Below are 44,411 nucleotides of genomic sequence, written 5' to 3'. Positions count from 1 at the left end.
TTGCCTACTTTTCTTTGCGGCGGCAAAGAAAAGTAGGTGCCGCCCCGCACAGGGGCGACGCTTGAACGGCAGACACCGTAACGCGGATGCGAGCAAAAAGCACAAGCAAACCAAACCGCCCTCGCCACGAAGACAAAACCGGATGCCAGCACAAACCCAAGCACACCAACAAAAGCGTCGCAGACAAAAAAACCTCAATACGCCTCAACCATCAAAGCATCGAGCTTAAAGGACCCATCTTCCTGGACAGCGAAATACTCACGAACCTCATCCGGGGCGAAAGCCCACAAAGACCGAATCGCAACAACCCGCGCCTCAGGCGTCCTCATCCTCGCGACCCACGAAGCAAACTCGATATCGAGCCGCCAGCGCTCGCGCACCACAGCCTCAAACCCTGCGGCAGCAAAAAACGCCACCCATTCATCCGCGCGATAGTCACGAATATGCGACCCATCGCGCAACACCTCGACAGCCTGAAGATGCGTATCGAGCAACGGATGCTCGCTCCCAGCGATATCAATAAACATCACACGCCCGCCGGGCTTCAAAACCCGCCGCACTTCGGCGAGCGCCAACGGCACATCGTGCCAGTGATGCGCGCTCATCCGGCTCACGACCCAATCAAACGAACCATCATCGAACGGCAGCTTTTCAGCCGCGCCCTGCTGCGTACGAATATTCGACAACCCGCGATCAACAGCAGCAGAAGCAACCGTAGCCAGCATCTGCGGCGCAATGTCATAAGCGACAACCGCCCCAGCATGCGGTGCAACCGCAAAACTCGCATGCCCCGCCCCGCATCCCATATCGAGCACCGCCGCACCCGGCGTCGCCGCAACAGCAGCCGCCAGCGTCTGCAAGTCCGCTCCCGTCGCGTGTACCTGGCTCGTCAAATACGAGGCCGCCGTCGAGCCGAACGCGTCGGCTACCTGATCGTGATGCTTCATCGTGTGCTCCAGTGCCTGCAGGCTTGTTTGTGAGGATAGGGTCAAAGTCGCGAAGCGTCTCGCCTGTCGCTACAATAGAGCCCGCCCTGTACCAGTACAAGTCAAGCAATTATTCTGGTATCGACATTACCAGCCACCGCAGTCGCGCCACATGACCACGCCGTCCCCCGCCGATTCCGCCCCGCCGCTCGACGCGTCGCCCGCCCGCGCGCTCGGCGAGTTCATCCGCGCCCATCGCGAGCGCCTGTCGCCGCAAGCCGTCGGCCTGCCACCGGGCCCACGCCGCCGCACGCCCGGCCTGCGGCGCGAGGAAGTCGCGCAGCTGTGCGGCGTGAGCCCGACCTGGTACACCTGGATCGAGCAGGGACGGCCCGTGTCCGCGTCCGCCGACGCGCTCGCGCGCATCGCCGTCGCGCTGCAGCTCTCGCGTGCCGAACGCGCGTATCTGTTCGAACTGGCCGCGCAGCGCGACCCGGCCGAGCCGGACCCCGCCGCCGCCGATACCCCCGCCATGCTGCTCAAGACCGTGCAGCTCGTGAGCGCACCCGCCTACGTGCTCGACCGCCAGTTCACCGCGCTCGCGTGGAACGAGCCCGCGGCGGACCTGTTCGTCGGCTGGCTCGACGGTGAGCACGATCGCAACCTGCTGCGCTATACGTTCCTGTCGCCGGAGGCGCGCAGCCTGATCGTCGACTGGGAAATCCGCGCGCGGCGTCTCGCCGCCGAATATCGCGCCGATTCGATCCGCCATCAGAACGACGCGCCCACGCGCTCGCTGATCGACGAACTCTCCGCCTCGAGCGACGCGTTCGCGCGCTTCTGGGCGTCGCAGGACGTCAACGAGCGCGAAGGCGGCCAGCGCCGGTTCAATCATCCGCGCGACGGCCACGTCACCTACAACCAGATCACCTTCAAGCCCGCGCACCGCGAAGACCTGAAGCTCGTCGTGCTGATGCGCGAATGAGCTTGCCCGGCCACCCGGAAGCCGCCCGCACGGCGGGTGGTAAAATCGTTGTCTCCTTCGAGGCGGCGCCGTCTCCACGCGCCGTCAGCGTCTTCACCTCGCATACTGCCCATCACCATGACGTCCCAACTGCATAAAAAAGGCGAAGCCTGGTCGGCTCGCTTCTCCGAGCCGATGTCGGAACTCGTCAAGCGCTACACGTCGTCGGTCTTCTTCGACAAGCGTCTGGCGTTCGTCGATATCGAAGGCTCGCTTGCGCACGCGTCGATGCTGGCCGCGCAAAAGATCATCAGCGCCGACGACCTCGCGGCGATCCAGCGCGGCATGGCGCAGATCAAGGGTGAAATCGAGCGCGGCGAGTTCGAATGGCAACTCGATCTCGAAGACGTGCACCTGAACATCGAAGCGCGCCTGACGGCGCTGATCGGCGATGCCGGCAAGCGCCTGCACACGGGCCGCTCGCGCAACGACCAGGTCGCGACCGACATCCGCCTGTGGCTGCGCGGCGAAATCGACCGCATCGGCGACCTGCTGAAGGATCTGCGCGTCGCGCTGCTCGACCTCGCCGACAGCAACGCCGGCACGATCATGCCGGGCTTCACGCACCTGCAGGTCGCGCAGCCCGTGACGTTCGGCCATCACCTGCTCGCTTACGTCGAGATGTTCTCGCGTGACGCCGAGCGCATGGTGGACTGCCGCAAGCGCGTGAACCGTCTGCCGCTCGGCGCGGCGGCGCTCGCCGGCACCAGCTATCCTATCGACCGTCACGCCGTCGCGAAGACGCTCGGCTTCGACGGCATCTGCGCGAACTCGCTCGACGCCGTCTCCGACCGTGACTTCGCAATCGAATTCACGGCGGCATCGGCACTCGTGATGACGCATGTGTCGCGCTTCTCCGAAGAACTCGTGCTGTGGATGAGCCCGCGCGTCGGCTTCATCGACATCGCCGACCGCTTCTGCACGGGCTCGTCGATCATGCCGCAGAAGAAGAACCCGGACGTGCCCGAACTGGCGCGCGGCAAGACGGGCCGCGTGAACGGCCACCTGATGGCGCTGCTGACGCTGATGAAAGGCCAGCCGCTCGCGTACAACAAGGACAATCAGGAAGACAAGGAACCGCTGTTCGATACCGTCGATACCGTCGCCGATACGCTGCGTATCTTCGCCGAGATGGTCGCGGGCATCACGGTGAAGGCGGACAACATGCGCGCGGCTGCGCTGCAGGGCTTCTCGACGGCAACCGATCTCGCCGACTACCTCGTCAAGCGCGGCCTGCCGTTCCGTGACGCGCACGAAGCCGTCGCGCATGCGGTACGTGTCTGCGAACAACGCGGCTGCGATCTGGCCGACCTGTCGCTCGACGAGATGAAGGCTGAGTTGCCGAACGTCGCTTCGTTGCTGGGCGACGATGTGTTCGGCTATCTGACGCTCGAAGGATCCGTCGCGAGCCGCAATCATCCGGGCGGCACCGCGCCGGATCAGGTGCGCGCCGCTGTTGCCGCTGCGCGGGCTGCGCTCAGCTAGGCCGCTTCCTTTCGGCTGCTGAAAGGCGGACTCTCTGGCGAGGGTTCGCCTTTTTTGTTTTCACACGCGTTGCCTGCGGCTTCGGGCTCGTCCGCCTTCGCTGCATCGAGGGGACAATGGGCCGCTCTCACCTCGCCTGCCGTTGCGCTGCGTCGTCGTCGGCTACTATCACGGCAACCATCGGCTTTCATCGTTCACTGTCATGATCATCCGCCCACATCTCCGCTGGTTCCGCATGCTGCTCGCGTGGCGTGGTTCGGTGCTTCCCGAGCTGTTGCCGCGTCTGTGCGTCATTCTGCTCATCTCGCTGGTCGCGCTCGGCGTGCATGTTCACCTGCTGAAGATCAGCATCAACATGACCACCACGCCGTTCTCGCTGATCGGCATTGCGCTCGCGATCTTCCTCGGCTTTCGCAACAGCGCGAGCTATGACCGCTACTGGGAAGCGCGCAAGCTCTGGGGCAAGCTGCTCAACGAGACACGCTCGCTCACGCGCCAGGTGTTGACGCTGCCGAACGCCCATATCGACGCGAGCGAAACGCAGGCCTTCGTGCAAGCCTTGTGCGCATTCGCGCATGCGCTGCGGCATCAGTTGAGATGCACCGATCCTTCGGAAGATCTGTCGACAAGGCTCGACAAGCCGCTCTTCGAGCGCGTCATGATGTCGCGCTATCGGCCCGCGACGATCATGCTCTGGCTCGGCGAATGGACGCAACGGCAGGCGCGCGATGGCAAGCTGGACGCATGGACGGTTCAGGCCATCGATCGCAATCTGAACGGGTTGTCGGATGTGGTCGGCGGCTGCGAGCGGATCCTGTCGACACCGCTGCCGTTCGCGTACTCGGTGATGATTCACCGCACCGTGTACTTCTTCTGCGCGGCGTTGCCATTCGGGCTGGTGGAAACGGTCGGCGTGTTCACGCCGATCTTCTCGGTATTCGTCGCGTACACGTTCATGGCGCTCGACGCGATCGCATCGCAGATCGAAGAGCCGTTCGGAACCGACGACAACGACCTCGCGCTCGATGCGCTGTCCGAATTCATCGAAGACGCCGCGCGCGATCTGCTCGCGCAGCCTTCGCTGCAGAAGACTGCCGCGAAAGATGGTTATCTGCTCACCTGAAGCGTGAGCAGGACACGCGCGCCGATCACAATCAGTATCACAAGCGGCGCGCGTTCATCACATCAACATCAGTCCGTGCCGTACTTCGGCGAACGCGGACCATACAGCAGACCATCCGCGCCGCCGCTCGACAGCAGCTTGCGGCTCGTCAGCCCGGCCACATCATGCGATTCGTCGCTCAACGTATGCGCGACCTGCTTGACGGCCGCCTGCACCAGCGCGCCGATCAGCCCGCCGCCGACGTTCACGTTGCCGCCCAGTTCCTTGGCCGTCGCGCTGGCCGAACCTTGCCAGAGCGTGTCGCCCGAGCGCAGATCGACGAGCTTCGCGGTTGCCGAAACCACCGTCGTGCTGTCGATGACCATGTACTTCGAACCGTACTGCGTGATCTTCGTGTACACCGCGGCGTCCGCGCCGAAGATGCTGCGCAGCTTGTCGGGCGCGACGCCCTGGATGTCGGTCGACGTCGTCAGGCCATTGTGCTTGAACGTCTCTTCCATCTCGACGACAGGCACCACGTAATAGCCGCCTTCCGCGATCGGCATCGTCATCTGCGACAGCATGCCGTACGTCGCGTTCACGTCCGCCGTGTCGTTGATGGGCGGCAGCACGAGAATCGTGCTCGGCTTGCTGTTGCGAAACGCGGTGTAGTCGACCTGGCGAGGCGCATGCGTCACGCACGCCGTCAACGTGAACAGGACAGACAGCGCGGCGATCAGTTTCAGTGAGAGAAAGCGGGTCATGGTCATTGGAATTTGCTCAGCAGAAAGTCCATGTAGGTCGACGATTCAGGAAACGACTGCTTCTCTCCGCGAGCAGTTCCTGTTTCGCTTCCTGGTCCTTGCCGACGGTCGCGTACAGCATCCCGAGATGCGCATGGAAACCCGGCGGCGCCGATGCGCCCTTCGCGAGAATCTGCTGACGCGCCTTTTCGAGCGCATCGATCTGCTCGAGCGGACTCTTTTGCCCCTTGAAATACTCGTACACCTGCGGCTGATAGCCATCCCACTGATACAGCGACACGCTCTTCGTGTTCGCGCACCCCGACAGCAGCGCGCACGCTGCCGCGACGGGCAGCGCGATGCCCGTCAGCATATTTGTTCTTTTCATGGTCTTATTGGATGTGATGTGTTGAAGCGTTAGTTCGCGGCCGGTTAGTTCGCAGCCTGCAAAGCGCCCGCGTCGACCTGCTCGACGAGATGATTGACGGCTTCCTTGATCGCGAGATCGAGCACCTTGCCGTTGAGCGTGGAGTCGTACGACGCAGTGCCGCCAAAGCCGATGATCTCGCGGTTCGACAGGCTGTATTCGCCCGCGCCCTGGCTCGATGCGATCACCTCGGAGGTCGTCGTATCGACGATGTTCAGGCTGACCTTCGCATACGCAACCTGGCTCTTGCCGCGGCCCAGAATGCCGAACAGTTGCTGATCGCCGACTTCCTTGCGGCCGAACTCGGTCACGTCGCCCGTGATCACGTAGTTCGCGCCCTTGAGCTTCTGCGCCTTGTTGGCGATCGCGGCTTCCTGTTTGATTTCGCCCAGGTTGTCGCGTTCGAGCACGGAGAAGCGGCGGCTCTGCTGCAGCGTGGTGACGAGGATGGTTTTCGCCTGGCTGCCGACACGGTCAATGCCGTCGGAGAAGATGCCGCGCATATAGGTCGAACGGTTGTCGAACTTGCCGACGGCGACGAGCACCGGCTTGCCGGCATAAGGGACGTGTGCGCTACTGACTTCGGGCGTCGGCAGCGAGCGCGACGCCTCCGTCGCGCATCCGCTCAGTGCCGCGGCAACGAACGTGGCGACGAGCAATGCGGAGGGTTTGGATAGCTTCAAGATAGTGATCCCGATCAAAGAATGGCTGGCGCTCCAGGGGCCTTCCGAATCGGGCGTGCTGCGTGCCGTGCTTCTATCCGACGCTCTGGTAACGCAACGTAAGATAACGACACTTGTAAGTGCAACTTTAAAAAAATGTCACTAAATGGGAATGAGCGCAGTGTGATCTGATTCACTGCGCATAGAACATGCGTGCTGCGAGAAGCACTTAGCTGCTCGAGCAGTTTTTAGAAAAAGATCCGGCTCAGTCGTTGCCGGCCGTGTCACCCATGCGCTTGAGCTGCGCGACGCGCGCGCCGATGATATCGACTTGCGAGCGCGCGTCCATCAGCGGGACGGTCGCGTCGCGGTAGGCCGTCCACGCGCGTTGCGCGCGAGACAGGACCGGCCGCGCGTGCGAAGGCAGCTTCGCATGCAGGCGCCGGTAATAGCGGTTCAGGTCGAACATCGCGTGCTCGCACTGCGCGTCGAACGAGCAGGCCCGCGGGCGCTTCTTAGGGTCCTGCCTGCCGGCGTCCATCGCCGCCGCACGCAACGCGAGCGCGCGGTCGCGCACCGGCTGCAACTGCATGTCGGCGACCGCGAGCTGGTACGACGTGCCGCGTGTCGTAGCGAGTATGTCGGCCAGCAGCTTGCCGTCCGCTTCGCGCCAGGCCTTCCAGCGCTTCTGGCTCTCGTCCCACTTCTTGCGCTGCGCGTCGGGTGCTTTCGACAGCAACTGCTGGAACGACTGGTCCATCGACGCCTGCCACGCGAGCCGCGCCGTGTCCATGCACTGCACCTGGCCGATCGTCGACGACATGTCGGCGCGCGCGAGACACGTCCGCATCGATGCGTCGATGGGATCGGCGGCGGCGACTTCGGCATGCGCCGCGCCGGGTACGATCATCAGCGCGCTCGCCAGCGTCATTGCCGATGCGAACGCGCACAACGCCGCCGGCGCGCCAACGCGCGCACGACGCCACAACCCGAAGCGCAGTGCTGTCGTCATGATCAGGAATCGCGCACGCAATCGACGAAGTACTCGATGCGCCCGTTGATCGTCTCACCGACCAGCCCGTGGATATCCGTATGGAAGCCCGGGAAGCGCTCGTTGAACTCGCGCGCGAACCGCAGATAGTTGACGATGGTCCGGTTGAAGCGCTCGCCCGGAATCAGCAGCGGAATGCCCGGCGGATACGGCGTGAGCAGGATCGACGTGACGCGGCCTTCGAGTTCGTCGATGGGCACGCGGTCGATCTCGCGGTGCGCGAGCTTCGCGAAGGCGTCGGACGGCTTCATGGCGGGCTCCATGCTCGACAGGTACATCTCCGTCGTCAGGCGCGCGATGTCGTTCGCACGATAGACGCTGTGGATCTGCTCGCACAGATCGCGCAGGCCGATGCGCTCGTACGCCGGATGCTGCGCGACGAACTCGGGCAACACACGCCACAGCGGCTGGTTGTTGTCGTAGTCGTCCTTGAACTGCTGGAGTTCCGTGACCATCGAGTTCCAGCGGCCCTTCGTGATGCCGATCGTGAACATGATGAAGAACGAGTACAGGCCCGTCTTCTCGACGATGATGCCGTGCTCGGCCAGATACTTCGTGACGATCGCAGCGGGAATGCCCGTCTCGCCGAATTCGCCATCCACGTCGAGCCCGGGCGTGATGATCGTCGCCTTGATCGGGTCGAGCATGTTGAAGCCGTCCGCTAGCGGGCCGAAGCCGTGCCAGCGGTCGTTCGGGCGCAGCATCCAGTCGTCGCGCGAGCCGATGCCCTCTTCCGCGAGTTCTTCCGGGCCCCAGACCTTGAAGAACCAGTCGTCGCCGTACTCGGCGTCGACCTTGCGCATCGCGCGGCGGAAATCGAGCGCCTCGGCAATCGATTCCTCGACGAGCGCCGTGCCGCCCGGCGGCTCCATCATCGCCGCGGCCACGTCGCACGACGCGATGATCGCGTATTGCGGGCTCGTCGACGTATGCATCAGATACGCTTCGTTGAAGCGGTGGCGGTCGAACGTGCTGTTCTCGCTGTCCTGCACGACAATCTGCGAAGCCTGCGAAATGCCCGCGAGCAGCTTGTGTGTGGAGTGCGTCGCGAACACCAGCGCGCCCGTGCGCGGACGGCCCGCGCCGATCGCGTGCATGTCCTGATAGAACTCGTGGAACTCGGCGTGCGGCAGCCACGCTTCGTCGAAGTGCAGCGTGTCGAGCAGATCGCCGAGCAGGTCCTTGATCATTTCGACGTTGTAGATCACGCCGTCATACGTGCTCTGCGTGATCGTCAGAATGCGCGGTTTGAGGTTCGGGTTCTTCGCCAGCGCCTCGCGCGCGAACGGGTTCGCCTCGATCTTCTTGCGGATGTTTTCCGGCTTGAACTCGTCGCGCGGAATCGGCCCGATGATGCCGAAGTGATTGCGCGTCGGCGTCAGGAACACGGGGATCGCGTGCGTCATCGTGATCGCGTGCAGGATCGACTTGTGGCAGTTGCGGTCCACCAGCACGATGTCGCCGGGCGCGACGGTTGCATGCCAGACGATCTTGTTCGACGTCGACGTGCCGTTCGTCACGAAGAACAGATGATCGGCGCTGAAGATGCGCGCCGCGTTACGCTCCGACGCCGCGACGGGGCCGGTGTGATCGAGCAGCTGGCCAAGTTCGTCGACAGCATTGCAAACGTCCGCGCGCAGCATGTTCTCGCCGAAGAACTGGTGGAACATCTGGCCGAGCGGGTTCTTCAGGAACGCGACGCCGCCCGAGTGGCCCGGGCAGTGCCACGAGTACGAGCCTTCGTCCGCGTACTGCACCAGTTCCTTGAAGAACGGCGGCGCGAGCGAGTCCAGATACACCTTCGCCTCGCGGATGATGTGCCGCGCGACGAACTCCGGCGTGTCCTCGAACATGTGGATAAAGCCATGCAGTTCGCGCAGGATGTCGTTCGGCAGATGGCGCGAGGTGCGCGTTTCGCCGTACAGGAAGATGGGGATGTCCGCGTTGCGCTTGCGCACCGCCTCGACGAACGCGCGCAGATCGAGGATCGCGGGCGCGACGTCGGGCTTTTCACCGTCGCCGTTCTCGACGTAGGGCAGCAGTTCGTCGTCGTCGATCGACAGGATGAAGCACGACGCGCGGCTCGACTGCTGCGCGAACGACGTCAGATCGCCATAGCTCGTGAGACCCAGCACTTCCGCGCCTTCTTTCTCGATAGCCTCGGCGAGCGCCCGGATGCCGGAACCCGAGATGTTCTCGGAGCGGAAGTCCTCGTCGATGATGACGACGGGAAAACGAAACTTCATGTGCGATTCTCCAAAAAGAACGACCGCTGCTTCTGATGCGCAGCGGTCACCCGGATAGCTGGTGATTCAATGCGCGGTTGCGTTACGTCTTCGGTAACGTCACGCCATGCTGTCCTTGATATTTGCCGCCGCGATCCGCGTAAGACACGTCGCAGATCTCGTCGCTTTCAAAGAACAGCACCTGCGCGACGCCTTCGTTCGCGTAGATTTTCGCAGGCAAAGGTGTCGTATTTGAGAATTCGAGCGTAACGTGCCCTTCCCATTCCGGCTCGAACGGCGTCACGTTGACGATGATGCCGCAGCGCGCATACGTCGATTTGCCCAGGCAGACCGTCAGCACGCTGCGCGGAATGCGGAAATATTCGACCGTGCGCGCGAGCGCGAACGAGTTGGGCGGAATGATGCAGACATCGCCCTTGAAATCGACAAACGATTTCTCGTCAAAGTTCTTCGGATCGACGATGGTCGAGTTGATGTTCGTGAAGATCTTGAATTCGTCGGCGCAGCGGATGTCGTAGCCATAGCTCGACGTGCCGTAGCTGACGATCTTGCGACCGTCTTCCGTCACGCGCACCTGGCCTGGCGCGAACGGCTCGATCATCTTGTGCTCGGCGGCCATACGCCGGATCCACTTGTCGGATTTGATGCTCATAGGTGAACGCTGCTGACGGGGTGAAATCGGGCCGGCTGACGCTTGCGCGCCGCTTTCGCAACGCGCGCCGCCGGACGAAAGGCGCTTATTTTACGCGAACCTGGCGGGCGTGCCCGATGCGCGCCGAATCGCGTGCGAGAGACGTGCAACGCAATGGCACGCGCCGGCTCGACAGCCATCGACGATGCAACACGGATATCTGCAGGAATTGAAGCAGAAACAGGCGGAAGAACGGGCGTTTGCGTACCGCGCAAACGATTGGCGGACAAAAGACGGTGGCGATGCAGTACGAACTGCGTCGGGTGAACGGGCCCGCTTACTGGCGGATCAGCCCGCACGCGAGCGCGGGGCCGGCGCCGTGTTCCGGATACGCGTAGGGATCGGACGCTTCGCGGTGGACCAGCACGGCGCGCTGCAGCACCGAACGCACGCCGTCGAGCGAGACATCCGGCGCGACGATGAAGCCCGCCGCCACGCCCGCCGCGTCCGCGTGGATATTGCCGAGATCGCCCTCGACGCGCGAGCCCGACTTCAGACGCTCCGCAGCGGGCGCGAACACGGCGCCCGCGCCGGCGCCGTCGGCGGAATTGCAATCGCCGCGTTCGTGCACCTGCAGCGCGTGATCGCTGTTCGGCGGCAAGCCCGTGAGGTTGTAGGTGACCTGAACACCGTCCGAACGCTCGATGAACGTGACCATGCCGCGCGTCTGGTTGCCCAGCGTCGGCAGCAATTGCGCGTCAGCGCGTTTCTCCTGTGGCTTCAGGAAGCCCATGCACCCTGACAGCAGGGCGCTGGTCGCAGCCAGGACGACGATGGTCTTGATCGCCTCGCCGCCGATTCGTTTTCTCATGCGATCCTCTTGTCGAGCGCCGGCCGCCCCCGCGACCGCGTTGCCGGACCTGATGAAGCCGACATGATACCGCGAGCGGGGTCGCATTCAGACCCCTTTCTACCCGCTCCCCGAAGAGTTCTTCGGAGCATTGTTCGGCGAGTTGTCCAATTGCGCCGCGCCGACCAGACGGGCGTTTCGCGCCTTATGTGTTCTGCACGACGATGGTCGGGAACTTCGAACTCATGTCGCGCGAGCGCTCGGCGATATGAATCGCGACCTTGCGTGCAATCGTCCGATAGATCTCCGCGATGCGGCCGTCCGGATCCGCGGCCACCGTCGGCGTGCCCGAGTCGGCCTGTTCGCGGATCGCGATGTCGAGCGGCAGGCTGCCGAGCACGTCGACGCCATATTCCTTCGACATCCGCTCCGCCCCGCCCGTGCCGAAGATATGCTCTTCGTGGCCGCAGTTCGAGCAGATATGCATGCCCATGTTCTCGACGATGCCGAGAATCGGAATGCCCACCTTCTCGAACATCTTCAAGCCCTTCTTCGCATCGAGCAGCGCAATGTCCTGCGGCGTCGTGACGATCACGGCCCCCGTCACGGGGACGCGCTGCGACAGCGTGAGCTGGATGTCGCCCGTGCCTGGCGGCATGTCGACGATCAGATAGTCGAGATCTTTCCAGTTGGTCTGCCGCAGCAGTTGCTCGAGCGCGGACGTGGCCATCGGGCCGCGCCACACCATCGGGTTGTCCTGTTCGACCAGAAAGCCGATCGAGTTCGCCTGCACGCCGTGGCCCGTCATCGGGTTCATCGACTGGCCATCGGGCGACTCGGGGCGGCCTTCGATGCCGAGCATCATCGGCAGCGACGGGCCGTAGATGTCGGCATCCAGAATGCCCACCGACGCGCCCTCGCTCGCCAGCGCAAGCGCAAGGTTCACGGCCGTCGTGCTCTTGCCGACACCACCTTTGCCCGACGCAACCGCGACGATGTTCTTCACGTTCGGCAACAGTTTGACGCCGCGCTGCACGGTATGCGCAGCGATGTCCTGCGACACTTGCACGCGCGCCGATTCGACGCCAGGCACCGCGCGCAGCGCGTTCTCGACGAGCGCTCGGACCGCGTCGAACTGACGCCTGGCCGGATAGCCGAGTACCACGTCGACGCTGACCGTGGCACCATCGACGTTGACGTTCTTGAAGTTCTTCGCTGCCGCGAAGGGCCGCTGGGTGTTGGGGTCGGTGATGGCCGCGAGGGCCGCGTCTACCAAAGCCCGATCGATGCTCATTGAGTCTCCGTGGGAACGCATGGCGCGGTACGCGATCGAAGTCTGCGCCACACGCCTGAAATATTGAAAGAAATTGTTAGCCGGCATTGCCTAAAACCTGTCTCATTGGCACGCTTGCCGCGCAAGTTTTGCAATAGGGCCGAATCGTCGTCTGCTCAGTCGTCATTGTAGTGGCTGGCGCAGGGGCCTGCCGGAAGACCCTTTCCGGCTGTCGGCACGGTTCGCGAGCCCTTGCAACTGTCGACCGTTTAATTAAAGAGAGGAACCAGAATGAATGCAAAAATTATGACCCGTCTGTCGGCACTGGCTGTCGTCGGTGCGCTGCTCGGCGGCTGCGCGACCCAGCAAGGCACGGATACGGCCGTCGGCACGGGCGTCGGCGCAGGCACGGGCGCCGCACTCGGTGCGATCTTCGGCGGCGGCAAGGGCGCGGCGATCGGCGCGGGCGTTGGCGCGGCTGTCGGCGGCGTCACCGGCTACAACTGGCAGAACATCAAGAACAAGCTGTCGGGCGCGACGAAGGGCACGGGCACGCAGATCACCGAGCAGCCGGACGGCTCGCTGAAGCTGAACATCCCGAGCTCGGTCACGTTCGACACGAACAGCTACGCGATCAAGCCGTCGTTCGCTCCCGTGCTGACGCAGGTTGCGCAAACGCTGAACCAGAACCCGGAAGTCGTCGCGCAAGTCGTAGGCCACACGGACAGCACCGGCCAGCCGGCGTACAACCAGACGCTCTCCGTCAACCGCGCGCAAAGCGTCGTGAATCAGCTCGCGCAAGACGGCGTCGCGCAGCAGCGCCTCGGGGCTTCGGGCATGGGCGCAAACCAGCCGATCGCCGACAACAACACGGAAGCAGGCCGCGCGCAGAACCGCCGCGTGGAAATCTACCTGCGCGCGATGGCGCAGCACGCGCAATAAGTTTTTTTTTCGGGGAAGGACAGACCAGACCAGGAATCCGCCTGCCAGTTCGCCAAGTGCGTCGAGGCGAACTTCAGGCGCGTCTCACAAGCTGATCGAAAAATTTTTCGAACTCTTGTGAAATTCCACGGTCTGTCTTTACGGTACGTGTGCGGCGATGCCGCCGCGTCACCATTCTCCTCTTGTCGTTGTTGCTCCGGGGCCTGTAGCCCCGGTTTTTTTTGCCCGTCTTTTGCCCGCCTTTCGCCAACTCCTGGCGTTCTTTCCGCAGGCGATGCCTCCCCATTCTTCCTCGCATCGCGGGCAAGCCCGGCGCCATCCTTCCCCACGCGCTGCCGCTAACAGTTCACACTGGTAAAATCGACGATTCGGGCCGGTTCCGCGCGCGACGAGAGTCCGCGAAGCCGCGTTCGACACCCGAGCTGCATGAGCGGACACCCCGCCCATGTGGTCCTGGGCACAGCGCCGTCCGCTGACGCCGAAACGTCGTGACGGCCGCCCGTACCTTCCGCCAGTCCATAGAACCCACATGTCAGCAACCGACGCCACCGCGGTTCAATCCGCGGACCTCACCGCCGCCGGCGCGCCGAAGGGCCACCGCCAGATCCTCGTCACGTCTGCCCTGCCGTACGCGAATGGGCAAATCCATATCGGCCATCTGGTCGAATATATCCAGACGGACATCTGGGTCCGCGCGCTGCGAATGCACGGGCACGAGGTCTACTACGTCGGCGCCGACGACACGCACGGCACGCCCATCATGCTGAAGGCTGAGCAGGAAGGCATTACGCCGAAGCAGCTGATCGAGCGCGTGTGGCAGGAGCACAAGCGTGACTTCGACAACTTCGGCATTTCGTTCGACAACTACTACTCGACGGATTCCGAGGAAAACCGCGTGCTGTCCGAGTCGATCTACACGTCGCTCCAGGCGGCCGGCCTGATCGAAGCGCGCGACATCGAGCAGGCGTACGACCCCGTCAAGGAAATGTTCCTGCCGGACCGCTTCATCAAGGGCGAGTGCCCGAAGTGCCACGCGAAGGACCAGTACGGCGACAACTGCGAGGTGTGCGGCTCGACCTATCAGCCGACCGAGCTGATCAACCCGTATTCCGTCGTGTCGGGCGCGACGCCCATCAAGAAGACGTCGACGCACTACTTCTTCAAGCTGTCCGATCCGCGCTGCGAGAATTTCCTGCGTGGCTGGGTCGGCGGTCTCGCGCAGCAGGAAGCGACCAATAAGATGCGCGAATGGCTCGGCGACGCGGGCGAAGCAAAGCTCGCCGACTGGGACATCTCGCGCGACGCGCCCTACTTCGGCTTCGAGATTCCCGGCGCGCCGGGCAAGTATTTCTACGTGTGGCTGGACGCGCCCGTCGGCTACTACGCGAGCTTCCGCAATCTGGCGGAAAAGCGCGGCCTCGATTTCGACGCGTGGGTGCAGAAGGGCTCGACGACCGAGCAGTATCACTTCATCGGCAAGGACATCCTGTATTTCCATACGCTGTTCTGGCCGGCGATGCTCGAATTCTCGGGCCATCGCACGCCGACCAACGTGTTCGCGCACGGCTTTCTGACCGTCGACGGCGCGAAAATGTCGAAGTCGCGCGGCACCTTCATCACGGCCAACAGCGTGATCGAAACGGGCATGAACCCGGAATGGCTGCGCTACTACTTCGCGGCCAAGCTGAACAGCACGATGGAAGACATCGACCTGAACCTCGAGGACTTCCAGGCGCGCGTGAACAGCGACCTCGTCGGCAAGTACGTGAACATCGCGAGCCGCGCGGCGGGCTTTCTGATCAAGCGCTTCGACGGCCGCGTGCAGGACAGCGCGATGCAGCATCCGCTGCTCGCATCGCTGCGCACAGCGATTCCGCAGATCGCCGCGCACTACGAAGCACGCGACTACGGCCGCGCGCTGCGTCAGACGATGGAGCTCGCAGACGCCGTCAACGCGTACGTCGATACGGCCAAGCCGTGGGATCAGGCGAAGGACCCGGCCAATGCCGTCGCGCTGCACGAGACGTGCAGCGTGTCGCTCGAAGCGTTCCGGCTGCTGTCGCTGGCGCTCAAGCCCGTGCTGCCGAAGGTCATCGAAGCGGCCGAATCGTTCCTCGGCATCGAGCCGCTGACGTGGTCGCACGCGAATACGCCGCTGAGCTCGGCGCGCGCGATCAACGCGTACAAGCATCTGATGACGCGCGTCGACCCGAAACAGATCGACGCGCTGCTCGCCGCCAACCGCGGCTCGCTGCAGCCGACTGCGTCGCCCGAAGTCCAAGCCGCCGATGCAAAAACCAAGGCCAAGGCGCACGCGAAAGCGACAGCGGCCGCGCACGGCGACGCGCAGGCGAAGCCCGACGACAGCGGCATCATCTCGATCGACGATTTCGCGAAGATCGATCTGCGCATCGCGAAGATCGTCGACTGCCGCGCTGTGGAAGGCTCGGACAAGCTGCTGCAACTCACCCTCGACGTCGGCGAAGAGAAGACGCGCAACGTGTTCTCGGGCATCAAGTCGGCGTATCAGCCGGAACAGTTGGTCGGCAAGCTGACGGTGATGGTCGCGAACCTCGCGCCGCGCAAGATGAAGTTCGGGCTGTCGGAAGGCATGGTGCTCGCGGCATCGGCGGCTGACGAAAAGGCCGAACCGGGCATCTATGTGCTCGAACCGGACAGCGGCGCGAAGCCCGGCATGCGCGTCAAGTAACGCCGAAGCAGGCTTCTTCCGGCGCGGTCCCCGCGCCCACACAAAAAGCACGTCTCCCGACGTGCTTTTTTTTTCGCCCATACGACCACGCTTTTGCAGCGGGTTCCTTTCTCAAAATAAGACTGCTCCTAGATTCATCCACAGCGAATTCTTCGAAAATCGAGATCGCTTTATGAGACGTGCGCCGCCGGCCTCTTACGCAGGCGGCACGCGCTTCACGGTGGATGCATCAGCCACGCCGCCGCGCCTTCCGCCTTCCATTGAACATGACGCGCTCGCGCAATCCGAGCCGCTTCCACAGAGCATTGACATGAGCACTGAATTCTCCCTCGACCGGTTCGAATCCCTCGTTGCTGCGCGCGATCACGACGCCGCGAATGAAGAGTTGATCGTGTTGTTCAACACGTTGGCCTCGAACCGCAGCCGACTGCCGGGCGTCGAACTGGCGCTCGCCGACCCCACCAAACCCGCCAGCGAAGAAGGCGCGCGGACGCTGCAACGCATCACCCACGCGATCACCGCTCTCCTCTCCGATCCGCAATTCCAGCTGAACGAAAAGCAGTTCAACCAGCTTTTCTCCGCCCGGCATTTCCTCAATATGCTGTTCGTCGCGTCGGCGTATGGCAACACGGACCACATTCTGCGCGCGCTGCTCGCCGACGCCGGCGAAGCGCCTGCCGCCGACGTCGCGAAAGCGCTGATCAGAAAGCAGATCGTGCTGTACACCGTGGAATCTGAATACGACATCGATCTCGCCGACCTGGCAAAGAGCGATCCCGTGCTGGCAACGAGCCTCGGCATGTCGGTCGTCAGTTCGGCCGTGGTGATTTCGCCCGCGGCGCACGCCAAGCGCGAACGTCTGATCGAATGGCTGCCCAGCGCCCTCGAAACCATCGAAGATCTCGACGATCTGGCCGGCCCGGCCGTCTGCGGCGCGTATATGCACTGCAGCTATTCGGACTTGCCGAACCGGCACGCGATCAAGCGCGGCATCAGCCGTCTGGTGCGCAAGAAGCTGGGCACGCTCGGCCTGCTCGAGCACGAAGCCGAAGTCGGCCGCGTTGCAACGCCCGAAGCGGCGGCAACGCGCGGCGAGCGCAAACCGTTGATGGTCGTTGTGCTCGAATGGTTCAACGGCGGCCACTCGATCTATCGCACGCATTCGCGCACGATGCTCGCCGCGCGCGAGCGCTTCGAAGTCGTCGCGTTCGGCGAAGCGCAGCACGTGGACGAAGCGGGACGCGCGGTGTTCGACCGCTTCATTCCGTTCGAACATCCCGAATATGTCGGCGAGATCGTCCGGCAGGTGCGCGATTTCGCACTCGAGAATCAGGCGGCCGTGCTGTACATGCCGAGCGTCGGCATGTTCCCGCATACGGTGTTCATGACGAACGTGCGTGTCGCGCCGCTGCAGATCGCCGCGCTCGGCCATCCCGCGACGATGCACGCCGAATGTATCGACTACGTGAGCGTCGAGGAAGACTTCGTCGGCGATCCTGCGTGCTTCAGCGAAAAGCTGATGCAATTGCCGAAAGATGGTCAGCCGTATGTGCCGTCCAAACTGCTCACCGACGTCACGCCGAGCCTCCCCAAGCGCGGCGAGTTCATCAATATCGCCGTGACGGCGAGCGCAATGAAGCTGAATCCGCGCTTTCTCGACGCGTGCCGTCGCATCATCGAAACAGCCGGCATCCCGGTGGGCTTCCATTTCATGACGTCCTGGGCCGAAGGTCTCGATATCGCGTACGTGCGCCGTCTGGTCGAGGCCGCGCTGCCGCTCGAAAACGTCATGGTGTACGGCGGGATGAGCTATCCGGCCTATCTGAAGGTGATCAACCTGATGGACATGTTCGTGAGCCCGTTCCCGTTCGGCAACACCAACGGCATCGTCGATGCGTTCACGCTCGGCTTGCCCGGCGTCAATCTGTGCGGCCGCGAGGTCTTCGAGCATATCGACAGCGGTCTGTTCGGACGCACGGGCATGCCCGACTGGCTGACCACGCATTCCGTCGACGAATACGTGCGCGCAGCCGTGCGGCTCGCCACCCAGCATGAGGAGCGCGAAGCGCTGCGCCGCAAGATGATCGAGACGAAAGCCGTCGAACGGATTTTCGAAGGACGGCCCGAAGCGTTTGGCCGGAATGTGCTGGCGCTCGTGAACGCACAGGCGCAGGGCTATGTGAAGTTGCAGACTCAAACCTGACCACGTGAAGGCGACGTAGCACGTCGCCTCCGTTTTCCAGCCAAAAACCGGCCGGGCGCTCGCCGCCCCGCCGGTTTTTTTATCACCACCGCAGCCGGTCGAAGCGCCGCGTGTATTGCAGATCCATCCCCTGGAACGTGCCGCCATACACGGCCACCGACCAGTAACGCGTCAGGTTCACCGTCGCCTTGATCGCGTTGCTCGCCGACTGCAAACCCTGTTCGTAGCCGATCACGAGCCATTCGCTCATCGCCTTCGACACCATCACGACCTGCGGATCGGTCAGCCCCACTTCGCTTCGTCCGATCGAGAACTCGTCGAGCCCGAACTCCTGCGCGATGCGCTTGCCGCTCGCGCTGCCGAGCAGCGCAAGCGCCGTCGTCATTGTGCTTTGCTGGCCGACGTTGTTGCCCTGATCGGTGCCGTGTCCAAACAGCAGCCACGACAGTTTTTCGTTGTCCGGCACGTTCGGCTCCGACACGAGCTTCGCGACGGGCGACTGGATCGTCCCCGTCACCTGCACGCCCGCTTCGACCTGCTGGTTGCGGCGCATCGCGAGAATATTGATGCCCGGGTTCGCAACCGGTCCGTTGAACGTGAAGAAGCCATTCTCGATGCCGAGCTTGCGGCCGAACGCGATATAGGTCGAACCTTCCGTCACGCGCACGTTGCCCACCGCCCGCAGCGGCAGATTCGGCGCGGACAGCGCCGTGATCGTGCCGCGCAGGCCGACGTCCGCTCCCTGGCCGCGGAAGCGGAATTTCTGGCCGAGATCGATATCGATGTTCGCGCGCGGCGCAAACGCGCCGACGGGCTTATTCGAATTGCCGACTTCCTGCGGCTTGCCGCTCGCCACCGATCCATCCGGACGCACCACCACGACGTCGTCGCCCAGTCGCGGCTCGGACTTGTCGGGCATGTCGAACAGCGCATGATCGATGACGAACTTGCCGTTGATCGCCAGCCCGCCCTGCGTGCCCGCGTTGGCGACGCTCGCGCTGCCCGACATCGTCAGTTGCCGGTCCGGCGACGCGAACAGTTCGAGCTGATCGGCGACGATGCTCGCCGTCAGATCGGGCTCGGTGTTGTCGAGGCGCACGCGGCCCGTTGCGCGCAGCGTGCCCGTCGCGCCGTGGAACTCGACCTGCTGGAAATCGACGAGATTCTCGGACAGCGCAATGCGCACAACACCGTCCTTCAACTGCACGCCGAGATCGACGAGCGTCGCGGACAGCCCATCGCCAACCAGCGATCCCGACAGATTCGGCTTCGCAACCGTGCCGCCGAGCGCGAGCTTCAGCGCCAGATGGCCGTCGAGCAGATAGCTCGGCCCAAACAGCCCGCCCGTCGTCTTCAGCGACGGCACGTTCGCGTTGATCGAGCCCGACAGCGGCCCTTCGTCGTTGACCATCAGCACGCCGTCGCGTGGCGCAAGCGTCGTATGCGCCGCCGCGTCGACCACGCCGATGCGGCTCGCCTGGGCATGCACGGTCGCGTTCAGCTGATTGCCGCCGCTGAAGTCCGCACGCGCATTGACGTCGGTGATGCCGAGCGGCGCGAAGCCGCGTCCCACTTCGATCGTGATGTCACCGCCGCGCCGCTTCAACTCGATATGGCCCGTCGCCGTTTCGCCGAGCACAAAGTCCCAGTTGCCGTCGAACACGAGGTCCGTCTTCAAGGTCGACGGCACGCCTGTGAATTCCTGGCGCAGTTCGAGCATGCGCGCCACCGACGCGCCCGTCAGCGTACCCGCCGACTTGATGCGCCCGTGATCGAGCGCAAACGACTTCAGGTCGAGCACTGAGCCTTCCAGCGTGAACCGCGTCGGACCGAGCGTCACGCGCTGGCCGCCCGCGCTGACGGTCAGCGGCGTCTCCATGTTCAGTGCGGGTGTGCCCTTGTTCGACAGGCGCGTGACGGTGCCGTCCCAGTGCGTGCCGTCGCGCGCATCGGTGAGCTTGCCGTTCGCGGCCACGGCGAGATCGAGCGGCCGGCCTTGCAGCGTGCCCGTCGCGGCGGCGTCGAGCGTGTGCTTCGCGCGCGTGCCGTTCAGGTGCGCGGTGAGCGTGTTCAGTTCGACGCCCGCCGTGCTGATATTGCGCGCGTCCGTCGTGAAGACCATCGCGCCGTTCGCGCCATCGCGTAGTTCGGCGTGACCTTCGGCGTGACCGACCTTGTTCGCACCGAACACGACGCTGTCGGCCTTGTAGTCGAGCGCGACATTCGGATGCTCGAAAGTGCCCGTCACGTCGCCCTGCGCCGCGACGAGGCCAGCGAGACCGAAGCCCAGTCGCTCCAACTCCGGCGCGTCGATATGAAAGCGCAGCCGGTCGCCGCGCGCGCCGAAGCTGCCCTGCAGATCGACCTGATTGCCCGCCACCGACAGATTCGCGCGGCTCGGCAGAATCCGCGAGCCGGCTAGCTGGATGGTGCCGCTGCCTGTCATCGGCAGGCCGTCGTAGACGCTTTCGCCTAGACGGAACTCGGCTTTTGTCGTGAAGGTTGGTGCGAGCAAGCCCGCCGCCGTCAGCGTGCCGTTCACGCGCGCTTCGATCTTGCGCGACGCGGGTGCTTTCACCGTTGCTTTCACGGGCTCTTTCGGCGGGCTCACTTGGGCGCGCTTGCCTTTGCCCTTGCCTGAGCCGCTGGTACTGGCTGGCGCCGCCGTGCGCGACGGCGTTTGCGTCGTCAGCGACAGCGGATCGAAGTCCGTCAGCGTCGCCTTCAGGTTATAGGTGGAACTGGCGTCACGCTTGATCGCGCCGTTCAGGTCGATGCGTCCTTTGCCTGAACTCAGGCGCACGTCGTTGAAACTGGTGCGCGCGGGATCGAGCGTGACCTTGCCCTGCACACGCAGCGCCGCCTTCGGATCGTTCAGATCGAGCGTGACGCTCTGCACGTCGTCGTTCAGCCGGATCGAGACAGGGCCGGCGAACTGCGTCGGCCGCACGCTCGCCTGCAATGCGTTCAGATCGAGCTTCGCGACCTTCAGGTCGAACTGGCCGCGCTTGCCCATCAGCGCGCCGCCGCCCGTGACGGTCGCTTCCTTGACCAGCCGCACGTTGAGGTTCGAAATGCGCTGCGCCTTGGCGTCGAGCTGCACGTCGGCGCGCGCATCGATCAGCGGCAGCAGATGCGCGTCGATCGAGCCGGGCTTCGCGTTCACGATCGACACCTGGCCTTGCACCGCAAAGCCCGGCGAACGATGGGCGGCGTCGGCTTGCGCCTGAGAGGCCGCCGGCGGTGCACTTGCTGCGCTCGCTGCACTCGCGAGGACTGCGGAGCTTGCCGCGCGGCCCGGTTTCGGCGAACTGGCCGAACTGGCTGCACGCGCAGACTTCACCGCGTTCGCCGAACTGGCCGAACGCGCAGATTTCGCCGCGCTCGCCGAACTGGCCGCACGTGCAGATTTCACCGCGCTTGCCGAACCTGCCGAACTAGCCGCCGTGACCGTGCTCGCAGCAGCCACGGCACTCGCCACGCTCGCCCCACTCGCCGGCACCACATGCCCTGCCGCGTCCCGCTGCACCGGCTGCAATTCCGCGCGCACGGCGAGATCGGCCAGCGGCGCGCCGGGCGCGAAGGCTTGCGGATTGACGTGATCGAAGACCAGCGTCGCGCGCTGCAGCGGCACCTCCGCGAACGGCGTCGCCTCGACGCGCGCGTGGCCCGTCAGCTTCATCCCCGATGCGTCGAGCTCGGCAATCAGCGTTTCGAGCGAACCAGACAGATGCGCGCGCACCTGGACGGCTTCGTCGTTGACCTTGCCCGAATAGCCAGCGTCGCCCGTCAGCGGAAACGGCCGCACGCCGTCGAGCTTCGCCGCTGCCGTCACCGCGCCGAACGGCGTGTCGAGTCGATCGACGGACGCCTCGTGATGGCGCCCGTCGCTGCGCCCATGAAACAGCAGCCGCGCGTATTCCGAGGTGGATGCGCCCTCGTGCAGGATCAGCTTCTCGACGCTCAGATCGCGCACGGCCAGTTGCAGCGGCAGACGCAGATCCTTCGGCAGGCTCATCGGCTCGGACTTCGACGTGGACGGCGCGATGCGCGCATCGACGGTGCCGATATGCAGATAATCGACGACGAAACGCCACGGCTTGTCGGACAGCGCCCATTTCCCGTCGATGCGGTCAACACGAATGTCCGTGCCGCTGCCGTCGAAGCTGCGCCAGCGCACGTCGCGCATATGCAGCCCCGTCGCGATCGCGCCGCCGTCGAGCTTGCCTTCGAGCTGGCCGTGCAGCAGCTTCACGGCTGTCTGCCACACGTACGCGGTGCCGCGCTCGGTGACGACCACGCCGTACAGCAGCCCGCCCACCAGCGCAACGAGCACCGCCGGCACGGTGATCGCCCATGCGATCTTTTTCCACAAACGCCGCCGCTTCCTCGGCGGCGGCGTGTCCGAACCGTCCGGACCGCGCGGCGGAGGGCCGCCCCGCGGATCGCCGCCCGGCGGCTCTCCGCCAGGCGGTGCGCCGCCGGACGGATGGTCGGATGGGTTCTCGGATGGGTCCGTCGTCATGCTCAAAAAGTGCCGTCGATTCAGTGTGATGTCAGAACGCGATACCGAGCGTCAGATACGGCCGCACGCTGCGGTTGCGCGTGCCGTACGCGAGATCGATGTTGACCGGGCCGACGGGGCTGCGCCATCGCGCGCCCAGGCCGACGCCCGGATAGAAGACTTTCTCGTTCCACGCGTCGGTGGCCGTGCCGATGTCGAAGAACGCGGCCGCGCCCCAGTCGCGGTTGAACCAGTGCTGATATTCGGAAGTGGCCGTCACGAGGTACTTGGTCGGCAGAATCGAGCCGCCGACGTTGTTACCGATGCTCTGATACCCGTAGCCGCGCACCGAGTTCGAGCCGCCCGCGCGGAACAGCAGCGACGCGGGCACGCCGCTCGACGGCCCGCTCGTGAACACGCCGCCCAGCTCCGCGCGAAACAGGACGAGGTCGCGCGCGCCGACGGGCACGTATTGCTGGCCGCGTGCGTAGCCGCGAATGAAGGTCTGGTCGGTCGCCACGCCCTTGACCGCAAAGCCCGCCTCGACGTGGATCAGGTTGCCCGAGCGCGGAAACAGCGGGTCGTCGGTATTGCGGCGCGTCCATGACCATCCGGGCACGAGCGCGCGGCTCGTGGTCGGCGCCTGGGTATTCTGGTCCAGCCTGTCCTGGTAGTAGAGCAGCGAGTACGCGTAGTCGATGTACTGCGACGTCCGCGTGCGCTGCACGCCCGCGCGCAAGCTGTAGATGCGCGTGTCGGACACGTTGGTGCTGGTGTACGACACGAGCGCGCTGTTGGTCCAGCCGCGCAGGCCCGGCGGCATCGCAAGGCTCACCTGGCCGTACTGCTGGATCTGGTCGAGCCGGCCAGCGACGGTAAACGGCCAGGCCGCGCCGAACGTGTCGAGATACGAATACGAGCCCTGCACATGCGCGCCCGTGTCCGTCGAATAGCCGACGCCGCCGCGCACGCTGTTGTACGGAAACTCGCTGACCTTCACGTGCAAGGGGGTATCGAGCGGCTTTTCCGTGTCGTTGCCGACATCGATCGCGACGCTCGCGTAGTACGGCGTGTTCTGCAACTGGCGCTGTAGTTCGGTCACGCGCTGGACATCGTAGACTTCGCCCGGCGAGATCGGATTCACGTTCCTGACGATACGTTCCGGATAGCGCCGCGTGCCCTCGACGTCCAGCTTGCCCATCGTGAACGTGGGGCCGCTGTCGAAGGTGACGGACAGCTTCGCGTCGTGCGTGCGCGGATCGATCCGCGCTTCCGAGCGCGAGATTTTCGCGCCCAGATAGCGGCGCGACTGCAGCGCCTTGAGCGACGCGCCCTTCGCGTCGTCCCAGTCCGTCTGCGTGAACGGTTCACCCTCGTGCAGCGAGAACGCAAAGCGCGTCTTGTTTTCCTGCTCGGGGTCTTCCGTCAGCACGGGGCCGCGAAACGACAGTGAAATCGAAGAAATGGTCGTGCGCGGGCCGGGATCGACGGAGACGCGCACGACCTTTTTGTCGTCGATGGTGCGCACGTCGGTTCGCACGACGGGCGTGAAATAGCCTTGCGTCGACGTCAGATCGCGCACCTGCTGCGGCGTCGCCGTCACGAGAAAGTCGAATTGCTCGGGGCTGATGTCCTCGCGTTTCGCGAAGCGGGAAATGTCCAGATGCTCTTCGAGCAGCTTGCGCAACGAACGCGGCTCCGCTTCCACGTCGACCTCGTAAGTCGGCTTGGCGCGCGCGGCATGGGCGTGCGTCGTGCCGAGCAGCAGCACGCAGAACCCGCACGACAAACACGCGCGCAGCAGCATCGCCGCAAACGATGCGCGCTGCATCGCGCGACGGCCTGTCACGGTGCTTTCGTTGCGATGCTTGCGCGACCGCTCGATGGCCCACCCCGCCAAACGCGACCTCCGGCTCTTATTGACCATTGTTGAAGAATGCCGACACCCGGCCCGCCCGGGCGCAGGGGGAACGAGCGCTATTTGAACACATCGGCGGCGCAGCGCCATTTACGGGATACGCCGCGGCCACGGGCGCTGCCAGTGGCCCTGCGGCGGCACTGTGCAACGAGCGCCCGCCTTGGACGCCGCCGGCCGCCCACGGTTCCGCCAGGTTCCGCCGACTTTTCGCTTGGCGTTGGCGAGCTTGCGGTAAAATCCTGTCCTGCACGAGCGGCCCCGCGTCATCAGCACGTCGGGGCGCCGTCATCTTCATTCACGGACGTCGAGCCATGTATCAATCGGATATCACGCAGTTCCTGAATCAACTGAAGTCGCAAAAGCCCACCCTGGAAGAAGAGCAGCGCCGCGGCCGCTCGCTGCTGTGGGACAAGCAGCCGATCGACCTCGACGAGCGCGCAGCCAATCAGGAAGCACGCGTGGAGCAGAACTCGTACGTCTACTACCAGAACTTCTAAGTGACCATCGCCGACGAGGCCCGCGCCGCTTCGGGACAGTCCGACGCAGCGCTCGCCGCGCCCGCTACCGACTCGACGCCCAACACCGTCGACGGCATCGCTTTCGCTCGCCTGTACGGCGAGCCGCTCTTCAAGCTGCCGCAGGATCTCTACATCCCGCCCGACGCGCTCGAAGTCTTTCTGGAGACGTTCGAAGGCCCGCTGGATCTGCTGCTGTACCTGATTCGCAAGCAGAACTTCAACGTGCTCGACATTCCGATGGCCGAAGTCACGAACCAGTATCTCGGCTATGTCGAACAGTTGCGCAAGACCAATCTCGAACTCGCCGCCGAATATCTGCTGATGGCCGCGATGCTCATCGAGATCAAGTCGCGCATGCTGCTGCCCGTGAAGAAGGCGGACACGGGCGATGAAGCGGAAGACCCGCGCGCCGAACTGGTCCGCCGCCTGCTCGAATACGAGCAGATGAAGCTCGCTGCGCAGCGTCTGGACCAGTTGCCGCAACTCGGACGCGATTTCCTGCGCGCCGAGGTGTATATCGAGCAAAGCATCACGCCGCGCTTCCCGGACGTGAACACGGACGACCTGCGCTCCGCGTGGGCCGACGTGATCAAGCGCGCGAAGCTCGTCCAGCATCACAGGATTTCGCGCGAAGAGCTGTCCGTGCGCGAGCACATGAGCGTGATCCTGCGCAGGCTGCAGGGCGCACGCTTCATGGAGTTTTCCGAACTGTTCGACACGACGCGCGGCGTACCCGTCGTCGTCGTGAACTTCATCGCGATGCTCGAACTGTCGCGTGAATCGTTGATCGAGATCACGCAAGCCGAGCCGTTCGCGCCGATTTACGTGCGGCTGGCCTATCTGCCGGCCTGACAGGCTGCCGGCCGCGCGCGGGGACGTCATTGCAGCACGCCTTCTTCTCGCTGTCGCAGCCGTTCACGGAACCGAAACGAAGCTTTCCGGACGCCGTACCGCGTGGCCTCGCGTGGCTTATCCAGCCCGCGTTCCGTTCCAGTATCCGGGATTCCAGGCGTTTACCCCGCCGCCCAAACTCGGTGCAGCACGACAATAAATCCACTACAATCCCGCGCTCGAAGCCAGCCTACCGGACGGCCTGCGCCGGGCTTCACATGGATTTCCCGACACTGCGCGCACCGTCGCGTGAACGAGACAACCGCGAGCCTCGCTGCCGCCTGCCGGCGGTCGGCGTGACTCACAACATCGCCCGATCATGAAAGTCATCAGCTCGATCCAGGAATTGCGCGACCAGTTGCGCGGCCAGAACCGCACCGCCTTCGTGCCGACGATGGGCAACCTGCACGAGGGCCATCTGTCGCTGATGCGCCTCGCGCGCCAGCACGGCGACCCGGTGGTGGCGAGCATCTTCGTGAACCGCCTGCAGTTCGGACCGAACGAAGACTTCGACAAGTATCCGCGCACGCTCCAGGCCGACATCGACAAGCTGCAGAAGGAAAACGTCTACGTGCTGTTCGCGCCGACGGAACGGGACATGTACCCGCAGCCGCAGGAATACCGCGTGCATCCGCCGCACGATCTCGGCGACATCCTCGAAGGCGAGTTCCGCCCCGGCTTCTTCACGGGCGTGTGCACGGTCGTGATGAAGCTGATGTCGTGCGTGCAGCCGCGCGTCGCCGTGTTCGGCAAGAAGGATTACCAGCAGTTGATGATCGTGCGCGCGATGACCGAGCAGTTCGCGCTGCCGTGCGACATCATCGCCGCCGAAACCGTCCGCGATGCCGACGGCCTCGCGCTCAGCTCGCGCAACCGCTTTCTGACGGAGGCCGAGCGCGCCGAGGCGCCGATGCTCGCCGTCGCGCTCGCGCGCGTGCGCGAAGGCGTGCTGTCGGGCAATCGCGACTTCGCGAAGCTGGAGCAGGAAGCCGTGGCGTCGCTGGCTGCGCGCGGCTGGAAGCCGGACTACATCGCGATCCGCAAGCGTTCGAACCTCGTCGCGCCCGCCGCGCACGAGCTGGACGCGCCTCTCGTCGTGCTCGCCGCCGCGAAGCTCGGCGCGACGCGCCTGATCGACAACCTCGAAATCTGACGGCCAGAAGGATTAGCCATGCAACGCAACATGCTGAAGTCGAAGATTCACCGCGCAGTCGTCACGCACTGCGAACTGCACTACGAAGGCTCGTGCGCAATCGACGAGAACCTGCTCGAAGCGGCGAACATCGTCGAAAACGAGCGCATCGATATCTGGAACATCAACAACGGCGAGCGCTTTTCGACGTACGCGATCAAGGGCGAGCGCGGCAGCGGCATGATCTCGCTGAACGGCTCGGCGGCGCGGCGCGCGCAACTGGGCGATCTGGTGATCATCGCGGCGTTCGCGAACGTCGACGAGGAAGAACTGAAGGCGGGCTGGAAGCCGGATCTGGTGTTCGTCGACGAAAACAACGTGATCAAGGGCAGCCGCGACCACGTGCCGACGCAAAGCTGGAGCTGATCGCTCCGCTGCCTGAATCATCTGCACGACATCACTAAAGGCGCTTGCGACAAGCGCCTTTAGTCTTTTTTGCCGCCGCCCTTCCCGTGCGCGGCCTTCCCGTCGACCCACGACGTGATCGACGCCCACTGCTCCAGATCCTTTTCGACCCGGCTCTTCGCGACGTCCCACAGCGTCAGGCCGTGCGCCGCGAGCTGCACGTAGTTCTGCGTGTCGCGCAGATAGCCGAGCACGGGCAGATCGAGCCCTTCGACGAAGCGATGCAGCTGGTCCGCCGACTTGGTGCGCGCATCCACCCGCATGCCGACCACGCCGATTTCGATTGCGCCCTTGCGCACGGCTTTCTCTTTGGCGAGTCGTTCGAGAAATTCCTTGGTCGCGAGAATATCGAAGATGGACGGTTGCAGCGGCACGATCACCTTATCCGCCAGCGACAACGCCAGGTTCAGCCGGTTGCCGTGCAGTCCGGCGGGCGTATCGATCACGGCCTGCTCGAGGCCTTTGGGCGGCTTTGCCGGGGCATCGGGGTCGACCTCCCAGGTTTCAATGGCTGGCAGGGTTTCCGGACGCAGATCCAGCCATGCGTGCGCGGACTGCTGCCGGTCGAGGTCGGCGAGCGCGACCCATTGGCCTTCCGCCGCGAAATAGCCAGCCAGATTGGTCGACAGTGTGCTCTTGCCCACGCCGCCCTTTGGATTCGCCACCACGATCACCGTCATGAATTCTCCCGGGAAGATGGCTGGCGCTGGCCAGCCGGTTTGCCGCTCGACTTCCGGCCCGCCCGCGCATTGCGGCTCACGGCGACGGTTCGTGCCGTTCCGTCGCCTGTGCACGCGGCATGGCCGATTGGTTCCAGCCGTTGATAATATCGGCAAAACCCGTCAGGCCGAAGTCCCTACGCGCCTGAGGGACGCTTCCATCCCCTTTTTTCGAGAATCACGACCATGAGCAAACTTCGCAGCGAATACACGATCGACCGGCTTCACGAACGCCAGAAAGGCTCGCTGCCGGGCTTGCTGGGCGTGCACGTCACAGGCCTTGAAGAAGGCGTGCTGACGGCCGAGCTGACCGTGCGCAGCGAGTTGCTCGCGCCGAACGGCTTCCTGCACGCGGCCACCGTGATCGGTCTCGCCGATACCGCCTGCGGCTACGCGTGCCTCGCGCATCTGCCCGACAACGCGCGCAATTTCACGACGATCGAGCTGAAGAGCAACTTTGTCGGGACTTCGACGGAAGGAACGATCCGCGCCGTCGCGAAGGCTGTGCATCTGGGCCGCAGCACGCAGGTGTGGGACGCGACCGTGACGGCGCCCGACGGCAAGACGATGGCGCTGTTTCGCTGTACGCAGATTGTCTTGTACTGAGCGCCGAGGCGTTGAAATGACAAAACGGCGCGAGGCAGGAATGCCCGCGCGCCGTTTCAACTGCAGGCTGGCGTTGCTGCGCCAGCCGTCTGCTGCGAGATCAAGCCGCCTTGCGCGCCTGGCCAATCGATGCCGCCTTCACGCCGCCCACTGCATACAGGCCATTGCCGAGCAGCGACTGCACGATGAGCGTGACCGCCCAGAACGCCGGATACTCCCAGCCGCCATGCGGCGACGCGAAGCCCCAGCCGTTCGGCAGATGCACCGACAGCGCGCCGAGCATGAACGGCAGCAGCACCAGCGCGACCCAGCGGACCTGCACGCCAAGCAGCAGCGCGATGCCGCCGGCCAGCTCGACGAAGGCCGTCAGATAGCCGAGCCAGCCCGGATAACCGATCGACTGGAAGAATTGCGCCGTGCCCGGCAGCGTGAAGACGAAGATCTTCTGCAGGCTGTGCGCCAGATACAACACGGCTAGCGCGACGCGCAGGATCGTGGCGGCAAGCTCGGGTTTGCTGTCGACGGTCGGGTTCATGTCGGTTCCTTAGGATCGGGTTTGACCGCGCGGAATGCGCCGTCGATGGAACGGACTTTATTCGAACCCATGCGTAGGAAAAATCGCCCTGGTGGCTTAGATTAATTCCTACTGAGAATGAATCAACCGACGGCCGCCCACAAGCGCTTCAGATCGAGATGTTCGGCGAGCGTATCGGCGAGTCGCTCCAGCGACGCCTCGCGCAGCGCCGGATAGTCGATCGCCTCGGCTTCCCTCAACCCTGCCCAAGCGAGCAGCGACGCGCACGCGGCAGGCGTGTCGAACAGACCATGTACGTAGGTCGCGAGAATCTGGCCGTCGGCGGAACGGGCGCCGTCGGGGCGCAGGCCGCCTGTCTCGTCGGCGAGCAGGAGCGCGGGCGCATCGAGCGCTGGCCCTTGCGTCTCGCCCATGTGAATCTCATAGCCGGAGATTCCGGCAGCTTCGGTGGCGAGGCGTCCCGTCACGTTCTTGAGCGTCTTCTCGCGCGTGAGCGTCGTCGAGAAGTCGAGCCAGCCGAGCCCGGCGACCGTCGCGGGCGGCCCTTCGACGCCATACGGGTCCGCCACTTCGCGCCCAAGCATCTGCATCCCGCCGCAAATCCCGATCACCCGCCCGCCGTAGCGCAGATGCCGTTGCAGCACGGCGTCCCAGCCCTGCGCGCGCAAAAACGCCAGATCGCCCTGCACGTTCTTCGAGCCGGGCAGGATGATGAGATCCGCGGGCGGCGGCGTGCTGCCCGCACGCACGTAATGGAAATCGACTTGCGGATGGGCGCGCAGCGCATCGAAATCCGTGTGATTGCTGATGTGCGGCAGCACAGGCACGACGACGCGCAGCATCTCCAGACCATCCTCATTCGACGCACGCAATTCGCGTGGCAGCATGTCTTCGGCATCGAGCGTGAGGCCGTGAAGATACGGCACGACGCCAAGCACGGGCTTGCCCGTCTTCGCCTCCAGCCAGTCGAGCCCCGGCTGCAACAGGCTCACGTCGCCGCGAAAGCGGTTGATCACGAAGCCACGCACGCGTGCCTGCTCGGTCTCGGACAAACACGCGAGCGTGCCCGTCAGATGCGCGAACACGCCGCCTCGATCGATATCGGCGACCAGCACAACGGGGCAATCGACAGCTTCCGCAAAACCCATGTTCGCGATGTCGCGCTCGCGCAGATTGATCTCAGCGGGACTGCCCGCGCCTTCGACGAAGATCGTGTCGTACGACGCCTTCAGCCGCGCATACGATTCGAGCACCGCTTCGAACGCGACGGGCTTGTAGTCGTGATAGGCGCGCGCGTCGAGATTCATGCGCGCCCTGCCGTGGATGATCACCTGCGCGCCGCGATCGCTGGTCGGCTTGAGCAGCACGGGGTTGAGATCGGTATGTGCGTCGATGCCCGCGGCCACCGCCTGCAATGCCTGCGCGCGGCCGATCTCGCCGCCGTCGACGGTCACCGCGCTGTTGAGCGCCATGTTCTGCGGCTTGAACGGCGCGACCCGCGCACCCGAGCGCCGCGCGAGACGGCACAGACCGGCGACGAGCGTGCTCTTGCCCGCATCGGATGTCGTGCCTTGAATCATCAGCGTGCCGCGCGGTACGTCGAGCGGTTCAGACGAAGCGTCGGGAATGGAAGACACAGTGTGCGCGAACAGGGTGAGAGAGGAAGCCCGCATTATCCCATCGCACTCGAGCCCACGCGCTTGAACGATGGCACAGTCGGTACAGTCGGTACAATCACGCGATGATTTCCCGCGACCTCACCTTCGTCCTCGGCGGCGCGCGCTCGGGCAAGAGCCTGCACGCCGAACAACTCGCGAGCGCGAGCGCATTGCCCGTGACCTATGTCGCGACCGCGCGCATTGGCGACGACGAGTTCGCTGCGCGCGTCGCGCGCCATCGCGAAAGGCGGCCCGCGCAATGGGCCTTGCTCGAAGCGCCGCTCGATCTGCCACAAGCCATCGCGTCGATCGATCAGCCGGAGCACTGCGTGCTGATCGACTGCCTGACCTTGTGGCTCGCGAACCTGCTCTGCCCTGCCGATGGCTCGCCGCCGCTAGCCGATTACCTCGACCGTTTCGCGGCGCTCGAAACGACGCTCGCGCAGGCGCGCGCGAAGATCATTGTCGTCAGCAACGAGATCGGCCTTGGCGTCGTGCCGCTCGGCGCGGCGACGCGTCTTTATGTCGACGAACTCGGCCGTCTCAACCAACGCATCGCCGCGATCAGCACCCAGGCAACGATGATGGTCGCGGGCCTGCCACTGCAACTGAAACCCGCGAGCCGCGCATGATGCTGCTGTCCTTGCCGCTTGTCGCGACACTCGCCACGGCAGCCGTCGCAGTCGACAAATGGCTCGGCGAACCGCGCCACGCGCATCCGCTGGTCGGCTTCGGCAAGCTCGCAGCGAAACTCGAAGCCGCCCTGAACACGGGCCGGCGCGGCCGGCTGTTCGGCATTCTCGCGTGGCTGCTCGCCGTCGCGCCACCCGTTCTGGTCGCCACGTGGCTCGTGCTGACGCTACCGTTGATCTGGTCGTGCGCGCTGCATGTCGCGCTGCTTTACTTCGCGCTCGGCGCGCGCAGTCTGCACGATCACATCGAGCCGATCGGCCGCGCGCTCGCGAAACGCGATCTCGCGCAAGCGCGCGTGTTGACGGCGCGCATCGTGTCGCGCGAAACATCGCATGCGGACGAAAGCGCGCTGTCGTGTGCGGCCGTCGAATCGGCATTGGAAAACGGCAACGATGCGATCTTCGGCGCGCTGTTCTGGTTTGCGATCTTCGGCGGTCCGGGAGCGCTGGCATTCCGTCTCGCGAATACGCTCGATGCGATGTGGGGTTATCGCACGCCGCGCTATCTGCGCTTCGGCTGGGCGGCGGCGCGTTTCGACGATGTGCTCAACTACGTTCCTGCGCGGCTGACCGCCCTCAGCTACGCGCTGCTCGGCGACACGCGCACAGCATTGCAATGCTGGCGCGAACAGGCGCCGCGCTGGGACAGTCCGAACGCGGGACCCGTGATGGCATCTGGCGCGGGCAGCCTCAATGTGCTGCTCGGCGGGGCAGCGGTCTATCACGGCGTGATAGAACAGCGTCCGACGCTCGGCGCGGGTCACACGGCGAGCGCGCAGCATATCGAGGCGGCGCTGATACTGGTCGAGCGCAGCGTGATCCTGTGGCTCGCCATGTTCATCGCACTCGCGCTGCTGAGCGTGCCGTTTCAGAGCTAGACGATGACCCGAACCATTCAGCACGGCGGCAATTTGCATGAAGCGGCCCGCCGCTATGAGATCCCTTACGACGCGTGGCTCGATCTGTCGACGGGCATCAATCCGCACGGCTACCCGGTGCCGCCCGTTCCCGCCGATGCATGGCGGCGTCTGCCCGACAACGGCGACGGCTTCGCCGAACGCGCGGCACGTTACTACGGCGCGCCGGACGCATCGCATGTGTTGCCTGTTGCGGGAAGCCAGGCGGCGATCCGCGCGTTACCTCACCTGCTTCGACACGGCACGGTCGGCATTGCACCGCTGACGTATGGCGAATACGCGCCTGCGTTTGCGCGCACGGGGCATCGCGTGACGACGCTCGACGTCACACGTTCTACCTTGCCCGATGACATCACGCATGCCGTCGTCGTCAATCCGAACAATCCGACGGCCGAACATGTGCGCGCCGCGACGCTGCTGCAATGGCATGAAACGCTGAGCGAACGCGGCGGCACGCTGATCGTCGACGAAGCGTTCGCAGATGCGATGCCGTCCGAGTCGATTGCTGCGCAAACGCATCGCGAAGGACTCGTCGCGCTGCGCTCGCCCGGCAAGTTCTTTGGTCTCGCGGGCGTACGCGCGGGGTTCGTGCTGGCGTGCCCTTCACTGCTCGAATCGCTCGATGAAACGTTGGGTGCATGGACCGTCAGCGGCCCGGCACGTCATGCCGTCAGCGCCGCATTCGCCGATACAACATGGCAGCACGACATGCGCGCGCAGCTTGCAGAGGAAAGCGCCCGTCTCGTCGCGCTGCTGTCGGCGCACGGCTTCATCGTGCGTTCGACGCCGCTCTTCGCATGGATCGCCGACACGCGCGCCGTGCAACTGCATGATGCGCTGGCCAAGCAAGGCATCTGGACACGCTTCTTCGCCGATCCAGCGAGCGTGCGGTTCGGCCTGCCTGCAACGGAAAACGAGTGGACTCGCCTTGAAACCTGCCTGCATCACGCGATGACGGCGCGATAAGAACGATGCGACTTTCCCGATCACTTCGCGCACTGACCGCAACCTGCACGCTCGCCATCACAGCGCACGCGCATGCGGCCATCGACGTCGTCGACGACACGGGCGCGACCGTCACGCTCGCGCAGCCCGCACAACGCGTGATCAGCCTCGCGCCGCACGTAACGGAAATGATTTACGCAGCGGGCGGCGGCGCGAAGCTCGTCGGCGCGGTCGCGTACAGCGACTATCCGCCCGCAGCGAAACAGGTGCCGCGCGTCGGCGACAACAAGTCGCTCGATCTCGAACGCATCGTCGCGTTGAAGCCGGATCTGATCGTCGTGTGGCGGCATGGCAATGCGCAGCGGCAGACCGACCGCCTGCGCGAGTTGCACATTCCGCTCTACTTCAGCGAGCCGCATCGTCTCGACGATATCGCCGTATCGCTGACGAAGCTCGGCACGCTGCTCGGCACGTCATCGTCCGCCGATGCGGCGGCGCGCACTTATCGCGACGAGATCGCGCGGTTGCGCACGCGCTATTCGACACAGCCTGTCGTCAGCGTGTTCTATCAGGTATGGGACGAGCCGTTGATGACGCTCAACGGCGAACACATGATCAGCGACGTGATCGCGCTATGCGGCGGACGCAACGTGTTCGCGAAGCTCGAACCGCTGGTGCCGACGGTATCGACGGAAGCGGTGCTGGCCGCCAATCCCGAAGCGATCGTCACGGCCGCGCCCGGCGCGACGCAGCCCGACCGCCCGCTGCCGTCGCTCGACAAATGGAAAGCATGGCCCGGCATGACGGCTGTGGCGCGCAACAACCTGTTTGCGATCGACGGTGATCTGATCAATCGCCCCGCGCCGCGTCTCGCGCAAGGCGCGGCGCAACTGTGCGAAGACCTCGACGTCGCGCGCTCGCGCCGCGCGGGCCACTGAACGACGTCACGCGTTCCAGCGCACGATCGACCATTGCAGGTTCGTATCGTCGCGGCGCAACCAGACGCAACCCGCCATATCGATCGACCATGTCAGGCAGCGCTCGACGGACAACCCGAGCACGGTCGCCGCGATCACGCGCATCACACCCGCATGCGTGACGACATACGCCGGCGTCAATTCCCGCGTCTGCTGGAATACGTCGAACCACGCGCGCACGCGGCTCACGAACTGCTCGACGCTTTCGCCGCCATGCGCGCGGGCGCCTTCGAAATCCTCAGCCCACGCATCGAGCAACGCGCGATCGATATCGTCCCAACGTTGCAACTCCCACGTGCCGAAGTCCATTTCCTTCAGACTGTCGTCGATGCTATACGCGCACCCAAAGTTCGCGGCGAGGGCGGTCGCAACCGTTGCGCAGCGCGTGAGCGGACTCGACAACAGCACACGTGGCGCAGGCACCTGCAAGGTGGCAAGACGCACGGCGACGGCAGCCGCCGACGCTTCCGGCGGATCGGCGAGCGCGACGTCGCTCTGGCCATAGCACACGCCCTCTTCCACGGAAACAGCCGGGTGTCGGATCAGAACGATATCCATGCGAGTCCCACCAGGTAGATGGCCAGTTCGAAGATCTGCTGCGCAAAGCCGAGGCAATCGCCCGTATATCCGCCGATGCGTCTGACGAAATAGCGACCCAGCATGAAACGCAACACGACGAGCACGAGCAGCGCGATGCAACCGGCACGCCACTGCGGCCAGAAGAGCCACGGCATACCCAGAAAGATAGCGCAGCCAAAAGCATTGCGTGACATGCGCTGCGCAACGGGTTTGGCCTTGCCTTCCGCCCGCACGTAATCGAGCGTGACGAGGTAGCTGATCGCGCAGGCGCGGCTCGCCGCATGCGCCGCGATCATCAGCCATGCCGCGTAGAGCGGCGGTAAGGCGGCAAGCGTTTGCCACTTCAATGCAAGCGCGACCATCAACGCAATCGCGCCGAATGCGCCGATGCGTGAGTCATGCATGATGCGCAGCGTATCGTCGCGTGTATAGGCGCCGCCGAACGCATCCACGCAATCGGCCAGCCCGTCTTCATGAAATGCGCCCGTGATGAGCAGCGTCGTGGCCATCGACAGCAACACGGCGACGCCCGGCGGAAAGATGCGCAACGCAGCCATGTATACGATTGCGCCCGCTGCGCCGACGAGTGCGCCAATCAATGGAAAATAACGCGCCGCCGCGTTCAGATAATGCGGTTCGTAGCCGACCCAGCGCGGCACGGGCACACGCGTGAAGTAGCCGAGCGCTGTGAAGAAATAACGCAGTTCATTCATCGCTGATTCGACGCATTCTTGTCATCACAGTTCTCGCGCTTCGAACGCCTCGATTGATGCACGCGCCGCGCATCATGCATCGCGTTGCGCGACGCCTGCCGATTCGAAGCTCGCCATTTCGTTGACGAACGCCACGGCGGCGCGCAGTAAAGGCATAGCAAGCGCCGCGCCCGTTCCTTCGCCCAGCCGCAGATCGAGCGCGAGCAGCGGCACCGCGCCGAAGTGATCGAGCATGCGGCGGTGCCCCGCTTCGTTCGACGCATGCGCGAACACGCAGTAATCGCGCACGGCAGGCGCGAACGCGTCGGCCACCAGCAGCGCGGAGGTCGCAATGAAACCGTCGACGACGATCGTCATGCGTGCCTCTGCCGCTGCGAGATACGCGCCCGCCATCATCGCGATCTCGAAGCCGCCGAAGGTTGCGAGCGCATCGAGCGGATCGTTCGATGCCGGGTGATAAGCAAGCGCCGCTGCCAGCACGTTGCGCTTCTTCACGAGGCCGGCGTTGTCGAGACCCGTGCCGCGCCCGACGCAATCGTCGATAGGCACGCCACACAGACGGCTCATCAGGCACGCAGCCGACGAGGTATTCGCAATGCCCATCTCGCCGAAGCCGATCACGTTGGTACCCAGCGCCGCGTGATGACGAACACGGTCCGCGCCCGCGCGCATCGCGGCGAGTGCTTCGTCGCGCGTCATCGCGGGCTCTTGCGCGAAGTTGCGCGTGCCACGCGCAATGGGAATATCGACGAGCTTCTCGTGCGGCGCGAACTCATGCGCGACGCCCGCATTTACCACTTCGAGTTCGAGGCCCGCAACGCGGCTGAACGCATTGATCGCCGCGCCGCCAGCGAGAAAGTTGAGCACCATTTGCGCCGTCACCGCTTGCGGATACGGACTCACGCCCGCGTTCGCAATGCCGTGATCGGCGGCGAAGACGATGATCGCGGGACGCACGATGCTGGGCTGCGTGCTGCGCTGGATCATGCCCATCTGACGCGCGAGCGCTTCGAGCTGGCCGAGACTACCAGGTGGCTTGGTCTTCAGATCGATGATGCGTTGCAGCTCGGCGCGCAATGTCTGGTCGAGCGGCTCGACGACGGGCAGGGAATGCGAAGTGGTCATGTTCGTGTTTGCGTGAAGGGTTCGGTTCATGCGTGTTCAGTTGCGAGACGCCGCGCGCAGCGCCGGAATCAGCGCTTCATCATCGCCGTCGCGGATCAGTACGAGCGGATAGCCGAATGCGCGGCTGGCGAGTTCGGGCGTCAGCACGTCGCGCGCGCGTCCCGCATGCGCGGCGCCGTTGCCTTCGAGCAGCAGCGCGTGCGTCGCAAAACGCCGCGCGAGATTCAGATCGTGGCACGAGAACATCACTGTACGCCCGGCGCCGCGCGCCCATGCGCTCAACGCCTCGAGGCAGTCGATCTGATGATGCAGATCGAGATGCGTGAGCGGCTCGTCGAGCAGCAGCAGCGGCGCGTCCTGGCATAACACGGCCGCGAGCGCGACGCGCTGGCGCTCGCCGCCCGACAGCGACAGCACGTCGCGTGCAGCGAACTCCGCGAGACCGAGCGCATCGAGCGCCGCATGCGCGGCGGCGCGATCCTCGTCTCGCTCCCAGCCCCAGCCGGCCAGATGCGGAAAGCGATTCAGCAGCACGATGTCGAGTACGCTCGCGTTGAATGCATCGTGCGAGGTTTGCGGCATCAGCGCACGACGCTGCGCGAGGCGCGCGAGCGGCCATTCGTTCACGCGCGTTCCGTCCAGTTCGATGTGCCCTTTCGCTGGACGCATGAGACCCGCGAGCGTCGAGATGAGCGTCGTCTTGCCCGCGCCGTTCGGTCCGGCGATGCACCAGACTTCGCCCGGATAGAACGTGTGCGTGAAGGCATCGAGTAACGTGCGCGAGCCGGCGCGCAAGGTCAGCTGGTCTGCGTGCAGCGTGGCATCGGCACTTGTGCGTGCGTTCCTGCGTGAGTTCATGCGCGTCTCCGTCGGAGCAGCATCCACAGGAACACGGGCACGCCGATCAACGCGGTGATCACGCCGACGGGTAACTGCGCGGGCGCGATCACGGTGCGCGCGATCAGATCGGCGCCCATCACCGCAACGCCGCCGCCGAGCGCCGCTGCGGGCAGCAGCATCCGCTGATCGTTGCCGAATGCGAGACGCAGCATGTGCGGCACGACGAGCCCGACGAAGCCGATCGTGCCGCCCGTCGTCACGGCAGCCGCGGCGGCAAGTGACGCGACGAGATAGACGCGCAGCCGCGCACGCATCACGGGTACGCCGAGCGCTTGCGCCGCGGCATCGCCGCGCAGCAGTACATTGAGTTGCGGCGCGATGGGTACGATCGCGAGCAACGCGATACACAATGCAGCGAGCGCGAGCCACGGCATGCCGCCGCCGTTCAGATCGCCCGTCAGCCAGAACAGCATGCCGCGCAGGCGGCTGTCGGGCGCGACCGTCAACAGCAGCGTGATGACGGCGCCCCACCCTGCAGCGATCACGGCACCCGTCAGCAGCAGACGCGGCGATGCGTCCTGCGGCTCGCCGCGCCATAGCGCGCCGCGTGCAAGACCGAGCACAAGCAGGATCGACACGAACGCACCGGCGAACGCCGATGCATCGACGATCCACCACGCGCAGCCCGCGATCATCGCGACGAGCGCAAAGCTCGCCGCGCCGCCCGACACACCGAGCACATACGGCTCGGCCAGCGGATTGCGCAACAGCACCTGAAGCAACGCGCCCGCGAGCGCAAGCAATGCGCCGCAACCGAAGCCGGCGAGCGCGCGCGGCAGGCGCAGCGTGCGAACGATCTGCGTGGCGAGATCGGACGATACGTCAGCCGACGGCAGCAACGCATCGAGCACGCGCGACGGCGCGACGCTCACGCTGCCGAGTGCAAGCGATGCCACGAAGACCGCGAGCGCCGCGATGCCGAGCGCCGTCCAGATAGCGAGCGCGCGCTTCGCGCTCATGCCTCGCGCGACCTGGATCGGCTGATGTTGCGGCTGACGTTGCACGAGTCCGCTCATCGCGCGTCACTGCTGCTGCCAGCCGACCGTGATGTAGGCGCCGCGCCTTGGCGTGTTGTACGTGTAGGCGAGTTCATAGTCCTTGTCGAAGAGATTCTGGATTTGCGCGGCCACATACCACGCCTTCGTGATGTTGTAGCGCGCGGACACGTTCACGATGCCATAGCCGCCGAGTGCCGTGCCACTGTCGTCGCGCTCGCCGCTCACGAGCCATTCGCCACCCACCCGCCAGCTGCCGATATTGCGGTTCGCGGCGAACGACGCGAAATGACGTGCGCGACGGTTCAGATCGGTATGCGTGTCTTCATCGACGGGATTCTGGAAGGTCACGGCCGCGCGCACATCGGTCTTGCCGACGTGGCCCTGCCACGATCCTTCGATGCCCTGCACTTTCGCATGCCCCACGTTCTCCGCGACGTAGATGCCCGGCGTGGTTTGCACATAGTCGATCAGGTTCGTGTAGCGCGTCTGGAATGCCGTGAGCTTCAGCAGGCCGAGCGCATCGGATGCGTACTGCAATGCGACTTCAACGGAATGGCTGTGCTCCGGTTGAATGAGCGGATTGCCGCTGTACGGGTAGTACAGATCGTTGAAGCTCGGCGCGCGAAACGCATCGGACCAGCTTGCAGTCACCTTCCAGTGCTCGTTGAAGTCGTAGCCATAGCCCAGATAGTAACTGTTGGCTCCGCCGAAATCCGAGTACTGGTCGCGCCGCAGGTTCGCCTGGATCTGGCTGTTGCCGAAGCGCCCCGTGTAGCCCGCGAACCCCGAGTTCACGTGACGCGCGGGCGCGCTGTACTGATTCGAGTCGAGTGTCTGGTCGAGATGCTCGTAGCCCAGTTGCAGCTTCTGGTCACGTGCGAACGTGAAGTCGTTCTGCCACGTGTACTGCCGGTTGTCCGAATCGTAGCGGTACAGGTAGTCGCCATTGAGCGACGTATTGCTGCGATCGTTGCCCGTCGCGACAACGAAGCGCGTCGTCCACCAGTCGGTGAGCTTGCCGTTCGCGAAGGCTGAAGCCGTCTGCACCTTGCTGTGCAGATTGTTGAGATCGGTGGGCAGGCCGAAGGGGTTGTCGAAGCTGTCATTGCCGTTCGACTGGAAGTAGCGCAGGCCGATGTCCCACTGGTCGTTCAGCTTGTGGCGCAGCGACGCGCTCACGCTCTCGTTGAAGTAACCGTTCGCGTTCGGATTGACGGGCGCGAGCGCCGGGTCGATCGACGAGAAGCCGTCCGTCTTCGCGCGCGCGAGCGTGACGCTGAAGGTCGTGCGGCCGTCCTTGTCGAGCGCGCCGTCGACGCCCGCCGCCTGGCGCTGCGTGTGATAGCTGCCGTACTCGACGTCAAAGTGAAAACGCGGCGGATGATTGCCGCCGTCCTTCGTGAATACCTGCACCACGCCGCCGATCGCGCCCGAGCCGTACAGCGCCGACACGTTGCCGTTGACCACTTCGACGTGATCGATCTGGTCGAGCGGAATCTGTTCGAGCTGCGCGTTGCCCTGGCTCACCGAATCGATGCGCACGCCGTCGATCAGCACGAGCGACTGTGTCGACGACGCGCCGCGTAGAAACAGACTCGACGTCGAGCCCGGCCCACCGTTGCGCACGATCTGCGCGCCCGGCGCGAACTGCAGCAGTCCCGGCAAATCGCGCGCGCTGTTGTCCGCGATGTCCTGCGGATCGAACAGCGTGGTCTGCGGAATCGCGTCGGCGAGTCGCTGCGCGCGACGGTCGGCCGTGACGACGATGGGTGACAAAGTCGTAGGGATTGTCTTTGACGAAGTATCGGTCGAGCCGTTGTCCGATCGATCCGTGGATGTGGCGGATGGGTTCGCCTCGCCGGCCGTCTGCGCGCTTGCAGCGAGCGGGACTGAAGCGAAGGCAATCACGGCGAGCGCAGCAAGCGGCGCGCATCTGAAGTGTGGACACAGCGGGCGCGGAAACACCTGGCGCAGATACGCCGGGTGGACAAACACGGAGGTGAGCATCGAAAGAGTCCTGTGGGCCTGTGCGCGGCCCGCTCCTCGTGGGCCGATGCCTGTACAAGGAGCGACACGCTCCTTGCCTCCGGCCGGTATCCGGGCTGACGACTGGCCGACCCGCCTTCCCACGCAGCATGCGCAGTGGCGCTTCGCACGGCATCGGCTCTCATGGATGGCTCGACGCGTGCATGGGTCGACCTGCAGGAACTGCGGTCGTTGTACCGTTGCGAGGACAGCGCAGGTTGGCTCGTCCGGGCGGACTTCGCTCCCTGCTTCCCGTTTAACTGCGCGCGGCGCGATACCGCGCGCGGGCACCAAAGTGCCGCAAGTGTAGAAGTGACGCACACACGCGTCAAGAAACGCGAGGTCGTCGCAGGGACGATGACGGTGGACTGTTAAAAAGAGTCCCTTTTTCAAGGGTAAAAATGCGTGAATCGCGACGAGACACCTGGATAATGCCGCGTTAAAGCGCTACTGTTACGTCCTGAAACGAGACAAATGCCCGAGCGTGCGACATTCCGCGCTAGAATGCCATGTCTTTAGAGGACGCAGCACATGCTCACCGAACTCGAAACACTGTCACAGAACATCGGCCGGCTGATCGAGATCAGCCAACGCTATAACGAAGCGCGCCTCGCACTCGAAGAACAGCTCGCACAAGCGCGCGCCGAATGCGAAGCGACCCGCGTAGAACTCGAACAGACTCGCGAAGAACGCGCCGCACTGCAAGCGGAGCGCGATGCGCTGTCCGCGAAGATCGACGACGCCCAAGTACGTCTGAACGCCATCCTCGAGAAGCTGCCGCGCGCTCGCGGTCATGAGCCCGACAATCAACTCGATCTCCTCGCGCCCGAGCAGCAGGCGCAGGCCAATCACGACGCAAACCACGACGCGACCCGCCACGGAGAAAACGCATGACCACGAAGCAGATCGAAGTGTCGATCCTCGGCCAGCCCTATCGTCTCGCCTGCTCGGCGGAAACGGAAGCGGCGCTGCTCGAAGCGGTGGCGCGTGTCGATGCCGAGATGTCGAAGATCCGCGCCAATAGCAACGTGCGCGGCCAGGATCGTATCGCCGTGATGGCGGCATTGTCGCTGGCATCGGAACTGCTTAGGCTGCAAGCCAGCGTGCGACACGGAGAATCATTTCCCGCCGAAGAAATCCGGCGTACAATGCACCAGATGAATGAGCAGCTTGACACTGTGATCCAACAGTACAGCAGCGTGCAGTAAAGAAAATTCTGTTGGGCTTGATTGTTTTGCGGTCGGGCCCATGTTGTAGAGCAAACGTTTTTAAGCTTCCCTGCCTGGTTCGCCAAGGTCATATATTCCTTGAACCAATGCTATATGCACGGTTGCGGAAATTTGTAGCACGGGTGTGCGCGTCACTCTGTCTGATGTACCCGAAGTGCTGCTAACTGCGACCAATTCTGAACCTCAGGTTCAGGATGCCGGCCTAGCGGCTAAGGCGGGGACCTATACGAACGGCATCGGACTTTATCCGATGCCGTTTTTCTTTGGGCGTGCGCTTTGCGTTGGTTGGCGCGCACCGCATTGCAAACCGTTTGAACCCGACTGTTCGACGAAGACTTCCTTCTATCTCACGTTCAATCCGACTCATGCGCTACTGGCTGATGAAGTCCGAACCGGACGAAGCGAGCATCGACGATCTCGCGAATGCCCCGCAACGCACGCTGCCCTGGACGGGCGTGCGCAATTATCAGGCGCGCAACTTCATGCGCGACATCATGAAGACGGGCGACGGCGTGCTGTTCTATCACTCCAGCTGCCCTGAGCCGGGCATCGCGGGCATCGCTGAAGTATCGTCGACGCCCTACCCCGACCCGACTCAGTTCGATCCGAAGAGCCCGTACTACGACGAGAAGTCGACGCAGGAAACGCCGCGCTGGACGCTCGTCGATGTCGTGTTCAAGAAGAAGATCAAGCTGATTCCGCTGGCGGCGTTGCGCGAGCATCCCGAGCTTGCCGACATGCGCGTGCTCGCGAAGGGCAACCGCCTGTCGATCACGCCCGTTACGGAGGCGGAATGGGCGTTCATCACGAAGCAGCTTGCGAAGCGCGCTGCATGAACACGTGATGAATATGCAAGTTCGCGTGACATTCGAGTATTCACTCGGGAACCAGACGACCCTTTCAGACGCCTAACCGCCTCGCAAGCGTCATGCCACGCGCGACGCGCAACTGCGTCTGGCGACGCATGCATGCATAACCTGCTCAACGAAGGAGTCGAACAATGACCAGAAAATCCGCGCTCGTATGGGCGCTCGCGGCCGGCGCCTGCGCGGCGCCTGTTGCACTCGCGCTCACGTCCGTCGCGGCCAATGCGCAAACCGTTGTGCAGCAGTATCAGCCGGCCGGCGTGCTGTCGCTGAACGCGCAGGCGAGCACCGATGTGCCGCAGGACGTCGTCGATATCACGCTGTTCTACGAACAGGAAGCGAGCGATCCGTCGTCGCTGACGGGCACGTTGAACCAGCATGCCGACCAGGCGCTGCAGAAGGCCAAGGGCGTGAGCGGCGTGACGGCGCGCACCGGTTCGTTCTCGATCTATCCGTCGACGGATCGCGACGGGCGCATTTCCGCATGGCGCGGCCGCACGGAGGTTGTGCTGGAGTCACACGACTTCGCGGCGGCATCGAAGCTCGCGGGGCAATTGTCTTCGATCATGCAGGTTGGGAATGTGCAGTTTTCACTGTCGCCGGAGGCTGAGCGCGCTGCTGGGCAGAAGCTGACGGGGCAGGCGATTGCATCGTTCAAGCAGCAGGCCACTGCGGCTGCGCAGGCTTTCGGGTACAGCGGTTATACGATTCGCGAAGTGAATGTGGGGCATAGTGGCGGCGTGCCGCCGCGGCCTGTCATGATGATGAGCATGCGGTCGGATGTTAGCGCCAAGGCGGCGGCGCCTGTGCCTGTGGAAGGTGGGACGTCCACCGTGACCGTTAATGTTTCAGGGTCTGTGCAGATGAAGTGATTTTTTTGTCTGCGACGCTGCGGGGGTGGTTTTGGTTTTTTCGCCGGCATCCGCGTTACGGTGTCTGCTATTCACGCGTCGCCCCTGTGCGGGGCGGCACCTGCTTTTCTTGCCTTCGTGGCGCTGCCGGTTTGGTTGTTCTAGCGCTTCCGCTGGCATCCGCGCTATGCCTTCGTGCTTCATGCGTCGCCCCTGTGCGGGGCGGCACCTACTTTTCTTGCCTTCGTGGTGCTGCCGGTTTGGTTGTTCTAGCCCTTGCGCTGGCATCCGCGTTATGCCTTCGTGCTTCATGCGTCGCCCCTGTGCGGGGCGGCACCTACTTTTCTTTGCCGCCGCAAAGAAAAGTAGGCAA

38 protein-coding genes, 1 other RNA gene, 1 pseudogene and 1 riboswitch are annotated in these 44,411 nt (G+C 64.3%); of the genes and pseudogenes, 20 read left to right on the top strand and 20 right to left on the bottom strand.

The features are described from left to right. Nucleotides 1-194: 194 nt before the first annotated feature. The gene (locus SB822_RS47885; RefSeq protein ID WP_410858017.1) at nt 195-947 is read right to left on the bottom strand and encodes a class I SAM-dependent methyltransferase; all 753 of its coding nucleotides are present in this window, start codon (nt 945-947) and stop codon (nt 195-197) included. Between the two features lie 151 nt (nt 948-1,098). Here SB822_RS47885 and SB822_RS47880 point away from each other — a divergent pair, with 151 nt between their 5' ends. The 3 genes from SB822_RS47880 (at nt 1,099) to SB822_RS47870 (ending at nt 4,558) form a co-directional block, all read left to right on the top strand. Next, nucleotides 1,099-1,911, top strand: coding sequence for a helix-turn-helix transcriptional regulator (locus tag SB822_RS47880; RefSeq protein WP_079499094.1), 813 nt, complete (start codon nt 1,099-1,101; stop codon nt 1,909-1,911). Between the two features lie 117 nt (nt 1,912-2,028). After that, nucleotides 2,029-3,435: an argininosuccinate lyase gene (gene argH / locus SB822_RS47875; RefSeq protein WP_410858016.1), complete on the top strand. Its 1,407-nt coding sequence runs from the start codon at nt 2,029-2,031 to the stop codon at nt 3,433-3,435. Nucleotides 3,436-3,637: 202 nt separating this feature from the next. Beyond that, complete coding sequence (locus SB822_RS47870; protein ID WP_086918914.1) at nt 3,638-4,558, top strand: bestrophin family protein; 921 nt, start codon at nt 3,638-3,640, stop codon at nt 4,556-4,558. Between the two features lie 68 nt (nt 4,559-4,626). On the opposite strand, the gene SB822_RS47865 is transcribed toward SB822_RS47870, so the two are convergent. The 8 genes and pseudogenes from SB822_RS47865 to apbC form a co-directional block, all read right to left on the bottom strand. Continuing rightward, a complete protein-coding gene (locus SB822_RS47865) occupies nt 4,627-5,301 on the bottom strand; it encodes a DUF799 domain-containing protein (protein WP_410858021.1) in 675 nt (224 codons plus the stop codon). An 11-nt stretch (nt 5,302-5,312) separates the two neighbouring features. Continuing rightward, nucleotides 5,313-5,668 (bottom strand): annotated as a pseudogene (locus SB822_RS47860) (DUF4810 domain-containing protein); the annotation flags it as partial. A gap of 44 nt (nt 5,669-5,712) precedes the next feature. After that, on the bottom strand, nt 5,713-6,390 hold the full coding sequence (locus SB822_RS47855; protein ID WP_410858015.1) for a CsgG/HfaB family protein: 678 nt from the start codon (nt 6,388-6,390) through the stop codon (nt 5,713-5,715). A 244-nt stretch (nt 6,391-6,634) separates the two neighbouring features. Continuing rightward, nucleotides 6,635-7,381 (bottom strand): lysozyme inhibitor LprI family protein, encoded by a 747-nt coding sequence (locus SB822_RS47850; RefSeq protein ID WP_410858014.1) that lies wholly within the window; start codon nt 7,379-7,381, stop codon nt 6,635-6,637. Nucleotides 7,382-7,383: 2 nt separating this feature from the next. Further along, on the bottom strand, nt 7,384-9,666 hold the full coding sequence (locus SB822_RS47845) for an arginine/lysine/ornithine decarboxylase (RefSeq protein ID WP_007738247.1): 2,283 nt from the start codon (nt 9,664-9,666) through the stop codon (nt 7,384-7,386). Between the two features lie 82 nt (nt 9,667-9,748). Beyond that, complete coding sequence (dcd, locus tag SB822_RS47840; RefSeq protein WP_007588601.1) at nt 9,749-10,318, bottom strand: dCTP deaminase; 570 nt, start codon at nt 10,316-10,318, stop codon at nt 9,749-9,751. Nucleotides 10,319-10,634: 316 nt separating this feature from the next. Then, on the bottom strand, nt 10,635-11,168 hold the full coding sequence (locus SB822_RS47835) for a superoxide dismutase family protein (RefSeq protein WP_007588600.1): 534 nt from the start codon (nt 11,166-11,168) through the stop codon (nt 10,635-10,637). Nucleotides 11,169-11,352: 184 nt separating this feature from the next. Beyond that, on the bottom strand, nt 11,353-12,441 hold the full coding sequence (apbC, locus tag SB822_RS47830) for an iron-sulfur cluster carrier protein ApbC (protein WP_007738246.1): 1,089 nt from the start codon (nt 12,439-12,441) through the stop codon (nt 11,353-11,355). Between the two features lie 270 nt (nt 12,442-12,711). On the opposite strand from apbC, the gene SB822_RS47825 reads away from it, so the two are divergent. From SB822_RS47825 to SB822_RS47815, 3 genes are all read left to right on the top strand, one after another. After that, nucleotides 12,712-13,362 carry an OmpA family protein gene (locus SB822_RS47825; RefSeq protein WP_007588598.1) on the top strand — a complete coding sequence of 217 codons (651 nt, stop codon included), beginning with the start codon at nt 12,712-12,714 and terminating at the stop codon, nt 13,360-13,362. Between the two features lie 529 nt (nt 13,363-13,891). After that, the gene (gene metG / locus SB822_RS47820; RefSeq protein WP_035539143.1) at nt 13,892-16,072 is read left to right on the top strand and encodes a methionine--tRNA ligase; all 2,181 of its coding nucleotides are present in this window, start codon (nt 13,892-13,894) and stop codon (nt 16,070-16,072) included. Nucleotides 16,073-16,382: 310 nt separating this feature from the next. After that, complete coding sequence (locus tag SB822_RS47815) at nt 16,383-18,275, top strand: adhesin (RefSeq protein WP_410858013.1); 1,893 nt, start codon at nt 16,383-16,385, stop codon at nt 18,273-18,275. Between the two features lie 82 nt (nt 18,276-18,357). On the opposite strand, the gene SB822_RS47810 is transcribed toward SB822_RS47815, so the two are convergent. After that, the gene (locus SB822_RS47810; RefSeq protein ID WP_410858012.1) at nt 18,358-22,800 is read right to left on the bottom strand and encodes a translocation/assembly module TamB domain-containing protein; all 4,443 of its coding nucleotides are present in this window, start codon (nt 22,798-22,800) and stop codon (nt 18,358-18,360) included. A 31-nt stretch (nt 22,801-22,831) separates the two neighbouring features. Beyond that, nucleotides 22,832-24,586, bottom strand: coding sequence for an autotransporter assembly complex protein TamA (locus tag SB822_RS47805; RefSeq protein ID WP_410858020.1), 1,755 nt, complete (start codon nt 24,584-24,586; stop codon nt 22,832-22,834). 422 nt (nt 24,587-25,008) lie between these two features. Between SB822_RS47805 and SB822_RS47800 the strand changes: the two genes are divergently transcribed. The 4 genes from SB822_RS47800 (at nt 25,009) to panD (ending at nt 27,664) form a co-directional block, all read left to right on the top strand. Beyond that, nucleotides 25,009-25,194: a DUF3460 family protein gene (locus tag SB822_RS47800; protein ID WP_410858011.1), complete on the top strand. Its 186-nt coding sequence runs from the start codon at nt 25,009-25,011 to the stop codon at nt 25,192-25,194. After that, complete coding sequence (locus SB822_RS47795) at nt 25,195-26,067, top strand: segregation and condensation protein A (protein WP_007588591.1); 873 nt, start codon at nt 25,195-25,197, stop codon at nt 26,065-26,067. Nucleotides 26,068-26,425: 358 nt separating this feature from the next. Continuing rightward, nucleotides 26,426-27,259, top strand: a complete 834-nt coding sequence (gene panC, locus SB822_RS47790) for a pantoate--beta-alanine ligase (RefSeq protein WP_007588588.1) — start codon at nt 26,426-26,428, stop codon at nt 27,257-27,259. Nucleotides 27,260-27,277: 18 nt separating this feature from the next. Next, a complete protein-coding gene (panD, locus tag SB822_RS47785) occupies nt 27,278-27,664 on the top strand; it encodes an aspartate 1-decarboxylase (RefSeq protein ID WP_007588587.1) in 387 nt (128 codons plus the stop codon). A 59-nt stretch (nt 27,665-27,723) separates the two neighbouring features. On the opposite strand, the gene SB822_RS47780 is transcribed toward panD, so the two are convergent. Next, nucleotides 27,724-28,383, bottom strand: coding sequence for a ParA family protein (locus SB822_RS47780; RefSeq protein ID WP_007588586.1), 660 nt, complete (start codon nt 28,381-28,383; stop codon nt 27,724-27,726). A gap of 225 nt (nt 28,384-28,608) precedes the next feature. Here SB822_RS47780 and SB822_RS47775 point away from each other — a divergent pair, with 225 nt between their 5' ends. Continuing rightward, on the top strand, nt 28,609-29,028 hold the full coding sequence (locus SB822_RS47775) for a PaaI family thioesterase (protein ID WP_410858010.1): 420 nt from the start codon (nt 28,609-28,611) through the stop codon (nt 29,026-29,028). Between the two features lie 100 nt (nt 29,029-29,128). Here the strand turns inward: SB822_RS47775 and SB822_RS47770 are convergent, their stop codons facing one another. Both SB822_RS47770 and SB822_RS47765 read right to left on the bottom strand, forming a co-directional pair. Then, complete coding sequence (locus tag SB822_RS47770; protein WP_007588581.1) at nt 29,129-29,563, bottom strand: DoxX family protein; 435 nt, start codon at nt 29,561-29,563, stop codon at nt 29,129-29,131. A gap of 122 nt (nt 29,564-29,685) precedes the next feature. Next, nucleotides 29,686-31,143 carry a cobyric acid synthase gene (locus SB822_RS47765; RefSeq protein WP_410858019.1) on the bottom strand — a complete coding sequence of 486 codons (1,458 nt, stop codon included), beginning with the start codon at nt 31,141-31,143 and terminating at the stop codon, nt 29,686-29,688. Between the two features lie 161 nt (nt 31,144-31,304). Between SB822_RS47765 and cobU the strand changes: the two genes are divergently transcribed. Genes cobU through SB822_RS47745 form a run of 4 tightly spaced genes read left to right on the top strand, consistent with a single transcriptional unit; the run spans nt 31,305 to nt 34,713 of the window. Then, complete coding sequence (gene cobU / locus SB822_RS47760; RefSeq protein ID WP_091780473.1) at nt 31,305-31,853, top strand: bifunctional adenosylcobinamide kinase/adenosylcobinamide-phosphate guanylyltransferase; 549 nt, start codon at nt 31,305-31,307, stop codon at nt 31,851-31,853. Further along, complete coding sequence (gene cbiB / locus SB822_RS47755) at nt 31,850-32,791, top strand: adenosylcobinamide-phosphate synthase CbiB (protein WP_410858009.1); 942 nt, start codon at nt 31,850-31,852, stop codon at nt 32,789-32,791. Before cobU ends, cbiB begins: the two co-directional genes overlap by 4 nt. Nucleotides 32,792-32,794: 3 nt before the next feature. After that, nucleotides 32,795-33,796, top strand: a complete 1,002-nt coding sequence (cobD, locus tag SB822_RS47750) for a threonine-phosphate decarboxylase CobD (protein ID WP_410858008.1) — start codon at nt 32,795-32,797, stop codon at nt 33,794-33,796. Between the two features lie 5 nt (nt 33,797-33,801). Next, nucleotides 33,802-34,713 carry a cobalamin-binding protein gene (locus SB822_RS47745; protein WP_007588574.1) on the top strand — a complete coding sequence of 304 codons (912 nt, stop codon included), beginning with the start codon at nt 33,802-33,804 and terminating at the stop codon, nt 34,711-34,713. Nucleotides 34,714-34,719: 6 nt separating this feature from the next. Here SB822_RS47745 and cobC read toward each other — a convergent pair whose 3' ends face one another. From cobC to SB822_RS47715, 6 genes are all read right to left on the bottom strand, one after another. Beyond that, nucleotides 34,720-35,310 (bottom strand): alpha-ribazole phosphatase, encoded by a 591-nt coding sequence (cobC, locus tag SB822_RS47740; protein ID WP_410858007.1) that lies wholly within the window; start codon nt 35,308-35,310, stop codon nt 34,720-34,722. Then, nucleotides 35,295-36,044: an adenosylcobinamide-GDP ribazoletransferase gene (locus tag SB822_RS47735; protein ID WP_007738232.1), complete on the bottom strand. Its 750-nt coding sequence runs from the start codon at nt 36,042-36,044 to the stop codon at nt 35,295-35,297. Before SB822_RS47735 ends, cobC begins: the two co-directional genes overlap by 16 nt. Before the next feature lie 72 nt (nt 36,045-36,116). After that, entirely contained in the window at nt 36,117-37,169 is a 1,053-nt protein-coding gene (gene cobT, locus SB822_RS47730) for a nicotinate-nucleotide--dimethylbenzimidazole phosphoribosyltransferase (RefSeq protein ID WP_410858018.1), read from the bottom strand. Nucleotides 37,170-37,205: 36 nt separating this feature from the next. After that, on the bottom strand, nt 37,206-38,027 hold the full coding sequence (locus SB822_RS47725) for an ABC transporter ATP-binding protein (protein ID WP_410858006.1): 822 nt from the start codon (nt 38,025-38,027) through the stop codon (nt 37,206-37,208). Continuing rightward, nucleotides 38,024-39,085, bottom strand: a complete 1,062-nt coding sequence (locus SB822_RS47720; protein WP_079499081.1) for a FecCD family ABC transporter permease — start codon at nt 39,083-39,085, stop codon at nt 38,024-38,026. The genes SB822_RS47725 and SB822_RS47720 overlap by 4 nt, the downstream gene beginning before the upstream one ends. A gap of 6 nt (nt 39,086-39,091) precedes the next feature. Further along, nucleotides 39,092-41,074, bottom strand: a complete 1,983-nt coding sequence (locus SB822_RS47715) for a TonB-dependent receptor domain-containing protein (protein WP_410858005.1) — start codon at nt 41,072-41,074, stop codon at nt 39,092-39,094. A gap of 63 nt (nt 41,075-41,137) precedes the next feature. Continuing rightward, nucleotides 41,138-41,402, bottom strand: a riboswitch (cobalamin riboswitch). A gap of 221 nt (nt 41,403-41,623) precedes the next feature. On the opposite strand from SB822_RS47715, the gene SB822_RS47710 reads away from it, so the two are divergent. From SB822_RS47710 to SB822_RS47690, 5 genes are all read left to right on the top strand, one after another. After that, on the top strand, nt 41,624-41,986 hold the full coding sequence (locus SB822_RS47710) for a hypothetical protein (protein ID WP_007588567.1): 363 nt from the start codon (nt 41,624-41,626) through the stop codon (nt 41,984-41,986). Then, entirely contained in the window at nt 41,983-42,300 is a 318-nt protein-coding gene (locus tag SB822_RS47705) for a cell division protein ZapA (protein ID WP_410858004.1), read from the top strand. Before SB822_RS47710 ends, SB822_RS47705 begins: the two co-directional genes overlap by 4 nt. Before the next feature lie 64 nt (nt 42,301-42,364). Further along, a non-coding RNA gene (gene ssrS, locus SB822_RS47700) (6S RNA) lies at nt 42,365-42,546 on the top strand. Nucleotides 42,547-42,686: 140 nt separating this feature from the next. Then, the gene (locus tag SB822_RS47695) at nt 42,687-43,157 is read left to right on the top strand and encodes an EVE domain-containing protein (protein WP_042314844.1); all 471 of its coding nucleotides are present in this window, start codon (nt 42,687-42,689) and stop codon (nt 43,155-43,157) included. Between the two features lie 164 nt (nt 43,158-43,321). Then, complete coding sequence (locus SB822_RS47690) at nt 43,322-44,059, top strand: SIMPL domain-containing protein (protein ID WP_007588563.1); 738 nt, start codon at nt 43,322-43,324, stop codon at nt 44,057-44,059. Nucleotides 44,060-44,411: the final 352 nt, after the last annotated feature.

Origin of the sequence: Paraburkholderia sp. SIMBA_054, assembly GCF_046534875.1 — a bacterium.
GTDB classification, from domain to species: domain Bacteria; phylum Pseudomonadota; class Gammaproteobacteria; order Burkholderiales; family Burkholderiaceae; genus Paraburkholderia; species Paraburkholderia hospita.
The sequence above is the reverse complement of the archived record's forward strand: the minus strand, read 5'-3'. Positions and strand labels throughout refer to the sequence as shown.

Bases quoted from the DNA above. Each gene is read 5' to 3' on its own strand.
- SB822_RS47885 (WP_410858017.1), bottom strand. From the start codon at position 947: ATGAAGCATCACGATCAGGTAGCCGACGCGTTCGGCTCGACGGCGGCC.
- SB822_RS47880 (WP_079499094.1), top strand. From the start codon at position 1,099: ATGACCACGCCGTCCCCCGCCGATTCCGCCCCGCCGCTCGACGCGTCG.
- argH (WP_410858016.1), top strand. From the start codon at position 2,029: ATGACGTCCCAACTGCATAAAAAAGGCGAAGCCTGGTCGGCTCGCTTC.
- SB822_RS47870 (WP_086918914.1), top strand. From the start codon at position 3,638: ATGATCATCCGCCCACATCTCCGCTGGTTCCGCATGCTGCTCGCGTGG.
- SB822_RS47865 (WP_410858021.1), bottom strand. From the start codon at position 5,301: ATGACCCGCTTTCTCTCACTGAAACTGATCGCCGCGCTGTCTGTCCTG.
- SB822_RS47850 (WP_410858014.1), bottom strand. From the start codon at position 7,381: ATGACGACAGCACTGCGCTTCGGGTTGTGGCGTCGTGCGCGCGTTGGC.
- SB822_RS47845 (WP_007738247.1), bottom strand. From the start codon at position 9,666: ATGAAGTTTCGTTTTCCCGTCGTCATCATCGACGAGGACTTCCGCTCC.
- dcd (WP_007588601.1), bottom strand. From the start codon at position 10,318: ATGAGCATCAAATCCGACAAGTGGATCCGGCGTATGGCCGCCGAGCAC.
- SB822_RS47835 (WP_007588600.1), bottom strand. From the start codon at position 11,168: ATGAGAAAACGAATCGGCGGCGAGGCGATCAAGACCATCGTCGTCCTG.
- apbC (WP_007738246.1), bottom strand. From the start codon at position 12,441: ATGAGCATCGATCGGGCTTTGGTAGACGCGGCCCTCGCGGCCATCACC.
- SB822_RS47825 (WP_007588598.1), top strand. From the start codon at position 12,712: ATGAATGCAAAAATTATGACCCGTCTGTCGGCACTGGCTGTCGTCGGT.
- metG (WP_035539143.1), top strand. From the start codon at position 13,892: ATGTCAGCAACCGACGCCACCGCGGTTCAATCCGCGGACCTCACCGCC.
- SB822_RS47815 (WP_410858013.1), top strand. From the start codon at position 16,383: ATGAGCACTGAATTCTCCCTCGACCGGTTCGAATCCCTCGTTGCTGCG.
- SB822_RS47810 (WP_410858012.1), bottom strand. From the start codon at position 22,800: ATGACGACGGACCCATCCGAGAACCCATCCGACCATCCGTCCGGCGGC.
- SB822_RS47805 (WP_410858020.1), bottom strand. From the start codon at position 24,586: ATGCTGCTGCGCGCGTGTTTGTCGTGCGGGTTCTGCGTGCTGCTGCTC.
- SB822_RS47800 (WP_410858011.1), top strand. From the start codon at position 25,009: ATGTATCAATCGGATATCACGCAGTTCCTGAATCAACTGAAGTCGCAA.
- panC (WP_007588588.1), top strand. From the start codon at position 26,426: ATGAAAGTCATCAGCTCGATCCAGGAATTGCGCGACCAGTTGCGCGGC.
- panD (WP_007588587.1), top strand. From the start codon at position 27,278: ATGCAACGCAACATGCTGAAGTCGAAGATTCACCGCGCAGTCGTCACG.
- SB822_RS47780 (WP_007588586.1), bottom strand. From the start codon at position 28,383: ATGACGGTGATCGTGGTGGCGAATCCAAAGGGCGGCGTGGGCAAGAGC.
- SB822_RS47775 (WP_410858010.1), top strand. From the start codon at position 28,609: ATGAGCAAACTTCGCAGCGAATACACGATCGACCGGCTTCACGAACGC.
- SB822_RS47770 (WP_007588581.1), bottom strand. From the start codon at position 29,563: ATGAACCCGACCGTCGACAGCAAACCCGAGCTTGCCGCCACGATCCTG.
- SB822_RS47765 (WP_410858019.1), bottom strand. From the start codon at position 31,143: ATGATTCAAGGCACGACATCCGATGCGGGCAAGAGCACGCTCGTCGCC.
- cobU (WP_091780473.1), top strand. From the start codon at position 31,305: ATGATTTCCCGCGACCTCACCTTCGTCCTCGGCGGCGCGCGCTCGGGC.
- cbiB (WP_410858009.1), top strand. From the start codon at position 31,850: ATGATGCTGCTGTCCTTGCCGCTTGTCGCGACACTCGCCACGGCAGCC.
- cobD (WP_410858008.1), top strand. From the start codon at position 32,795: ATGACCCGAACCATTCAGCACGGCGGCAATTTGCATGAAGCGGCCCGC.
- SB822_RS47745 (WP_007588574.1), top strand. From the start codon at position 33,802: ATGCGACTTTCCCGATCACTTCGCGCACTGACCGCAACCTGCACGCTC.
- cobC (WP_410858007.1), bottom strand. From the start codon at position 35,310: ATGGATATCGTTCTGATCCGACACCCGGCTGTTTCCGTGGAAGAGGGC.
- SB822_RS47735 (WP_007738232.1), bottom strand. From the start codon at position 36,044: ATGAATGAACTGCGTTATTTCTTCACAGCGCTCGGCTACTTCACGCGT.
- cobT (WP_410858018.1), bottom strand. From the start codon at position 37,169: ATGACCACTTCGCATTCCCTGCCCGTCGTCGAGCCGCTCGACCAGACA.
- SB822_RS47725 (WP_410858006.1), bottom strand. From the start codon at position 38,027: ATGAACTCACGCAGGAACGCACGCACAAGTGCCGATGCCACGCTGCAC.
- SB822_RS47720 (WP_079499081.1), bottom strand. From the start codon at position 39,085: ATGAGCGGACTCGTGCAACGTCAGCCGCAACATCAGCCGATCCAGGTC.
- SB822_RS47715 (WP_410858005.1), bottom strand. From the start codon at position 41,074: ATGCTCACCTCCGTGTTTGTCCACCCGGCGTATCTGCGCCAGGTGTTT.
- SB822_RS47710 (WP_007588567.1), top strand. From the start codon at position 41,624: ATGCTCACCGAACTCGAAACACTGTCACAGAACATCGGCCGGCTGATC.
- SB822_RS47705 (WP_410858004.1), top strand. From the start codon at position 41,983: ATGACCACGAAGCAGATCGAAGTGTCGATCCTCGGCCAGCCCTATCGT.
- SB822_RS47695 (WP_042314844.1), top strand. From the start codon at position 42,687: ATGCGCTACTGGCTGATGAAGTCCGAACCGGACGAAGCGAGCATCGAC.
- SB822_RS47690 (WP_007588563.1), top strand. From the start codon at position 43,322: ATGACCAGAAAATCCGCGCTCGTATGGGCGCTCGCGGCCGGCGCCTGC.